This window comes from Bacillus sp. JCM 19034, assembly GCF_001310635.1.
In the GTDB taxonomy this organism is placed as follows: Bacteria; Bacillota; Bacilli; order Bacillales; family Bacillaceae_D; genus Halalkalibacter.
Genome location: NZ_BAXR01000025.1, coordinates 1 through 43,325, shown reverse-complemented (window position 1 = coordinate 43,325; position 43,325 = coordinate 1). Strand labels below are relative to the sequence as shown.

Below are 43,325 nucleotides of genomic sequence, written 5' to 3'. Positions count from 1 at the left end.
ATTCTCCCGTAAACCTGCACCTATTCCTTTTTTATGAAGGTTTGAATTGCTTTCTCCAGTAAACCTGCACCTATTCTCAATCTGAATTCCCATTACGTAGATCAAGAAACGAGACTGCTTCCCATTTAAACCGCAATTAAATCGCTACCATTCCTCATTCATAAAATAAGAGGAGGCACCCATCTCTCTTATTTAGATTTCCCGTCCACTTCCCGCCTACCTCTGATCCAATAAGCTTGACCATTGTCATCAATGAAAACGGTCGGATCAATATTATCCCACGTTTGATTTGGATCCATAAAATCTGGTGTGTCAGTCATATCGCTACTTACAAGCGGGCCTCCTATAGCATCTGTAAATCCTTCAGCTGGATGATCTGAAACTGCAACGCCGATCGCATATCCACTTTTCTCCAAGATAGGATCATCATTCAGTACGGTTACATACCAATAAAATTTCCTATCTCTCTCTATTGCTAGAGAAGCCCAAGCAGAATCTTCTCTAGCCCATTCGAATGCTGTTCGTGGCAATGTGCCTTCTAATTGCCAGTTGATCATATCTGTAGACGAATAAACATCCCACTCTTTTAAAACATAAAAATAATCAATTTCTCCAGGATAGCCTGCTTGATCTCTACCTACATATAAATAAAACCTTTCCATCATGAACGAGTGCTGTTGGATCAGCACTAAACCTTTCAGTTATGACCGGGTTACCAGCATATGTAATACTAGGTAGCCAGACAAGAGTCGTAAGGCTGTTTCTTCATAATAAACTCCTTTTTAGCTAATATATATAGAAAGGTTGCCTTATAAGTCTATAATGACCATCTAAGACAACCTTCTTGTGAAGAACTATTTTAAGAGAAGCAAACAATCAAATCGTTTTACCAGAACAATTCTTCTAGTGCTTCTTCATGATATTGATTAATCATTTCCGTTAAGTTCTGTGCAATATCATGGGCATTTACTTCCCCATTAATGACCGCTTCCTCAACATTTCCATATTCCCCACCAAAATAAACCTCATCTAGGAATGTTTGGAACCCAGGTGCAGCGGCACCACCTAATGGAATTGGTTCTTTCGCTCTTTCTAAGAAATTAGTAACATACTCTGAATCTGGTAATAAAGTAGCTAACCGATCCCAAATTTCTTGATCATCAATGATAGGTAAACCGTCTGGATGTTGGAACACAAGATCACCGTTATCGTTTTCTAACGTTTCAAATGCGTCTAACTTAGCCAGCCATCCTTCTTTACCCCAACCAAAAAACTTTAATAGTTCATAAGCTTCTCTTGGATGTTCTGTCGATGCTGAAATCGTTCCAAAATCAATAAATGCAGGCTTACGCTCAGTTTCAGCATTATCTCCTTTTGGTACTGGATAAGGAACCCACTTAATCCCTTTATCAACAAACTCAGGTTCTGCAAATAAGCCCATCGTCCACCAAGCATCTAATTGCATCGCTAATCGTCCTGAGCTTGGAGCCCATAACAAGCGATCACCAAATGCCGCTTCAGCTTCATCAGTATCATAGAAAGGTGCATGGACACCACTACGAACAAATTGCCCATGTTGTGTCAATGCATCTGCCCAATCTTCTGATAAATCATATGATTCGCCATCCCAACCAAACTCACCGTCAGCATCTTGATTAATAATCGGTGCCATTGTAAATATTTGTGTGTACGTATTATATCCAAAAATCCCTTGCTCCGGAATGGTCATTTCTTGCATTAACTCAAGCATCTCACTATATGTCCAATCAGGTGAAGGCATATCAACATTTTGTTGATTAAATAAATTCTCATCTAAGTAAATCGTGTATGGCTGATAAGCCGCAGGAGCAGCAAGTTTTCTCTCACCATCAAAATAACCAAATTGTTGTAACGAAGACAAAATTGTGCTAGATTCTGGGTCATTATTAAAGTATTCCGTCATGTCTCCAAGCCAACCATTACGAATAGGAACATCAACATTTCCCATGTACCAAAACACATCTGGTAAGTCACCTGTACTTGCTAAATTCGTAAGATGATCATTCCAACCTTCCTGTTCCAACTCAACTAACTGAACAGTGATATTTGGATATTGATCCATAAATTGATCTGCTAAATAACGATTTAATTCCGTATTAGCCCATGATGCATAAGTAAGAGTAATTTCTTCTGTAGTCATTTCAGACAAACCATCAGAAGAACCATCTGCTTGCTCTGCATCGCCATCACCATTATCATCGATAGGATCAGCGGCACTGTCATCGTTTGAACAACCTACAATTAGTAAAGACAAGACAAAAATGGAAATCAAATAAAAGACCAATTTCTGCTTCATGTTCATTCCCCCATATTTTAATTTTATTTATATCACGGTGATTACTCACCAGCAATACCAGTACGATCAACACTTTCAACAAAGTATCGTTGCAAGAAAAAGTAGATAGCGAGTAAAGGTAATATACTAATCATCGTTCCTGCCATCCGAATTCCCTCATTAATTTTATTCGGGCTATTTTCTGCGACAGGATACATTGCCTCATAGTTTTGTTCAAACTGCTGGAGCTGTAATAAGATCGTCGTTAAACTATTTGACTGACTCGTTAAATAGAGAGTCGTTAAGTACGTCTCATTCCAATACCATACAAATGAAAATAGAAACGATATTATAAACGCTGGTACAGCCATCGGAATCGCAATCTTAAAGAAGCAAATTAATTGATTTGCCCCATCCACTTCTGCAGCTTCATATAATGATTGTGGGGTTTGCTTAAAAAATTGATAGAAAATCAAAATGAAAATCGTACTATATAAGCCTTGCCCCAATGCTGCTGGAACGATAAATGCATTTAAGGAACCAGTTAAATTAAGCTGACTAAACAATTGATATGTCGGCATCATTAATATTTGCGGTGGTACGATAAAACTAAAAATCATTAATCCAAACCATAGTTTTTTTAACGGAAAGGAGTAACGTGCAAATCCATAACCGACTAATGCAGCGACCACCACTTGGAATACAGTTGGTATTGCCGCGATTAGAAAGCTACCGGTAAAAGATTGGCGAATATTCATGACCGAATAGGCTTGCTGATAATTATCAGTATATAAAGTGGATGGAATCCAATTTATCGAGCTATCTAGTAAATCTTCAAGCGATTTAATACTCGTAATAAACATATGGAGTACCGGATACAAGTAAACAAAACCAATACACATGAGAAGTGTATATATAATGACTTTCAATAAAAGTCCTTTACGATTATTGAAGCCGAATAAGAAGCGAAATATTTTTCCCCATACAATAGCTAGCTTTTCTTTCGGCGATCGCTCTTGATCCTTAAAAACGTCTTTACGTTTTGAATAACAGGGATCTCCATGAAATTCCTCCTCTCTAAATCGATCTCTTTGGTGGCTTCTTCTCTCTAAAGATGAAGAAAATTACCACCAATAAAATTGTAATTATGACTGCGTACATCCAAGCCATCGCCGAGGCAAATCCATACCCTCTTGTAGCCGAGAACATATTCGAGTAAATTAATTGAATAATTTGATTCTGATTACTGTTAGCTAACGTAACAAGCGTATAAACAAAGTTAATTAAAATGATCGGCTTAATTGTTGGCAATGTAATTTTCCAAAAACATTCCCAACCAGAGGCACCGTCTATCATCGCTGCCTCATACATCGACGAATCAATTTTTTGTAAGACCGCGAGAAAAATTAAAATTTGGACACCTGAGTACCATAAAATGACAATAATTTGATTAAACAGTTCACTAACGACCTGAGCTAACCACATAGGCAAAAACTGAGTTAAAATACTTAATATTACACCCTGATCAAGCATCGGGATTGACGTTGCCCCCTGGTTAATTAACTGATCAATAACAGGACCACTAGCTACAATCACCGGTAAAAAGAAGATCGTTCGAAATGTCCCTTGAAACTTTACCTTCTGATTCAGAAGCATCGCGATGATTAATGCAAATACAACAATTACTGGAACTCTCAAGGAAATGTTTAGCATGAACTGTAACAACTCTTGGATGAAAAACATATCCTTTAACCAAACGTCAAGGTAATTATTAAAACCGGCGAAACGAAACTGCAACCCAGCAGGAGTAATCCTCATATTATTTAAGCTGAAATAAATGGATTGAATCATCGGCCACATAACGAGAAGTAAAAAGCCAACAATCCAAGGTGAAATAAATAGGTAGCCATAGAGACTTTTTCGATTAAGCTTTATCATGATTGACTCACCACCTTGTATGAAAGACCTTCAATTTCATATCCATCTATTTCACCTTTATCTTCTGAATAGTTCACATACACAACCGTCCCATTTTCGTACGTCACTTTTGTTATGTGACCGAATCGTACATAATCGGTAATAACAGCATCTTGGATCAAATCGTAGATCGAACTAAGCTCATGATAGAACTCGACCATCGTATCTTCATAACGATCATATTTAGAACTATAAATATGAGAAGAATTCGTATACAACAATTCAGATGGATCCTCGTATGTTATATAAAAAGATGGACTGACGCCTTGTTCAACAAGCTTTAAGAAAAACTCTCGTTGATTCGCTTGGAAATTTGTATATTCAGAATACATCGGAACAATCCCTTTTAATGTCAATGCAATAAATGGAATATCTTCATCTGTGAACACATAATTAGAAGAACTCATCGGCAAATCAATAAAGGCATCTGTATACTTCCATAAATAAGCGAACGGTTGCTCCAACATTAAATCAAACGTTTCTGCATATTCTGCGATTGTTGATTCATAGTAATTTTTTGTACGAACCCGGTCGTATTCTTTCCTCCTTTCACTATAAGAAAACAATTCATTCGAAATCCCACTAATCAACACATTCTCGATATCATGATCCTGATATTCCGCCTTCATACGCTCCATGATAGAAACAGTTGAATCTGGTTGCAAGTAGTGAAAGAAATCATACACATTCCCATAAATCTCCTCATTGAATGTTCGTTTATTAAACTTCTTCATCGTTTTATACCGCGACCCACGATTCTCATCTGGATTGGCTCGTAAAGCATCATGATATAGATACATATCGATGTTGTGCTGCTCACTCTCAGCTACTAGTTCACCTAAGGTCATTCCATCTTCTAACGTAGATTCTGGATTAAAGGAACGAATCGGTAACCCACCATAGAAACCTTTATTTTGCCAGCCTTTGTAGGTAGATAAAATCCGTTCAACACCCGAATGCTGCAAGTCATTAAGAATTTCCGCTGCTTGACTAAACGTCGTCATTGGAACTTCTTTCTTAAAGATGAGACCTTCTTCTACATCTGCTCCAAAAAAATCAACTCGTAGTTGGAAATCGTCCCCTTTTTTTGCAATCGCACCTGATGTTAGTAAATAATCACGATACACTTCTGCCAATCCAAAATAAGTAGCTTCATCTTGAGAAACAAATTCATACCTTACTTTAATATCAAAATCGTTCTTTTCTCGTTGTCGGACGACCATCGTTCCTGAATCTTGACTAGTTGGTTGATTGTATACTTGGCGATAAATAAACTTCGTCGTGATCCAGTTATAAGGTAATATCGCTCCACTTGGATAAGCTTCAATTCTGGCACTATATTGACCCTCTTCTATAATTCCTAAATAACCTATTTCAGAGTCTGTTTGGACCATCCCGAACACAGGGGCCAGTATCTTTTCAGGATCGTTATATGGATTCATTCGATTAAATAACGACAATACGTATGAATCATCAATTCCGACATTATCTCCATAAACCATTTTGGAAAAAGGCTGTCGATATCTACCGTCATTATCCTTCAAGTGAATTAATGCTCCTGAACCGTCAGGAATAAACATATACCCTTCTCGTTCACCCAACTTTGAATAACCAAGAAACGGATACACATAAAAACCTGATACTTTATAGCGGTCACTCTCCTCAACAATCGATTCTTGTGGAATTTCAACTGAAATACCTGAATCTGTTAACGTAACGTGAAATTGATAAGAAATCTCTAATTCCGGGTAAGATATATGTGCATCAAACCCAGCTTCATGAAAGTGGAGCTCCTTCTCTGGATTTTCTGAATACATATCCGCACGGTATGTGACAATGTTTGTTCCTACAAGATATTCCATAATAATTGGTGATCTCATGAAGTTCGTCCATTCTTCATTACTATCAACCGGATCTTTTACCGTGGAGTACATAACAGCACCAGTCTCTTTTTCTCTTAAAATAATCGATAGATTCTCCTCTTTTACATAAAGCTCCAGCGTCTCATTCTCTGTAAGAAATTGATGGTCGTCTATTTCTTCCTGCTTCTCTTCAACAACAGTTGGACGATTCTCCATTCCTAAATCATCAATATCAAATTGTTCTGCTTCGGGTACATCAATTGGTGCATCGATCGGTACTTCTCCATCGATCGGGAGCTCCTCCGCTCCTTCCCCTTCAACCTCTTGGCTATCTGGATCAGGTAGCTCCGGCGGTTGAGTAGGATCAATGGTCATTTCTGAATCATCTTTTAAAATCATTACAGTTAAAGAGGTGGCCACTGCTAGAAAAAGGACGAGTTTAATGATTGTTTTTAACTTGATAGATACTTTACCTATTTTCAACTCGATACACCCCCTCATTAAAGATCGAAACGACAAACGTTAACATTTGTGATACTAAAACGTAAACAATAAAGATGAGAAGCACGCCAATTAATAGCGTAAATAATGTTAATAAAATCACTCTAATAGTTTCACGAATCGAATAATCATTAATTTCCTTAATCATAACGAAGACTAAAATCGCAACCCATGAATATATGAAAAAGTTAGCAAACTGCAGTAAATAAATTTCGTTAAATGTTAAAACATTACTCGCAACAATGACAAACGGTTTCAAAATGAAATATGGAGCTAAAGAATAAATGACTCCTGAATAAATCTGCTGGAACTTCCCTTCCCCATCATTAATTGTACAAACTAAATAATGACATACGATAATGAATATCATTGAACTCGTCACAACTAAGAAATCCGTGCCAATTGTATATTCACCATCTTCAACTGTCCTAAAAATAAACCCCGAATAATATTTATCACACACATAGATGATAAAGAAAAACAGTAATAATAGCGTTGAAGATAAAACACTCGTTTTATTTTCATATTTAATGCTATAGAAACTATCTAACGGGTGGCGAAGTAGGTGTTTCAGGAAGACGATATCCTTTAACAATTTCAATTCGTACTTTTTATTGATCCTTTCTTTCCACCTTGCAATATAGCGATACCTTCTTTCAAACATGTTCCATAATTTCTTTAAAACGACCAACCCAACTAATATAAATAAAATCCGAATCATATTTTCACGTAACCAAATATTTCGTAGCTCCCAGAAGGAATCAGAGTAACCTGTTTTATATTTCGCTAAACGAAACGAATCCAACGCTTCATCATACATTTCTTCTTTAAAATAGGCCTCACCTAATCCTAAATTAGCAAAGTCAAACAAACTATTTAAGCGAATGACTTCTTCCCAAGGTTCTTTACTAGCTGCATAATCCCCGTTTTGGTATAACGTAAGCGCTTCATGAACAAGACTAGCAAATTCCGTCGGTTGGAATATTTGAATCTCATTTTTTTCTTGATCAAGTGCATAAATATTATCTTCATCATCTAAAGCGACCGCAGATAATTTCCCAAATACTCCGACACGCTGCCGTCCATTATCACGACCACCAAAAACAAATAACAAATTACCTTCACTTGTATACTCGTAAATAAAACCATTTTCACTTGCAACAAAAATATTATCTAGAGAACCGATATCAATTGAGATCGGGAAGGGATCAAATGCCTGAATATCAATAATGTTTTGACCTGCCATATTCAGTTTTTTAATAGAATCTCTACCTTCACCTTGAGTAACGGTATACACTAAACCACGATTATCAATATTTATATTGGTCGCCGTTGGTGGAACCATATCGATCATTCTACTCAACTGCTCATCAGTAAAAATAGCCCTTCTAAAAACCGTTAACGGGCTAACCCTTGTTTGGTTTGGTGAGAAGTAACCGATAAAGTCACCGGTGTTTGCATTGATCTGAATCATTCCATTCGAATTTCCTCGTGAAATGATATAAACATTATCCCTTTGATCGACAGCAATGCGTTCAGGGACAAAAGTAGAACCGGATCCGAACAAAATACTATCTGGTCTACCAAATTCATCTAATAGCTCTCCTTCTAAAGAGAACACAAAAACCTTTTCTGCGATTTCATCAGCAACATATAATCGATCGTCGGTCAAGAAGATCCCAGTCGGCCGCGTAAGGATATCATCGCCAATAATCCTAATGAATTCGCCATTTTGATCACCAACGATAACGCGACCATGGCCAGTATCTGATACATATATCAATCCATCTGAACTTACTTTTAAATCTGATGCTTGACTAAAAAGTTCATCTCCAAATTTGACAATCGTACTTTTTACTGTATATGCAGTCTGGGTTTCTACATAATTTCCAAAACCATCTTCTGTAAAGGTTTTATATGCTACATTTGCCGACGCATATGAGCTGTTATCGATCAACAACAAGAAGAAGCAGATAAGCCAAATCGTCGTCATTTTGATAATTTTTTTCATTTAGACACCTACTTTAACCCAGAATGTGACATTGTGTTCATGACCATACTTTGTAAAATGATAAATAAGATTAGATTTGGTACAAACATAATCAAGGAAGCAACTGCGGCCATCCCCTGACCAACAACAACATTCGTATCAGCAACTAACGTATTCATGAAAAATGCTAACGTCCTCATATTTTCACTCGTCGTATATAAAACCGATGTCTCAAGGTCATTCCATACGAGCTGGAAGGCTAGTATCGCTGCTGTTGCAACGGCTGGTTTAATTAATGGCAATATAATTTTGAAATAAATACGTAAATCACTCGCACCATCAATAATCGCTGCTTCAATTAATGAATCAGGAATTTGATCAATAAATTGCTTTAACAGAAACACACCTACTGGCATTGCTAATAACGGTAATATGTGAGCAAAAAACGTATCTTCAATTCCTAAAAATGACACCGTTAAGAAACGTGGAATCGTTACTGCAATTGGAACAAACATAAGTGCTAAATTGTTAATTTCAAAAAAGGTAAATTTTCCTCTAAATTGTTTTTTCGATAAAACATAACCAGCCATTGATGATATTAATACCGAAAGAAAGACCACTGCTAGAGTTACAATGGCACTATTTAAAATGTAACGACTTAAAGGAATGCCCGACGAATTAGCGAGTTCAAACAAATTATGAAAATTGTCAAAGGTCGGCCGATAAACAAAAAATCTAGGCGGAAACGCATATAACTCATCTAACGGTTTAAAAGCATGGTTAAAAATGAATACAATCGGTAAAACCATGAATATAGCAAATGGTATTAACACCGCATAAAATTTCAATTGGCTTTTATGGAATTTTTTTGGATTCGATCCATTGACTTTCAGAGCCATAGTATCTTTCCTTTCTAGGATTCACTAAATAGTTTTTTCGAAATGTAAGAGAATAAATAGATAATCAGTAAAAGAACTACTGAAAGTGCTGCTGCATAGCCCATTTCAAATCGAATAAACCCATAATCCTCAATATGATTTACAATTAATTGACCTGCATAATTCGGCGTCGGGTTTGAGCCTGTCAGCTGGACCCCAATCATACCTGTCGCAAACGTATTAACAATCGCCATTACGGCACCAAATAACATTTGTGGCTTCATTGAAGGAATCGTGATATAAAAAAGTTCTTGAACTCGATTCCGAATACCATCAATAGCCCCAGCCTCATAAAGGGACTCATCAACATTAAGTACACCAGCAAGCATCGCTAAAAACCCAACGCCCATACTACTCCAAAGAGCAACAATAATCATAATAAATAGGATAAAGCGACTATCTTGCAAGAAAACAATCGGCTCTGTAATAAAGCCCCAATTAATTAAAAGGCTGTTCACATAACCTGATTGGTTCCCACTAAAAATAACTGTCCAAACTACCGCCATCGCTACACCTTGTGTCATAGATGGAGAATAAAAAATTAATGCAAGAATCATCCTCATTTTAGGAGTAATTTGTGCAAGACTCCATGCTAAAAGGAATGCTAAAAGGTATCCTCCAGGTCCTACGATAAGGGCAAATAATACAGTATTAGGCAATACATATTGCATGAAAATTTCATCTTGTGTTAACAAATTAATATAGTTTAAAAATCCTATAAACGATGGCGTTTCTATCGTATTAAAGTTAGTAAACGATAAATAAATTGCCATAATAATCGGTATAATGATAAAAAGGGAGAACATGAGAATATAAGGTAGCAAAAATATATAAGGAATTTTCTTTTGCCTACGTGCCGATTTTAAATCAGGGTCTACCTTTTTATGGCATCTCTTTCTATTAACGGCTCTCCCTCTCTATTAATCTGTTGCATATAAGGGCCTCCTGCTAATTCAAATTAAATTCAGGGTTAGGATATTCTTCAATTAACTCACCGTCTTTAATATATTCAAACTCTTCTAACTTCCTCTGTGTTTCACGATTAATTCTCTTACTTGCTAGATCGATGGCTGTACGTAAATTTTCCCCATCTAAAATAATTGAGTTGTAGGCATTGCTCACTTCACGCTCGAGCATATAACTTCCTGGAACCCGCGGAACCTCTGTCACCCATTCTGTTTGTGCTATAATCGTTTCTTTATGCGAGCTGTTCCACGGAAGCCCTGCATACGCTTCAATATTTGCTGTGTTCCAAATATACTCCTCACCATATGTGATTTGTAGCGTATTACCAAATGCAATTTGCACGTCAGTACTAGACCACCATTTCAAAAACTCCCATGCTTCATCTTTTAATTCGCTATCATCAAAAATAATGTTGCTCTCTGCTCCTCCTGCTGACCACCTTTGGATTTCACCATCTTCACTTTCAATTCCCGGCATTAAAGCAATATCCCAAGAATTGGCTATTTCTGGTGCAGCGTTTAAAATCAAGTTATACATAAAATAATCTGAAATCCCGATTGGCAAAGAACCATCTCTAAATTGTTGATAAAAGCTAGGAACATCATATGGAGCATTGTAAATGGTAAAGAGCTCTGTTAATTGTCTCATCCCCTCAACCGAAGCGTTTTCATTAAAATGTGTTCGATCGATGCTCTCTCCATAAAAGCGACCATCATTCTGATATATGAGCGGCATTGTACCTGGGAATAATTTAATACCAGGCATTCCAGCCGTAGGATAGAAGAAATTCATACCTCTTCTTCTTAGCTCTGGTAAGTAAGTTTGTAATTCATCAATGGTTTCAGGAACAGGTAATTCTAGTGACTCTAAAATGTCTTTGCGATAAAACATGACCCAAAAATTCATTGTATCTGGCAAGGCATAAATTCCATCTCCAACAGTAGCTGGAATATGTAAGCCTTCTGGAAATCTTGTTTGGATCTCAGGGAAATCTTCAAATTCTTTTAAATCCTGCAATGCACCTCGGATCGCGATTTCAAATGGTAGGGCATAATTTACTCCAACAGCCACATCTGGTGCCTCACCAGCTGCATTTGCAAGAATCAATTTATTTTGATCAGGCATGATTGAAATATCAACTTGAATACCGGTTTCTGGTGTAAATTGTTCGTCAATCATCTGTTGAATAATTTCAATGTATTGCCTTGGGCGGTTGATCCACACTTGGAGATGATCAGGATTTTTACGGTCAATTGAATAATCTTGGTCTCCAAAAGACTGAAAGAGTCGAACTAACTTTGCTTGTTGGGCTTGAATAAAGCCTGCTTTGGAAGGCAATTCAGCTTCATCTTGATATAAATAAATGCGGTCAAACGCAATTCCATTATCAATAACAGACTGGAGTAAATTACCTAATTGAGCAGTAACAGAATTTGTCCCCGTTGATAATTCATTTTTTCGAACAACTAATCGATCTATATCATCTGCTAAACTTCTTAATTGCTGCTCTGCAATGTTTAGATTTGCAAATGCTCCAATTTGAGGAACGTCAGGATTGTAAACGCTTACTACTTCGTACAAAGCAAGCATCGTATCAGCATGTTATTAATTGTTCTGTCACTCCTGGGATAAACTCTTCTACATTGATGTCTCGATGTCGGTCTGCATTTGGACCTGCTAAATTATTTAATTCTAAAGAAAGTAGTTGAATTTCATAAATAAGCTGTTCAACCGCTTCAATCGTCTCCTTAAGTGGATCTAAACTAATCACAAAACTTAACGTATTCAACCCCTCCTCTAAGTAAATTGGGATTGGTGTGTCAGACTCGAAATCTGTTACGGTGTGTACCTTAAATTCAGTCGTATAATCTAAAGGGTAATTTTGGTATTCGGCAACTGGAATTTCATCATTAATAAGAATATGAATAAAGACTGGAAAATCATCTCTAGCCCGTTGACGATAATTCATACCCAAGTAGTAGAATCCTGCTTCTTCAACCTCAAATTCATAACTGACTTTTTGACCAGCATTTTTAAAGGAACTGTCATCAAGAAAATTGAGCACTCGCTTACTAGAATGATACGGTTCTAAATCGATATTAAAGGCAGCACCTGCACGAATAGATGAATCGTTCCGATACATAATATTTTCTCCTTGTATCGTAATCATCTGGTTACCACTCGCTTCTGAATATTCATAATTATCCAAATTCTCTTGTCCTACTAATCGAAGCTCTTTAATCAACAAATTTCCTTCTTGAACAGATAACGTTAATTTATTATCTCCTTTCTCTAGAGGTATTAATAATGGCTCACTCGATCGGTAACTTGAATCTACTAAAAATTTATCTTGCCATTCGTAAACTTTATAAGGCTGTGGGACAATTTCGTTACCGTATTTATCGAGTGGAATCGTGTCTGGTGATGCCCACTTGCTTTCAAAGATAAGATTCCTTAATTCATAGTATGGAGTTTCTCCATTCACTCTTAATGAGAGCTGTGTTGGTAGCACATTCTCATCATCAATCAAATACTTGAGAGCGATTTTGTAATCATTATCCTCTGGGGCATTGATACGTAATGTCACGTCTTTGTTTCGCTCAACCTTTATCACTTCTTCTCCCTCGTACATTGTTAGATCACTAGAATCAGAAACAATTTCACCCATTTGATCTAATACAATATCATCTCCTACATATACGCTCTCAATTTTTGATAAATACGAACTATATTTCTCATCAAGAACGGATTCCCTTTCCATAAAGCCAGTTTCCATTTCTTCATTAGGAAGTTCACCTTCAGCAAAGCTTACCTCACTTAAGAACGATGAACCTATAATAATGCAAACAATAATGGAGAAGAAAAACTTGCGTATTAGCTTCATCCTCATCTATTCATTCCCCCTTACATTCTTCCTAGAGCTATAATGAAACGCTTACACACAAGAGCAAAAAATAATTCACATTTTTATTAAAACGTTAACATCCTAATTTTGACCTAATTATAGTTATTAATAAATATGTTTGTCAATAACTGTTTTTTCGCTTATTTTTTTCTTTTTCAATGATTAACTTTTATATATTTGTTAACGCTCTCTTGTTATTTACAAAATTATACAGAAGGATTCGGTAAGATCAATGGAAACATCGATAAATACCTTAACAATATCAAGAATCATTTAATTAATCGTTTTATTAATAAAGAGCTACTTTATAGCAAAAAAAAAATAAAAAAAAGTACATGGATGTCACCATGTACTTTCCAACTTACCTTTAATCCGTATCTTCTAGTAAATTCGTTTTTGAAACAACCATTCCATCCTGATCGACATACACATATAAACCAGGAGTCCAATCTACGCTTGCAAAATGAAAGGAAACATTTTTTTCACCCGCACGTTCCTTAGAGCTTAGCACTGGGTTTGTACCTATTGCTAACATACTAATATTCGACTCATTAATAACCGTAGAGTCACGTATACATCCATACACAATGAACCCTGAAATACCTTTTTTCACTGCTTTTTCTACTAGCTCCTTACCAATTAAAGCCGAACGCCTGGAACCTGATCCATGTATGACAACGACACTGCCTTCAGCTGCCTCATCAATTACTTCATCAATCAATGCGTAATCTTCATAAACTTTTACTGTTACGACAGGACCTGAAAAGGCTTTCTTATTTCCGTAAAATTGAAATAACGAACTTTCGGCTACGATTATATTGCCTTTATGTTCATCACAGAGTAATGAAGTAGTGAAACTCAAATGTGTCCCTCCTAAATGATTATTATCCTATTCATTATTACTATTATTTTAACACATTTTCTTATAGTAGAAATCCGCTATTTCGTTATAATTCTGCTTTTTTTATATCATTTGTTTAACAAACAGTCATAATTTGAATGTTTTACTAAAATAAACTTGTTAAAAAGTTAACAAAGCGTTATTATCATTTACATATACATTAATCATTTGACGATGGAGGAACTAGATGCAATTAGATATATCTGATAAATCACTTCCTGTCTATGAAGCACTTGCCAGTAAAGTTCGCCTAGCTTTAATTCAACACCTTAATAATAAATCTATGAATATTCGTGAGTTAGCTGAAGCTTCTGGTTTAAGTAGTGCGATTATGACAATGCACATTAAAAAGCTCGAAAAAGCCGGTATCATTCGTACTGAGATGATTCCTGGGAGGGGCGGTGTTCAAAAGCTTTGTATTTTGAATACAGAAAAAATAGAAATCCTTTTTCCAAATCACCAGCAATTAAAAAAAGAATTTTATCATACAGAAGTATCAGTAGGTCATTATACCGATTTCTTAGTTAAACCTACTTGCGGTTTAGCAACAACTGAGAAATATGTTGGTGAATTTGATGAGCCACGTTATTTCTTAGATCCACAACGCGTTAACGCGAAAATACTATGGTTTAGTGAAGGGTTTGTTGAATATAAAATCCCGAATTTTCTACTTTCTAGTCAAGAACCAGAAGAATTAGAAATTTCCTTTGAGGCTTCTTCAGAAGCTCCTTTTACAAATGACAACTGGCCATCCGACATTACATTTGAACTAAATAAAGTAGAAGTAGGTACATGGACAAGTCCTGGAGATTATGGTGACCGTCCTGGAAAATACACACCTGATTGGTGGCCACGGATCATCAATCAATACGGAATATTAAAAATCTTACGTATTTCGAAGGATGGTACGTATATCGATGGTCAACAAATTTCACCTGTCACGATTCATGATGTTAACGTCCTTGATAAACAATGGTCATTTCGTATTTCCGTTAAAGAAGATGCTAAGCATGTTGGTGGTTTAACCTTATTCGGTTCAGGATTTGGTAACTATAATCAAGATCTCGTATTTAGGCTCTATTATAAGAACAAAGATTTGACGAGATGTAATAAAACATTACAAGTATAAAAAGAGGGCTACTCAACTTACTTTCATGATGGGTAGCACTCTTTTCACTTTATAGTTTCGTTCTTAGATTATTGTCACAACTAACCCTACTAAGCGTGTTTATCAAGTTTCTTTGTAAAAAAATTAGAGCAAATTAAAAGTACAATTCCTCCTATGAAAGCAGGTATAGATAAATTAGAGAAAATCTCTGGACCATTTGTAATCATGCCTATCATATCATTAAAAGCAAACCCGAGAATAAATAAAACAAAGCCTAACCAATAAATAACCTTACCTACATTCGTATGTTTCTTCATATTTACCTCCTATATATTAGGCAGTAAATCAGATGTAGTGACATAACTCTTGATTCCCGATTTCATCCGAAAGTAATAAGATTTATGTCTCTCCGTTGTTCATATTACCATGTCTAATGAATAAAACGAAACATCTCTCCCTTAAACACCACGAAAAACATCAGTCATAAATTCTTGCATTAATGGACTAATTGGTCGATCATTTCGATAAACGATCGAAATAGAACGATTATGAGAAAATTGTGGTAACGGCATATATGTTAATTTCCCTTGTTTCGCTTCTTCTTCTACTGCCCGTTCCGAAAGAATGGATGCCCCGCTCCCGAGAATCACCATTTTTTTTATTGCTTCAATACTCGTTAGTTCCATTTGAATATGAAGCTTAATCTTTTCACTTTCCATCCACTCATTTACGATCTCACGCGTTGAACCAGATTGATGAAGATAAATAGGTAACTGTTGTAGATCATCAACCACAATTTGCTGTTTTTCGGCTAACGGATGACTTGGTGAAAGAACTAACACTAACCGATCAGGGACAATGTCTTTACATGTTAATAATGAGTGTTTAATAAGCTGAGTTGAAACAATCCCAAAATCAACCTCCTTCGCTTGAATCATTTTAATAATAGTCGGGGCTGAGTGAACATGTAACGTAATTTGCACATTTGGACGCTTAACAAAAAAGCCACTACAAATGGGCGGTAATACATAGCTAGCTGGAATTGTACTTGCTCCTATGTGCAGTTCCCCTCTTTTATAAGATTGATAGTCCTTCATAACTCGCTTCGTTTCTGACACGAGGCGGAGAATCTTCTCAGCATATTGAAACAGCATCGCTCCTGCTGATGTTAACACGATCTCTTCACCTTTTTGTTCATATAATGTAACTCCTAATGAATCTCGCAATTTTTTTAAATGAAATGAGACCGTCGGCTGTTTCAAATTCAACTCATGAGCTACCTTCGTTACATTTTTACTTTGACAAAAACGATAAAAAATATCGAGTTGTTGTATATTCATTTGTAAATCTCTCCACCTCTATCATAGATTATTTCTATCATAACATGGGTAACTTATCGAAATTGTTAATAAGATGTTAAAAAGACGTTAACACTCTATTAACATTACTCCTTTATCGTAGTGATTAAGAAAGATATTTCAATAGAGAGGAGAGCTATGATTGAACATTGAAATAAAGTCGATCCATAAATCGTTTGGTTCCTTGCAAGCATTAAAGCCACTTACCCTTTCAATTCCATCAGGTGCATTTGTAAGTCTGCTCGGACCGTCTGGATGTGGAAAAACGACACTTTTACGAATTATCGCCGGCTTAGAGGAAGCTGATGGTGGGACGATCATGATGAATGAGACGACCATCTACTCTGATGAGAAGAACATTCATGTTCCCCCGCAAAAAAGAGGGATTGGAATGGTATTTCAGGATTTTGCCCTTTGGCGCATATGACGGTTTTTGAAAATGTCGCCTACGGTCTAAAGGCTAACGGAAAGAAAAAAGGCTTAAAAGAGAAAGTTGCAACCGCGTTAAAAAATGTTCAGCTTTCTGAATATAGTGAGCGCTACCCCCATCAACTATCTGGAGGGCAGCAACAACGTGTTGCCATTGCTAGGGCAATCGCTAATGACCCTGCTGTCATCTTAATGGACGAGCCGTTAAGTGCATTGGATGCTACATTACGCGATGAGATGCGAATTTTATTGCAATCACTCGTAAAAAGGTTACGTATGACTGCCATTTATGTTACCCATGATCAAAATGAAGCGATGTCAATGTCTGATTACGTTGTCGTAATGAATTCTGGGACGTTGTTGCAAGAGGGGACACCCGAAGACATTTACCGTAATCCGCACACGAAGGAAGTTGCTGCTTTTATCGGAAAGGGGACGATTTGGGAAGGACATCTTTTAACTAAAGGAGACAAAACGTATGTCAAGGTCGAGCCCGACTTATGCTTCCCACTTACGAACAGTGACACAAACGTGATCCATAATGAGCCTTGTACGATCGTTGTTCGTCCAGAGCATGTCCGTCTATCACAAGTTGCGTTCAATGGTGCAGAAGTTGGTACCATTGAGACAGTTAGTTTTTTAGGTGAACGATATGAAGTTACGTTTCGCGTCGGACAAAAAGAAAAACGATTATTTGCTTATTCTTATGACCGATTCACACCAGGACAACAAATGTATTTTACCGTTATGACAGATTCTATTCATTTCATTCAATCATTAGGAGGTATGACTCATGAAACAGCTTAAAGCGACACTATTTTCATTATTATTAATTATTGTATTAGCAGCATGTGCACAAACTGGGCAAGAAACTCAATCCGATTCTTCTGAAAATACGGATGAACCATTAGAAGTCCAAGGGGACGAAACAAATACTAGTAACGATACTCTGACATTATACACAGCAGGTCCTGCTGGAATGGCTGAACGTTTAGCGGAGGTGTTCACAGAAGAAACAGGTATAAAAGTTGACATGTTTCAAGGAACTACTGGAGATGTACTCGGCCGTCTTGAAGCAGAAGAAAGCAATCCTCTTGCTGATGTAGTTGTATTAGCCTCTTTACCACCTGCTGTTGATTTTAAGGAAAAAGGTCTATCAGTTGCCTACGAATCAGAATATGCTGATTCGCTTCATGACGGCTGGTATGATGAGGATTTTCATTTTTATGGCTTTAGTGCCTCTGCCTTAGGATTAAGCTATAACACAAATTTAGTATCTGAACCACCAACTGATTGGTCTGATTTAACAGCTGATGAATACAATGGCCAATTAGCGATCCCTGATCCTACTCAATCTGGAACTGCACGAGACTTTATTGCCGCTTTCATTAATCAAGAGGACGAAAGTGGTTGGGAATTATTTGAACAATTAAAGGAAAATGGATTGAAAATGGAAGGAGCCAATAACCCTGCACTACAAACGGTCATTTCAGGAGCGAATTCTATTGTAATGGCTGGTGTTGATTATATGGTTTACAACAATATGGAAAATGGCGAACCAGTTGATATCATTTTCCCTGAAAGTGGTACGATGATTACACCACGCCCAGCTTTCATATTAGAAAGCTCGCAAAATCTCGATGCTGCTAAGCAATACATCGATTTCATTCTTTCTGATAAGGGGCAAGAAATTGTTGCAGATGCCTATTTAATCCCAGCACGATTCGATATAGAGCCAGCTGATATCCGCGTTGGAATCGAAGAAATTCCGACGTTAGACTACGATTGGGCTTACCTTGAAGAGCATACACAAACGATATTAGATCAATTCATGGAGCTGATCCGATAACGAATGAATAAGAAACTGAGTCTCCATTCATTACATGGAAGTATCGCATTACTAGTACTATTGATTCTCGTTTTCATGCCATTGTTTTTTGTCCTGCTACGTGGCGTAATGCCAGAAGGGACATTCGAAGGACTAGCACCATTTCGTTTATTAGCGGACGAGCATTATTGGTCAATTCTATTAAATTCAATTTTATTAGGATTCGGAGTAGTTGTAGGGGCGTCTTTATTCGCTGCGCCCCTTGCTTTCTTTATGGCACGAACAGAGATGAAGAAGCATCGTTGGATTGATATTGTTCTCATCATTCCATTTATGACTCCACCATACATTGGGGCAATGGGATGGATTCTTTCTATGCAACCAAATGGCTATTCTGAACAGCTTTTTCCATTCCTATCTGTCATCACCCCTTATTTTTTTTCCTATTTCGGAATGGTACTGGTGATGAGCTTACACCTCTTCCCTTTTATTTATCTCATTATGAGAAATAATCTCGAAAATATTTCGGGGAGACTAGAAGAAGCAGGAATTGTCCACGGTGGTTCACTGATTAATCGATTAAGACGAATCATTATCCCACTCTTTTTATCAGGTTACAGTATGGGTGCCTTACTCGTTTTCGTCAAAACGATTGGGGAATTCGGCACACCGGTTACATTAGGAAATCGGATCGGCTATTACGTACTAACATCAGAAATTCATCGTTATACATCAATTTGGCCACTTGATTTCGGAAAAGCAGCAATCTTATCAACAATGCTCTTATCTGTTAGTATGCTTATCTGGTATGTCCAGCAATTGCTTGTCAATCGCCGCAACGACCAAGTTGTTACCGGAAAAGGACAAACACAAGCGATTACTAATTTAGGAAAAAAGAAAATATTAGCATGGCTCTACTTAGCCTTTGTTCTCTTCCTATCCATTGGCGTTCCGTATTTCTCCGTTGCTTCAACCGCTCTTTTAGATATACAAGGAAATGGACTAAGCTTTTCTAACTTAACGCTACGCCATTTCGTCGACTTATTCACCGGAAGTGGACGTGATGCTTTATGGAATAGTATTTGGCTTGCTGCCCTTGCTGCTACAATTAGTGCTAGCATCGGCATTTGGGTCGCTATACTTATTATGAAAAAGAAACAAGGGTTAAAAGAGAAAACGATGGATTTTCTCTCACTTGCCCCTAATACCGTTCCAGGAATTGTCGTTGTCGTTGGCCTAATTTTATTTTGGAATGCTTATTGGAACCCAGCACCGGTTTACAATACGTGGATGATGCTTGTCTTAGCGTACGTAATTTTGTACTTGCCCTTTACAGTGCAAAATATTAAAGCCGTCTACGGTCAGCTCGGAGATTCATTATTTCAAGCAGCAAAAATGAGCGGTGCTTCGTCCTTTTATATGATTCGTACAGTATTATTACCATTGCTTATCCCAGGCATATTAGCTGGTTGGATGATGACTTTTACAATTTCGATGCGAGAGCTTGTCGGTTCGCTTATTCTTAGACCACCGAACATGCACACATCAGCTACTTTTATTTATGCACAGTTCGAACAAGGAACACCTGCTTTAGGCATGGCGATGGCACTCGTATCGGTAGGGATGACAACGATTATTCTCATTATTATTGAGCAAATGAAGACACGCTCGCAAAACTACAAAACGTAATTTGCTAAGGGGGATATTGTTTGAAACTAACCTTTTTAGGTGGAGTGAACGAGTATGGGCGTTCTTGCTTCCACCTGCAAACAAAAGAGATCTCACTTCTAGTTGATTGTGGCATTATGAAAAATGAGCGGCACAAATCGAAGCGATATCCACTACTTACAAAAAAACTCGCTGAAAATCTTGATGCTGTTTCCTAACACATTCACACGAAGACCATACTGCGGCCCTGCCATATTTATTTGAGCTTGGCTTTAAAGGGAAAATATATTCTACATCAGCAACTATTGAACAGACGATTCAAGTACTCACATCATTAAAAACGAAAACAAAATATTTTGAAACGATTGATCACTTGTCAAGGAGAACTTGGATAACCCTTTTATTTGGAAGTGGAATTGAATTTCAATACGGTTATAGTGGACACACGCTCGGTTCTGTCTGGTACTTATTCCGGATAAATAAGGAGCAAATCTACTTTTCAGGTGATTACTCGACCGAATCACCTATCTTACTTACTGAACAACCGATTGTCGAAAAACCAATTGATATTGCTATTTTAGACGGTGCCTACGGCAAAGAAACACGTTCACAGCAATCTTATTTACACGAGATCTATGAAACGATTGAACAAGCACGAAAAATAAAGCGAAAAGTTCTCATTCATGGACCGATGTACGGAAAATTACAAGACTTGCTTATCTCTCTTTTAGAAAATAAACCTGATCTTTTTTCAGAAACGGTCATCAGTCAAGACATGAAAGCAAGTTTTGCAGCATATATAAACGCACCTGCAAACGTCAAAAAGAAAGCTCGTTTACATTTTAAAAGGTATTCTAACTTTGTTAAAACTGAATCACTAATAAACTGGCTTCGTATTAGCAAGTTTTCAATCGGACTATTTAGCGAACAAGAGGTACTTAAAAACTTCACCAAAACAGACAACTTACTTATCTTATGTACTGGACCTTTCTTACAAGACCTTGTTCACGTAGTAAACAAACATGATACAATCGATTACGAGCAAAAACGATATAAAGTCCATCCTTGTGTCAATGAATTGCACGAACAAATGAAACGTCTTCAACCAAAGAAAGTCATTTTCACTCATAATTCAAATGAACAGATGATTAGCTTACAAGAAACATTTACTGAACTAGGAGAAGACGTTGCATTAGTACAAGTAGGTGAAGTATTGGAAACGATCACCACAACCTGAATACGAGCATAACGGAACTGCCGAGTTTGAACTATACGACAAGCGTTATTTCGGGGAATAAGAAATGGAAATGGATATTTACATTCCAATCAATAAACGTACGGCATAATGAGAAAAGTACCATGCAGAAGGGAAATTTTTGCACGGTGCTTTTCTACTATATTTGACTAATTTGCTAACATTAAAAATGTAACAAAGGGAAACGACATAAATGCCCATTAAACCTAAAGACATCTTAGCAAGCCTAGTTTTAATTGAAAGGCCTTTTATTCCAACCTTAAATAGATTCAATAGAACAACAACTGCTAACATCGCAACAATTAATAGTTAAATTCTAATAATCAAATTCAATCGTCCTAGCAGTCCGCTTCGATGTTTCTTCATCAAATAATTTTCTCACAACATATAAAGCCATGTTAATCCCCGCTGAAATTCCTCCAGAAGTAATGACATTGCCTGCATCGACAAATTTAACGTCTCTAATTACTTCAATATTTGGAAAGCTAGTTGCAAAAAAATCTAACGCTACTCGGTTCGTTGTTGCCTTTTTCCCTTCTAAAAGACCAGCTTTTGCCACAAAGAATGCACCTGTACAAACTGAAGCAACTAATTTGTTCTGATGACTTGCAATCCAATTGATTATAGCTTTATTACGTCCAACTGCTTTGATCGCTTTCAGAGGACCACCAGGGATAATAACCAAATCAAATTCCGGGCAAATAGTGCAGCTAAAATCAGGTGTTACACTCAAACCATTATGTACGGAAATTTGTAAGCCATCATGGGAAACAGTACTCACTTTGAAAGGCTTATCTTCTAATTTATTTTTAAATAATCTTTTTACATCGCTATCCTTATACGTAGTCAAATTAAATACTTCATACGGACCAGCAAAATCTAAAGCATCAACATCACAATAAAATTCCAACACGATATGTAGTTAACATCATATCAACTCCTTTTATATACTATCCCCCTATAGTATATAAAAGCAAGCTTTACACCATCATTTGACATATAGGAAAATATATGTTACATTTATTCAATGCGTAAGAGATAATAAGAAATGAGATAAGATTAAACATAAGATTTATTGGCATTCTATATAAGAATTTTTTGCTTATTCACACTGGATTGGCTTCGGAGCCATTAGGATGTATGAGAGGTAGGGCTTACATTGTTTAGGTTTAAAGGTTAGAATGAAAGACGCGGCTATCTTACAAATGACTTACTAGTATTTTTACATTATCCAATATACGTAACATACATGTGGACAAGATGACGATCTTGTCCACATTTTCAATTACATACTAATTACTAAACGAAGACCACACCATTCCAAAGAATAGTGTGGTCAACAACACGAAGCATTATCTTTTAAATTTCGTTGTTGCTTCTACAGCTACCTTCCATCCCTCATATAAATCAGTTCTCGTCTCTTCATCCATTTCTGCTGTGAACGTACGATCAATCTTCCACTTCTTCGCAATCTCATTTCGGTCACTCCAGAAACCTACAGCTAAGCCTGCAAGGTAAGCAGCCCCAAGTGCTGTTGTTTCTTGCACTACAGGACGCTGTACCGGTACATTTAACATATCGCTTTGAAATTGCATTAAAAATTGATTCGCAACGGCCCCACCATCAACACGCAATGCCTTCAAGTCGATACGAGCATCAGCCTCCATCGCATTTAATACATCTTTCGTTTGATATGCTAGCGATTCTAAAGTCGCCCGAATGAAATGCTCCTTTTCTGTCCCACGTGTAATTCCAAACACTGCTCCACGAACTTCACTATCCCAGTACGGTGTACCAAGTCCAACAAACGCCGGAACAACATACACTCCTTCTGTGGAATCGACCTTAGTTGCATATGATTCACTATCTGCTGCTGATTTGAACATTCTCAGCCCATCACGAAGCCATTGAATTGCTGAACCAGCAACAAAAATACTCCCCTCAAGTGCATACTCTACTTTGCCATCAATCCCCCAAGCAATGGTTGTTAATAAGCCGTGATTCGATTTAACAGCTTTTTCCCCCGTCGTCATAAGCATAAAGCAGCCGGTTCCATACGTGTTTTTCGCCATTCCTGCTCATAGCACGCCTGCCCGAACAACGCTGCTTGCTGGTCTCCTGCCACGCCGCAATCGGAACTGTTTCGCCAAAGAAATGATAATCGACCGTATGAGTATATACCTCTGAAGATGGGCGAACTTCCGGGAGCATTGAAGCAGGTACTCCTAATATGTCTAAAAGCTCCTCATCCCATTTCAAATCATATATATTAAATAATAACGTCCTAGATGCATTAGTATAATCGGTTACGTGTGTCGTTCCTCCCGATAGCTTCCAAATAAGCCATGTATCAACCGTACCAAATAACAATCGACCTTGCTCTGCCTTTTTGCGGGCACCTTCCACATGATCTAACATCCATTTTACTTTTGTTCCAGAGAAATATGGATCTATTAATAGCCCTGTTTTTTCCCGAAACGTGTCATTTAATCCTTGCTCTCTTAATTCCTCACAAATATCCTCTGTTTGCCTTGATTGCCAAACGATTGCGTTATAAATCGGCTTTCCTGTTTCTTTATCCCAGACAATCGCTGTTTCACGTTGATTTGTTATCCCAATTGAAGCAATTTCCTTCGCTGAAATTTCAGCTTTCGTTAATACTTCAGCAATAACCGCTAAAATTGAGGACCAAATTTCATTAGCATTATGCTCTACCCAACCTGGCTTTGGAAATATTTGTGTGAATTCCTTTTGTGCAGTATGAACAATTTCCCCTTCTTTATTAAAAATAATCGCTCGTGAGCTTGTCGTACCTTGATCCAGTGCTAATACGTACTTTTTTTCCATCCCTTACCCCTCCTAATAATATTAAAGTGCTTGATCTTGTATTTGACTACTTGGCACAGTTGAATTAGCAGTTTTTCTATGATGATAAATTGAAATAAATAACACAATGAAAAACAGGGCTAGAAAAAGATACAGAGCTTGATAGATAATCCCTTCAAATGCCGCTGCATAAAACAATGCCCCTAATCCTCCACCAATAACTGGCCCTACAACAGGAATCCAAGCATATTGCCAATTGGAGCTCCCTTTTCCTGCAATCGGCCACAAAAAATGTGCGATTCTTGGTCCTAAATCACGAGCTGGATTAATAGCATAACCTGTTGTTCCCCCTAAAGATAAGCCAATGACAACGATGAGAAAGCCTACGATCAAAGGATTTAATCCTTGTGTAAACTCATTTGCTCCAATAAATAATATACCTAATACTAATATAAAAGTACCTAATACTTCACTAAAGAAATTTCCTGGTGTATGTTTGATCGCGGGATCGGTTGAAAAAACGGCTAATTTAGCACCTTGATCTTTCGTTGCTTTCCAATGCGGGAAATAATGTAGCCAAATTAACGTAGCACCAATAAAAGCTCCTAGTAGCTGAGCAACAATATATCCAGGTACTTGACCCCAAGCAAAATCACCAACAAGTGCTAAACCTACTGTGACCGCAGGATTCAAATGGGCACCACTTACTTCACCAACAGCATACACGCCCATTGCAACGCCTAACCCCCAAGCTAAGGAAATGACAATCCAACCAGCACTCTCTGATTTCGTCCCTTTTAAAACAACACCAGCGACAACTCCTCCACCGAACACAATTAAAATCATCGTTCCTATAAGTTCTCCTAAAAATGGTGACATAAAACCGATTCCCCTTCCCTGTTTTTTAGACAAAAAAGATCAACGAAATACGGCATCTAATATGAATACTAGACACATCGTTTCGTTGATCTCCAAGTCTCATCGAAATTACTATTAACTTAGTTTTAATTAAAACAGAAATTGTAAACGCTGTCAACGGGATTTTAAACCTATTTTAATTTTCCATTTAAACGTTGAAATTTACTTATTCTTGCAGCAACTCCCCTATATCGGTATGATACAAATGAATAGTATGATCACAAAGTTGGGGGAATTTAGTTGTTTCAATTAAAACAAGTACATGTAAACGGCATTCTAAAAATTGATTCGTTAACCATCGCTAAGCATAAAGTAACATGTATAACGGGACCTAGTGGAAGTGGCAAAACGACTTTATTACGATTATTAAATCATCTTAACAGTCCGACAAGCGGTACCATTTTCTATGAGGGAAGCAATGTACATGAGTTAAACCCAGTCGAGCTTAGACGTCAAATCGTGATGTTCCAGCAAACACCGATTATATTTGACGGCACGGTTCAGGATAACTTGTTAGTAGGTCGTCATTTTGCCGAAAAAGAAACGAATCTCAGCAAGGAAACATTGTCCAAGTATTTGCACCTTGTTCATCTCCAAACAGAGCTTGATAAAGACGCGACTCTTTTATCTGGTGGTGAAAAGCAGCGGTTATCGCTTGCACGAGTGCTTTTAATGGAGCCAACCGTTCTGCTCTTAGATGAGCCCACCTCTTCATTAGATGAAGAAACAGCCGAAATCGTTATGCAACGACTGATCAATCATGTTAATGAACAAGCGATCACCCTAATTATGATTACTCATTCCAATCACCTTGTCGAAACTGTCGCAGAAGAAGTGATAGACCTAACACCGTACAGTCTTGCCAATGTTAAAAAGGAGGACACTAAATGAATTCAGAAATGGATTTAATGTTTTGGCAAATTGTTAGTGCCTACCTTTTCATCCTCCTTTTACTATTGATTGTTAAAGTCAAAGGAATCAGACGTGAAAAAGAAATTATGATCTCTACAATTCGCATGACGTTACAGCTTATTTTAGTCGGTTATCTTCTTATATACATATTTGAAAATCCGAGTCCATTTGTGACAGTACTTATTTTCGCCATTATGTTAAGCTTTGCGACGCTGAATGTCTTTAGAAGAACGAAAATGGAAATAACCCGTTCGTTAAAAAAGTCGATCATCATCGCCATGATTTTTGGAATAACGTCCAGTCTACTTTATTTTATTTTTATCGTGTTAACGTTAGCCCCTTGGTATGATCCACAGTTTTTCATTCCAATCGCAGGAATGATTATTGGGAATTCAATGACTGGAATTACGCTTGGTGTCAATCATCTTCTAAATGGGATGCAGACGCAAAAAGATCAAGTTGAAGCCGCACTGATCCTTGGAGCGACACCTAAGCTAGCGACGAATAAGGTGATAAATCAAGCGTTTGATGCCGCACTGCTCCCGACGATTAATTCAATGGTCGGAATGGGGATCGTTTTCTTACCTGGTATGATGACAGGACAAATTCTATCTGGTGTGTCACCGCTCGTTGCTGTAAATTATCAAATTGCAATTATGCTCGGTATTGTCGGAAGTGTATCGTTATCTGTCATTACATTTCTCCAATTAGGATATAAAAACTTTTTTAATGAACGAAGTCAGTTAAAATAATATGCAAGCAAAAGTTTTTAGAGGTTACCTTCTTACGGTAACCTCTATTTATTCGTTCCACTGATGTTTAGAAAACATTTAAATAACTAAAGAAGATTTAAAAAGGCCGCTGACAATCGGCTAGATTATTGTATGATATCTAAAAGACTATAGAAAGTAGGGTGTTGTATGAAGCTATCTAGTATAGTAAGCGACGGTATGGTTCTTCAACGTCATTCACATATTAGTATTTCCGGAAGAACGACACCATCCAGACGCGTTTCTCTAACCTTTCTAAATCAAACTTATCAAACGATATCAGATCATTTTGGTAGCTGGTCAATTATTTTACAAGGCTTAGAACCAGGTGGCCCGTATCAAATGAAGATCACATCAGATGAAACGAAGTGGATCAATGACATTTTAATTGGCGATGTCTGGCTTCTTGGTGGCCAATCCAATATGGAGCTTCCCATTAAACGAACGTTAGATTTATTTTCTGAAGAAGTGAAAGCGGTTAACAATCCACACATTCGACAATTTAACGTACCGCTACAGTTTGATTTTCACAAACCTCATGAACTCTTAACCGGCGGCCGCTGGTGCTCAGCTATCGGAGTTGACGTCATGGATTTTAGTGCTGTTGGTTATTTTTTTGCTAACTATTTATACGAGAAATACGAGGTTCCCATCGGCCTTATTCAAACCTCTGTTGGCGGTACCCCTATTGAAGCGTGGATAAGTGAAAAAACATTGCGTGTACATGGTGGTTACGAGGCGGAAATAGAGCAGAATAAAGATAATAACTACGTTACTAGCACACAGCAACAAGATGAACAACGCCATAGGGATTGGTATAAGCAGTTAAATCGTCAGGATGTAGGACTACAAGGTAAACCATGTATAAAGAACAAATTGACACAAGCACTTGGCAAGACTTTGAGCTGCCAAACTCGTGGGAAAATAGTGAACTTAAGGCGGTTAGAGGAGCTGTCTGGTTTCGAAAGGAATTTGAGCTGCCAGCTACTATGTGTGTAGGAGAAGCGAAACTGAAGCTTGGAACGATTCTTGATGCGGACGATACATATGTAAATGGAATCTCTATCGGTTCAACAGGATACCGCTACCCTCCTAGACGTTACACGATTCCGAGCGGAGTTTTAAAACCAGGGAAAAATTCAATTACTGTTCGTGTTCTCAGTACTCAAACGACCGGAGCTTCGTCAAAGACATGCCCTATTCACTTATAGCAAATGGTCAGGAGCTAAGCTTAGAAGGAATTTGGAAATATAAAGTTGGAGCGATCACAGACACTCTAAAATCACCAATCTTCTTTCAATATAAACCAGCTGTTTATACAACGGCATGATTGCCCCGCTTCATAACATTAAATTGAAAGGTGTTCTATGGTACCAAGGGGAATCTAATACTGCCAAACCTCTCAGATACAGTCAACTGTTCACCACACTCGTAAATGATTGGCGGCATAACTTTAAGCAAGAGGATCTCCCATTTCTATTTACACAATTAGCCAATTTAGAAACGAATAACAATCATAATAATTGGGCAATTTTACGCGATGAACAGCGACGCTCCCTCAACGTCCCTCATACGGCAATGGCTGTCACAATCGACGTAGGTGAATATAACGACCTTCACCCACAAGATAAAAAAGCGTCGGGCAACGTCTTGCCTTATGTGCTCAACATACCGCTTACGGTGAAGAGATTGTTTATAGTGGACCTTTATACAAGAAAATGAAGCACATTGATCGGGCAATTGTCTTATCGTTTGACCACGTTGGCAGTGGCTTAATTGCAAAGGGTGGCACATTAAAAGGCTTCACGATTTGCGGTAATGACCAGACGTTTATCCCTGCTACTGCAACGATAAACGGAAATAAAGTGATCGTCCGACATGAGAAAATAATAGAACCACTGCATGTTCGCTACGCTTGGTCGGATAATCCTCATGATGCGAATCTTTATAATGTCGAAGGTTTACCCGCGTCTCCTTTTACAACGGAAAGTAATTGATGTTAAAGCCAGCACTCTAGCATATTAGTGCTGGCTGGCTTTTACTATGTCCCTATTAAGCCTTTATATCTGAGTGGAGTTATTTACAACTATTCTCAGATTTATTTACAGAGCATTATCAACCTTTCCAATCTTCCTTGAATTAGTGAAAGTAATATATATAGTTAGAACAATACAAAATAATAATATGATATGAAAAAGGGTATGAAACGTATTCGGAATAATACCATTTAATTCAGGAAGGAATGAGTGTGTATCTCCAAACATTTGACTATACCTTTCCGTTCTTTGCTCTGCACCGTAGCCAAAGAAATAAGGAATCCACCAGTCGAGCAATGCCCCGGCAAAGATACATATTTGATGAATAATCAACCAGAACTTTACCCAGATTGGATACCCTTTACCGATAAAAACTAATAAAAGTCCCATTAATAATAAAATTTGCAAAACACCAACTAGTGTAACAATTAAGATCTCATTAAATGAACGATCTTCAGCTATAGCTTGGACATCATTTAATGAACCTAGAGGTATCCAGTCTTGCATAATCATAAATAATAAAATCAAACTGAATCCTGCCAATAATACCTTCTCTGAAAACCGAATATCTCTTTTCACACCTTTTCCCTCCTTTGAATTATATCCTCATTTCCTACCACGTTTGATTGCAAGATAATCGTAAGTATGATCTCGAACAATAACGGAAATTATAGCATTTTTTGTACTAACAACACGAAATTTCCTGGGTAATACTTTAGAATTGCCTCATGGGCATTCTCCTAACGAATAATTCAATGATAAAAAACTTTAAAAATAGCAATACCTACAATTATCGTTACATTTACTCTTCTTACTTCTTTGGTAACCTAATCTAAAAGAATGTGCTCACTACTTTTTGCATGCAGTAAGCACATATTTTTTCCTTCTTTATAAAGTTTTTTCTATACTCTCAGCTGCTTTTCTTTTTTTTCGAGTAAAAAGTTTTCTCACCCCGCGCCCAATATCTTCAAACAACAAGTAAACAGAAGGAATGAGCACTAATGTTATGAATGTTGAAAATAGTAATCCACCAATTATCACTGTCGCCAATGGTGCTTGATATGCACTAGCACTACCTGTTGCAAGAGCAAGCGGTAGCATTCCGCCGACTGTTGTTAAAGTCGTCATAAAGATCGGACGTATCCGGTTCTTTCCTGCTTCTCTTACCGCTTCATTTACTGTGAATCCTTCCTTTCGTAGTTGCTTCGTTCGGTCTATTAATAGAATCGCATTATTAAGTACAACACCGATAAGCATTAATAAGCCTAATGCTGATAACACGCTCAATTCACGTTGTGTGATTAACAATGCCAGTATTGAACCAATCACTGTCATCGGAATAACAGACATAACAATAATCGGATGAATTAAACTATTAAATTGCACGGCCATCACGAAGTAGACGAGGAAAATGGAAATCGTCAAAACAATCAACAGATCCATCATCATTTCTTGCTGTAATTCAAGATCACCTGACATCGCAACCGAATAGCCATTAGGGGTATCAAAATCAGCAACAACCTGTTGAACATCGCGAGAAATCGCTCCTAAATCTCTTCCTTCCATCTCAGCTGATACCGTCAAATAACGCTCTCCATTGTCACGTCGAATTACCAAAGGAGTATGGATCGTCTCTAAGCTCATATAAGTTGATAACGACTCTGTACCATTCAGTGTCCCTATTTCGAACTCTTTTAGAGCCTTTTCGCTGTAAAGTTCAGCATCTAATTTAGCAACAACCGGTATCGTCCATCCATTATCAACAATTTCTCCTACTGGTATAGAAGAAAACGAACCATGCAGTTGGCCTAATATGTCTACAGATGTTAAATGATCCTCTTCTAAAGCACCTTCATCTAGCACTAACAAGCGCTCTTCACTCGTCTTGCCTATTGATGTAGTTACGTTTACTAACCCATCAATTTCTTCAAGCTCCCTAACTAAACCTTCTCCTACTTCTTGCAGCGTACCTAAATCATCTCCTTTTACCATTAACCGGATAGGAGCACCACCAACAGCATCCATTACCATTCCCACACTTTTTACAGGATACTCGTCTTCAAGCTCTCTTAATGCTTCATTGATTGCAACGTTAACCTCTTCCTGCTCTGTCGTAATCTCTTCATCCTTTGTCATATTAATAAGAACATAGATGAATGGATTTTCATCAAGAAATACACTTGTTACGACGTCTGGAACTTCCTCTAATCTTTCACTGGCTGCTTTTACGATTTCATCTCGTTCAGATGGAGTTAATCCAGTTTCAAGCTCAATGCCTACTTCTGCATAGCGATCATAGACATCTGGCATTAACGTAATAGGAACCTTTGTCGTTAAAACAATTGACCCAACAAATATGAGAAAGAATAAGAATATCATCGAATAGCGTCGTCGTTTCTTACCACTTAACCAACTTATTAAACGGCCATATCCCTCTATAATTCTGCTTTCCTTCTTCTTTTTATCCACCTCTCTTTTCAGCTTCAAAAAGTTTTCCGATAGAGATGGAATGAGACTAAAGGAAACAATGACTGAACTTACTAACGTTATGACAACAATCACACTTAAAATTAAAATGAATACACCAAAATCTCCACCAAATAACCCAACTGGAACAAACACAACAACAGTCGTTAACATTGATGCTAGAACAGCAGTCGCCACCTCACGAACACCTTTAATGACGGCATCCATTCCGACAAGTCCTTGTTCCTTCTTCCTATAAATAGACTCTAATATAACAATTGATGCGTCGACCATCATACCAATTCCGAGACCTAGACCGATCAGAGTTAGCATATTAAAGCTATAGCCCAACAACCACATTGTCGCAAACGTCAAAAGAATCGAGACAGGGATCGTCAACCCAACAATGGCTGTTGCACGAATATTTCTTAAAAACAACAGTAGAATAACGAGTGCAATCATACCACCGATGATGATATTTTGTGTCACCCCATCTAATGCGGAACTAACATAATCAGCCTCTGCCACAATTTCCGTAAATGAAAACGAAATCCCTTCATCTTTCATCACTTCAACTTCAGCACGAACAGCTTCAGCCATTTCCAATTGAGTATAATCATTTGCACGTCCTATTTCGATGAGAATAAAGTCCCGACTCCCATCCTTCCAAGCGAGTGAAGCGTGTTGATTTGCTTCCTCTGTTATTTGAGCAACCTCATTTAGTTTGATAGGACCATTCATTGTTGGAATCATCGTATCTTCCATTTCTTCTAACGTATGAAAGGCTGTATCCCAACGAAGCGAAGGTGCATTCTCTTCATCTGACAATTCCCCCAACGACATTGCCACATTTTCTTGTTGAAGAACTCCAATTACTTGATTCATATCAAGCCCATGTTCTAACAAATCGTCACGACTAAATTCAATAACATACTCCTTCTCCTCAATTCCACTTAACCGAACCTCTCTAACAGAAGGAAGTGCCTCAAGTCTTTTTTCACTTCATCACGAGCAAAAATGCTCAATTCGTCCATTGAACCATTAGATAGTTCCATGTAAAATTCAAATCCTTGAGCGGTGGACATCGGAAACACATCGATAAACTGGACTTCTGATAGCTGTGCCTCTAAACTACTTGCCCCCGCTTCGAGGTCACTTACAACTTCCTTCAAACGCCCTTCTTCAATTTCAACATAAACAGAACTACTTCCGGTCATGGAACTCGTCTGGAAGGATTTTACTCCATCAGTATTACTCAAAAGCTGCTCAAGCGGCTGAGTGACTCGTTCCTCTACATCTAATACAGGCATATCACCTGCATAAACCGATATAATAGCCATATCAAAATCAATACTCGGAATGAGCTCTTTATCAAGCTTGTTAATCGAATAAACCCCTACGATCAAAACGAATACAACCATTAAACCTATTAAAATCTTTTGCTCCAAAAACCTACGAAACAGTTTCATTAAAACCCCTCACTTTTCTTGTTTTAGCTCCACACCACATTTTCTCCTTAACTATACATGGAAAGATTATCCTAGCCGACGTTCTCCAGTCTGTTCCAATCTAAGTCTTGAGACTGATTTATTTATAAGACTTATAGATGACCTTACACGTTGCACCAAGTAAATCATCTTTCCTACACGAAAATAGTTATAATGGTGTTATACTGTATATATTAACATAAACAGTATAACACCAAAATTTCTATGTCAATAAATAAAGACCCTACACATAGGATCCAATGTTTTCAATTATGAATTAGGTTATATTTTTTTCTTTTGTGTCATTTTAACTAATGCTTATTTTAGGAGAGTGTTGTTTACATTTATTCTATGAATATTGCTTTTGCTAATTGAGAACATTTGTTCTATAATATATCTATGTATTTACGGAGGTGTAACCTATGAGACCTAATTTAACGAAAGAAATAAGTGTACAATGTTTCAAAGATTACTATTGGCTGAAGGAAGAATTACAACTATTTTGTAGAGAAAATGGAATAAGTACTTCTGGTTCAAAAATAGAAATTTCAAGTCGGATTGAACGATTTCTCCAAACAGGGGAAATTCAAAAACCTATAAGAAAGCGAAGAACAAAGCAGGTTGAACCTCAAGTAACTCTCAGTCTTGATACAGTTATTACGGAAAACCATCGATGTAGCCAACATGTAAGAGAATTCTTTAAGACAGTGATCCCGAATTTTCATTTCTCCACATATATTCAAAACTACTTTAAAAACAATGTCGGAAAAAGCTATCGGGATGTAGTCGATGCTTGGTATGAGGAGGACAAACGAAAGAAACACCCTTCGTACAAGAAAAAGATTGGGCCACAATTTGAATACAATCAATTCATTCGTGATTTTTTGCTGATCCGAATAATCAAGGAACCAGTCGTGAAAAAGCGATTGAAGCTTGGAATAATATTAAGAGACTTCCAGGAAGTAATAAATATACACCTGCTAAGTAGCTCTAATCTAAACCTTCTTTCAAATCACCCTTTACTAAACAGAAAACAAGCATAACCCCGTTCTAAAATTAGAACGGGGTTATGCTATAGCTTTTTATTTTCGATATTCATACCAATATTTTAGGTCCACTTTCTGAATACTTCAATTCAACGTGTGCAGGTCTATTTTCCAACACAATGGAAAATAACGCCATTTTATCTGTAGAAATTATTCTCCTCTGGAAATCTTTTCGTTGACATAAATGTCCTTACTCAATTGCTTTTTTAGTCAGAGTAAATATTAGCCCACCAAAAAACATCAATACTGCCATAGCTAAAAATCCTACAGCCGGGTTAAATAGGTCCATAAAAATTCCTATAGCTGAAGCTGAGATCGTCTGCAGCAAAAATGAGATAGCCATCCACACTGACATCGCTCTGCCCATAAAATGCTTAGGAATCATTTGCATTAATTTCGTATTCATGACAATCCTTATTGTTGAATTGGATAACCCAATAAACAAACTGCCTGCATATAAAGCTAAAATTAGATGGTTAAACACTAAAGAAAACAATACAGCAACAGCAATTCCAAAAAACATTAGAATGACTTTATTCGTTCGAAGTTTGGCAACCAATGGTGCTGCAAGAAATCCTGATAATAATCCTCCAACTCCATAGAACATATCAGAAATGCCAAATATAATCGCATCAGCTTTTAACGTATCACTTACATAACTCGGTAAAACAACGTTAAATATCATAGTAGCTACTAACGGAATGACAGGGACGACTCCCAGAAAGAAGAGCTTTGAATTACCAAACAGAAAATTCATCCCATTCTTTAATGCATTTATAAACGGCTCTTTTTTATCTGGAATTGGAATGGCATTGTATCGAACGTTTGAAAGAAAGAAGCTGCTAATCATGAAAACTGAAGCATTTATTACTAAAATGATCTCAAATCCCCAAAACTGATATAAAAATCCGGAAGCACCACCAGCTAGGAACATCCCTACTTGTAAGCTAACTTCCACTAATGAGTTGCCTTTTATTAGTTCTTTCTCAGTTAGCAATTCCTGAATCAGGCTTCTTGATGCTGACATATAGACAGCCCATCCGATTCCATTTATAGCGAAAAACATATACATATAGATCAAATTAAACCCATTTAGAAAAATTAACACAGTAATAGCAAATATCACCATTGCCCTTATCCAGTAAGTCCATTGAATAACCTTTCTCCTTTGAAAACGATCAATAAATCCTCCCATAACAAGCGAGGCAAGAAACCCTGCAATCACATTAATCGACAACATAAACCCTACGATACTCGCTGCACCTGTTTGTTCTAAAATAAACCAGTTGGCACCTATAGTAGCCATTCCAACACCAAATCCTGAAATAATATCTGATAAGAAGAAGTATCTGAAATGACGATGCTTAAGCAAATTCATAATCATATACTCTCTCCTAAATGAATAAGGAGTTTTTGTAAGTGGCGTTGGACCCTCTCAACGTAATCTTCCCCGTTAATTATCAACAATTTCTTCATCTAGTACCTCCTTGAATAATCAGTAAATTAAGGTTACACTATTTCTTGAAATCGTTACAGATGATTATCCCGATCAAAAGAATCGTTTTTTTCGATCGATATGAAGGAGTTAAAAATGGAAATTAAACATCTTCAAACATTTCTAGTTGCATGTGATACATTAAATTTCACAATAACTGCAGAGAAACTTCAATATGCTCAATCCAGTGTTACAGCTCAAATAAAGAATTTAGAAAACGAATTGAACCTCCAACTTTTTGAACGACTAGGAAGAAAACTCATCCTCACTCATTCCGGAGAGCGATTAAGACAATATGCCACAAAGATTGTCCATCTAGAAGAGGAAGCCAGAAACGCCTTGACCACTGATCATGATAGTGGAACCTTATTATCGGTGCACAAGAAAGCCAATGTACCTACCGTTTGCCAAATTTACTACGGGACTTCAAACTGAAATACCCATCTATTCAACTCATTTTTAAAGCAGCTCATTCAGATGAAATGGCCACTAAGAGTTTAATCGAAGGGGATATTGATTTAGCATTTATAATGGATAGCAAAATAATTAACCCCTACCTTCAATCGACACCTTTAATTCAAGAAAGGTTAATCTTAATTAGCTCACCTAATCATTCCTTATCTGCAAAAAAAACAGTTACCCCTGAAGACTTAGTAACTGAAACAATTCTATATACGGAGAGTGGCTGTTCCTATCGAACTTCTTTTGAAGAAATTCTTTCCTTTTATAAGGTCACTCCCAAAACCACACTGGAATTTGTTAGCTTAGAAGCCATAAAAAAATGCGTAATCTCGAATTTGGGCATTGCCGTTCTGCCAGAAATGGTCGTTGAAAAAGAATTAATAGAAGGTGAATTGTTAGAGGTGAATTTCGAGGTTGAAATGCCCATCCTTATAACACAAATGGCATTGCATAAAGACAAATGGATAACCCCCCATTTGGCTGATTTTATGTCTATGACAAAGGAGTATTTTAAATAACATTCATGGGTAAAGAGGGGAATCATTTACTGCTTTTCCTCGTCCTCTTTACCTTAAATTCAGTTATAGTATCACACATTCCCTCTATTATCTGTGTACTGTAAATTAACGTTAGTGAATCTATTGCTCCACAAATGGTGCACTTCGGCTTAAAACTCTACAGAAAAGTGGTTCACTTCATTTGCATCTAATGCTTATTAAGGGAAACCATTTCGTAAGAGTTTTAAAATTAGCCATACCTTAGAGGGGCTTACTACTCGAGAATTAGGATATATCCAGCCATAGGTTTGGATGTTTCAAAGGGTGAAAGTCAGGTTCAAGCAATCCTTGTTGATCTTCTAAAACTATTAGATCGTTACCTTAATAACCTTTTTTGAAAGATTTTATCAATGTTATCTCGGTCATAATCTAATATCCAATCATTGTATTCTTCATAAAATTCTCGAATTGAATCGGGTGAGGTAGCCAATAAATCACAACCTCTATCATCATATCCGTGAAAAATAGTATCCTTGGTGACCATCCAAACACATACATCGACAATCGTTGATTATTTTCATGTGAGTGCAGAGGCTCATACGATGGATCATATTATTGCATACTTGGGCAAAGAGTCAGGTTCGGATATTTACAAAGTGTATGATCCTGAATCGAACGATATGATCTATGTTCATGATGGCTTAACGTCGGAGGCTCTGTTAGATAAGTTAGCGAATGTAGATTTATTTGGTGCAGTAGGCGGAACTGGACGAACCAATCGCTCAGGTGGACAGGAAATCTATGTGAATATTTCCTCTGCGATTCGGATTTTCCAAAAAGGGAAAGAGATTTGTGCGAACTTATTAATGGAATTGACGCGCATGCAGCAGTCGTATGAACGGGAAGTACTAGGTGATGATGAGCGAAGGAAGCGGCGTTTGCGTCAGCAGATTCATCAAATGGAGCAGAACCGAATTTGTATCATAGACAATTCTTCGGGAAAGCGATACAGGTCTACTACGAAGGATTTCTGTACAAGAGTTTATTCCGGCTTTGCCACAAACGATCACAGACTCTTTAGAAGAATTCTTTCACCAATATCGAAAAGACTTAAGTCAAACGACGACATTGATTGAAGAAATGAGAGTAGCCATCGAGACGTTGTTTGAACATGATGAACATATTTCGAACATTTTTAAATATGCATAGAGAAGGTGAAAACCATCATGATTAAAACGATGAAAGTGAATGTACCTTTCATAGCTTTGAAGATTTGTCCTACAAAGCGGGCCCCTTTCAACGGCAATTGTTACGAATGAGAACCGAGCACCAAGAGCTCAAACGCTTCATTCAAGGGGAATTAAAACAATCGGAAGGAGCTGTCATTGAAGGAATGCTAGGTGCGATGAATCGCCAGCACGCCAGTACGATTGATATGATTGATACATATTATGAGTTGATTGGCCAGGGTATGTCGGACTATTCAGAATATATGAACCGAATGCGAAGACAAGATGTACACGTGTATTACGAGTTAGTGAATCAAGCACTTCAGTAGACGTGTAAGGAGATGAGAGAGTTCCGACACGTAGCCTTCGAAACATCGTAGTTTGATCATTACACCACTCGAAATCGAAAAATCCCATCTTTCAACGACCATAAAAACTCATATATATCGGGAAAGTTATCTTCGGAAGAGGTTTATAATCTTTTGAAAAAATAGCTTTATGAAGTTATCTAATTATTTCTCAACAGGCGTTGAGCCTCTAAGAGGTCAACGCTCCACTATTAAATTCTTTCAGGATAGAGTGTAACGGGGACAATCGTTAATTTCTTTTGCCGCATAAGAAAAAACACCTCCTTTAATTGATACGTGTATCGTACCATGAAGTGCTATTTGAATATGGGCTTACTACGTTCCTTAGTAAAATGAAAGTAGAGTACTGTTGTACACAATAAATAATAGTCCCACCACAACGAGGGACACACCTATATCTTCACCCAAACTCCTTAGCATGCTACACCTACAATAAAGATTCTAAGATTGCACGACCCTTAAGCGTTAACACGGGTGATTGTATACTCTTCTTCTTTGATATCATTTTTGTATATCTCAATGTATTTGTCCTTATTTTCATACAAAAATAAAAATAAAACTATTTCCCCTATGATAAAGAATATTGAACCTAAAACAATTCCTCCAATTACAACGAACCAACTAATACTAGAGGCAAATATATACCAACTAATAATAGTAATAACACTTAGTACAATATGAACAATCGCTGCCATAGTAGAGTGTGTTGCAAACATACCTGTCTTCTTAATCAATATAGAACCGTACAAAATTCCAAGATATGCTGCTAAAAACATATTCATTAAAAAAAGCACGATAGCAAGTACAAGCACAATCATTTCTCCTCTCTAGTTCTAGTGATACCTTTTCAAGGCCATAGTTTATCTTTACGTATCACAACTAGAGACAATCACCAAAAAATGAAAATAATTGACTGTGAAACGATCTTTTATTCGCAACCCACCCTTGATGACAAATTTCATAGCCATAGTGAACCACTTTTATTTAAACAATGGTACAGTTCAAACGACAAGCGAGCTTTTTCTAAGTTATGCATCATACTTTTAATTTCTAAACCTTTCGTTACATTTGTAAAGTACAAATTCCTCTTTAATAGAATTTACTACGTGGCTGGACACAGTACGTATTGGAGACACACCAGCTTCCCCGTGGAAAGTGAAGGATATTTCAGGAGTGGTGTATGAACACATCATCCATTTGTTCGTATTTACATTTAGTTAATATAGCATAGTAGTTTTAATCCTTAAATGTCCCTGTTGATTTTATCAAATAAAAGACACACAGGAGAATATGTGTGTCCAATCTTTCATTAAATTATTAATGAACAACCCCCACACCCGAATATTGTTCTACTGCTAGTCTTGCATCATTTGCAGATTGAGCATTAAATTCATACGGTGGAACAAAATTCGTCGTTGAAGACAGATGACTGTGAGGGGTATTTATAAATTGATTGCCCTTTAAGTTCCAATAACCTGTTTGACTGCTTCCATAAAACCAACCAACTGCTGTTTTAATCTGACCTGTTGTAGGGTCAATTTGACCGGAGCCAACATTGTCAAAATAATTATTTTCGACAAACACTCTAGCCCCCATCCGACTATTAATCGCTGTATCTTGAATATCTTTAAAATAATTGTTAACCATATGCACATCTGCGAATCGTATTAAAGGAACTCTAGAATTAAGGTTGTGGAATAAATTATGATGGTAGGTAATTTTATCAGGTGCTAAAGAGGCATTATCTGTATGACCAACGAGCATCGTTTTCCAATGGTTCTCGAAACGATTCCAAGAAACTGTAATGTACTCGGAATTTCGTTTGATATCGACAAGACCGTCATACAAATCACGATCATCGTTTCCATCAAGCTCACTGTAGAATTCATTGTGGTCGATCCAAATATTTTTACTTCCTTCTGTAATTTCAATTGCTGTTCCTTCTCCAGATCTTGCCAAGACATGATGGATCGATAAGTTTTGAACAATGATGTTGTGAGCATTAATTAAACGGAGGCCGATACCATCAAATTCACCGCTTGTCCCTTGTCCAATAATAGAGAGATTACGAATTTCATGTGCCTGACCGCGATGATTTTTCACTTCAATTTTATCAGTAGAGGAATTTTGGAGTGTAATAGTATTTGTAACATAAATGGTTAGAGGTTCGTCTGGATTGCTACTTCGACTTCTTTCATTGATAATTTGTTGTAGTTCAGCACCTGTACTAGCGTATGCCACTCGGCCACCTTGTCCACCCGTCGTACCGCCATTCATAGACGCATACCCTAGAGGAGCACTAAAATCGGGACTTTGTCCTGAACTAGCCTCGACAATCGTCCAAAGCTGATTTGGGTTCCCGGAGTCATGCCATTGTACGACATTCGCTCCATTGTCTGTTGAATGTTCAAATACTTCAAGTGCTTTACCGCTATGTCTACTAATTAACTTGAAGGAACCGCCAACTTGTTCAATACGCCATTGTTGATTACTTAAACCATTTCGATCCCATTGAACGATATTCCCTCCATCAACTAATGAACGTTCAAATACATCTAAAGCTTTTCCACTATGACGATTGATTAATTCAAAATAGCCATCACTATTTTCTACCAATCTCCATTGCTGACAAAAGCAATTCGTATTTTCCCATTGTTGAACGTTTGCTCCATTATCCGTTAAAGCATCCTCTACCTCTAAATACTTTCCACTATTTTCATTCAATAAATGGTAGTACGTATTATCTTGGAACGACGACGCATCAGCAGTTTGATAACCAATCGTTAAGAGAGAAACAACGAACCCGAGTACAATAAACAAGTTAATTCCTTTTCTCATCTTCATCCTTCCTTTCCCATTTAGTTAGAACAAAATAACTCCAAGGTTCACCTCCTTGGTAAAGTGATAGAAAACGCTTACATCTAAAGGATAACAGATAATAGACAAATTTAGTATAGTTATATGTTACTATTTCCCATAATAGTTTTATTACTGGTATTATATTGATAGAATTTTTTATTACGTTTATAGAAAATCTCCTCTTGAAACTGACGTAACGTCATTTTATATAATGATAGAAACGTACTTAATTACAAGGAGGGATGAACGATCATTTCAATAAAAGATGTCGCAAAACAAACAGGTGTGACAGTCCGAACGTTACGCCACTATGATAACATCGGTTTACTTAAGCCAGCTGGTAAAACAGAGGGCGGCCATCGTCTTTATGGTGAAGAAGAAATCAAGAAGTTACAACAAATTCAATTTTTAAAAACATTGCGATTTTCTCTAAATGAGATTGAAGACATGTTATCCAAAGAAAATAACGATTGGTATCACAGTCTTAAAAGTCAACTGACCTTCGTATTAGATGAAAAGAAGAAATTAAAATATATGGAACAACTACTACGTGGTTTAATGAATGAGTTCACTTTAGATGGAAAAAACGATGTAATCCAAATGCAGAAACTCATTAGATTGTATGAGGATAATAAAGAGCAGCAACAGACATTTTTACGTAAACAATTTAATCTCCAGGAACAAGAGCTTGTAGACCTTTTACCGAACGTTAATAGTGGTGACCCCGATTCACTTGAATGGGTCGCTTTGCTTGCTCAGATTAAAAGACATATACCTAAAGGGATTAAAGCAATTGAAGTACAACGGATTATCCGTAGAATTCTTGAAAAGGAGCAGGAACAATTTGGTGGAGACGAATCATTTTCTGAAAAGGTGTGGGAAATTAGAAAATCTAAAGAACAATCAGAAAAAGCGGGGTTTTATCCAATAGAACCTGAAGTTATTGAATTTATAGAAGCTGCAACGAACTACTATCTTAATCAAAATTAATCCAAACGACATCGAGGAGGATAACATGGACTTTTTCCTAGAATACCAATGGGAGCTATTTGTCGCTGCCGAAGTACTTTCTCTTATTTCACTCTTATTATTTGGTTATTTCCGCTATTTTCTCGGAAAGCCACTAACCAGTACCCTTTTTATTTTTCGCTTTTTTAGGCTTTCTAATTCTCGAAGTCTTACTAGGTTTATATTTATATGAAAAACAGGTGAGTTCTCTACGATCCTACTTGTTATTACTATTTTTATCATCTATGCCTGTACGTTTGGAATCTTTGATTTTATTCGATTAGATCGTTGGATGCGTCAGAAAATTGGTCGCTTTCGCGGCGTCGAGCTTTTAACAGCAAAAGACTATGAAATTATCGAACGAAACAAAAATCCAAAAATACATTGCAAAAAAATATCGCGTTAGTGCTTTCATTCATTTAATCGTCTTTGTTACAGTGCAAGCATTATTTTGGAGCATTGGAACATCTGGGACCGAAGAAATGCTCTTGTACGTTACAGATTTATCTTGGATTGAAGCCGGTTCGGCAACGCACTCTCCATATGCAAATGAAACAATGTACGGGATCGGAATGATTTGGGCAATTGTGTTTATCGTAGATTTCATCTACTCTATTTCGTATACACTTTTTCCGAATGAGAAAAATTAAATAGGTAGAGGAGGATTGAGTTGACATAGAAAGACAGCTCCATCCTCTATTATTACCACTATTGAAGACGCTAATTTCAAAAGGTTGCATTTCACGGTTTGGTCGCTTCTCCTTCCAAACTTGCACCTATTACTGGTTTGATGCAGGTTTCACCGCTTTTCCCTTCCAAACTTGCACCTATTTCCGGTTTGATGCAGGTTTGGCCACTTTTTTCTTCCAAACCTGCACCTATTTCCGGTTTGATGCAGGTTTCACCGCTTTTTCCTTCCAAACCTGCACCTATTTCCGGTTTGATG

General features: G+C 37.2%; 36 protein-coding genes and 6 pseudogenes. 19 read left to right on the top strand and 23 right to left on the bottom strand.

What is annotated here, in order from left to right:
• Window positions 1–188: 188 nt before the first annotated feature.
• The 11 genes from JCM19034_RS18910 to rraA all read right to left on the bottom strand — a co-directional run bounded on the left by JCM19034_RS18910 (window position 189) and on the right by rraA (window position 14,315).
• On the bottom strand, window positions 189–689 hold the full coding sequence (locus JCM19034_RS18910; RefSeq protein ID WP_197276455.1) for a family 43 glycosylhydrolase: 501 nt from the start codon (window positions 687–689) through the stop codon (window positions 189–191).
• Window positions 690–886: 197 nt separating this feature from the next.
• Entirely contained in the window at window positions 887–2,335 is a 1,449-nt protein-coding gene (locus JCM19034_RS18905) for an ABC transporter substrate-binding protein (RefSeq protein ID WP_062052242.1), read from the bottom strand.
• A gap of 41 nt (window positions 2,336–2,376) precedes the next feature.
• Window positions 2,377–3,243 (bottom strand): carbohydrate ABC transporter permease, encoded by an 867-nt coding sequence (locus tag JCM19034_RS18900; RefSeq protein ID WP_231687044.1) that lies wholly within the window; start codon window positions 3,241–3,243, stop codon window positions 2,377–2,379.
• Window positions 3,244–3,391: 148 nt separating this feature from the next.
• Window positions 3,392–4,252 (bottom strand): carbohydrate ABC transporter permease, encoded by an 861-nt coding sequence (locus JCM19034_RS18895; protein ID WP_062052238.1) that lies wholly within the window; start codon window positions 4,250–4,252, stop codon window positions 3,392–3,394.
• Window positions 4,249–6,636 (bottom strand): DUF5696 domain-containing protein, encoded by a 2,388-nt coding sequence (locus JCM19034_RS18890; RefSeq protein WP_062052235.1) that lies wholly within the window; start codon window positions 6,634–6,636, stop codon window positions 4,249–4,251. The genes JCM19034_RS18895 and JCM19034_RS18890 overlap by 4 nt, the downstream gene beginning before the upstream one ends.
• Entirely contained in the window at window positions 6,623–8,665 is a 2,043-nt protein-coding gene (locus JCM19034_RS18885; protein WP_062052233.1) for a YIP1 family protein, read from the bottom strand. The genes JCM19034_RS18890 and JCM19034_RS18885 overlap by 14 nt, the downstream gene beginning before the upstream one ends.
• An 8-nt stretch (window positions 8,666–8,673) precedes the next feature.
• Complete coding sequence (locus JCM19034_RS18880; RefSeq protein ID WP_062052231.1) at window positions 8,674–9,543, bottom strand: carbohydrate ABC transporter permease; 870 nt, start codon at window positions 9,541–9,543, stop codon at window positions 8,674–8,676.
• Window positions 9,544–9,557: 14 nt separating this feature from the next.
• Window positions 9,558–10,355, bottom strand: a complete 798-nt coding sequence (locus JCM19034_RS18875) for a carbohydrate ABC transporter permease (protein WP_231687043.1) — start codon at window positions 10,353–10,355, stop codon at window positions 9,558–9,560.
• 175 nt (window positions 10,356–10,530) lie between these two features.
• Window positions 10,531–12,129: an ABC transporter substrate-binding protein gene (locus JCM19034_RS18870; protein WP_197276454.1), complete on the bottom strand. Its 1,599-nt coding sequence runs from the start codon at window positions 12,127–12,129 to the stop codon at window positions 10,531–10,533.
• 13 nt (window positions 12,130–12,142) lie between these two features.
• Window positions 12,143–13,438 (bottom strand): hypothetical protein, encoded by a 1,296-nt coding sequence (locus JCM19034_RS18865; RefSeq protein WP_062052224.1) that lies wholly within the window; start codon window positions 13,436–13,438, stop codon window positions 12,143–12,145.
• 382 nt (window positions 13,439–13,820) lie between these two features.
• Window positions 13,821–14,315 carry a ribonuclease E activity regulator RraA gene (gene rraA, locus JCM19034_RS18860; RefSeq protein ID WP_062052222.1) on the bottom strand — a complete coding sequence of 165 codons (495 nt, stop codon included), beginning with the start codon at window positions 14,313–14,315 and terminating at the stop codon, window positions 13,821–13,823.
• A gap of 226 nt (window positions 14,316–14,541) precedes the next feature.
• Between rraA and JCM19034_RS18855 the strand changes: the two genes are divergently transcribed.
• Complete coding sequence (locus JCM19034_RS18855; RefSeq protein WP_062052220.1) at window positions 14,542–15,483, top strand: transcriptional regulator; 942 nt, start codon at window positions 14,542–14,544, stop codon at window positions 15,481–15,483.
• A gap of 89 nt (window positions 15,484–15,572) precedes the next feature.
• Here JCM19034_RS18855 and JCM19034_RS18850 read toward each other — a convergent pair whose 3' ends face one another.
• Window positions 15,573–15,779 (bottom strand): hypothetical protein, encoded by a 207-nt coding sequence (locus tag JCM19034_RS18850; RefSeq protein ID WP_062052217.1) that lies wholly within the window; start codon window positions 15,777–15,779, stop codon window positions 15,573–15,575.
• A 141-nt stretch (window positions 15,780–15,920) separates the two neighbouring features.
• Window positions 15,921–16,802 (bottom strand): LysR family transcriptional regulator, encoded by an 882-nt coding sequence (locus JCM19034_RS18845; RefSeq protein WP_062052216.1) that lies wholly within the window; start codon window positions 16,800–16,802, stop codon window positions 15,921–15,923.
• Window positions 16,803–16,962: 160 nt separating this feature from the next.
• Between JCM19034_RS18845 and JCM19034_RS18835 the strand changes: the two are divergent.
• The 5 genes and pseudogenes from JCM19034_RS18835 (at window position 16,963) to JCM19034_RS18820 (ending at window position 21,982) form a co-directional block, all read left to right on the top strand.
• A pseudogene (locus JCM19034_RS18835) lies at window positions 16,963–18,056 on the top strand (ABC transporter ATP-binding protein).
• Window positions 18,043–19,098 carry an ABC transporter substrate-binding protein gene (locus tag JCM19034_RS18830; protein WP_062052210.1) on the top strand — a complete coding sequence of 352 codons (1,056 nt, stop codon included), beginning with the start codon at window positions 18,043–18,045 and terminating at the stop codon, window positions 19,096–19,098. The pseudogene JCM19034_RS18835 and the gene JCM19034_RS18830 overlap by 14 nt, the downstream one beginning before the upstream one ends.
• A 3-nt stretch (window positions 19,099–19,101) precedes the next feature.
• Window positions 19,102–20,766 (top strand): iron ABC transporter permease, encoded by a 1,665-nt coding sequence (locus JCM19034_RS18825; protein WP_062052208.1) that lies wholly within the window; start codon window positions 19,102–19,104, stop codon window positions 20,764–20,766.
• A 20-nt stretch (window positions 20,767–20,786) separates the two neighbouring features.
• Window positions 20,787–20,963 (top strand): hypothetical protein, encoded by a 177-nt coding sequence (locus JCM19034_RS22040; protein ID WP_156324066.1) that lies wholly within the window; start codon window positions 20,787–20,789, stop codon window positions 20,961–20,963.
• Between the two features lie 29 nt (window positions 20,964–20,992).
• Complete coding sequence (locus JCM19034_RS18820) at window positions 20,993–21,982, top strand: hypothetical protein (protein ID WP_082394247.1); 990 nt, start codon at window positions 20,993–20,995, stop codon at window positions 21,980–21,982.
• Between the two features lie 334 nt (window positions 21,983–22,316).
• Here the strand turns inward: JCM19034_RS18820 and JCM19034_RS18815 are convergent, their stop codons facing one another.
• From JCM19034_RS18815 to JCM19034_RS18805, 3 genes and pseudogenes are all read right to left on the bottom strand, one after another.
• A complete protein-coding gene (locus tag JCM19034_RS18815; protein ID WP_231687042.1) occupies window positions 22,317–22,913 on the bottom strand; it encodes a DJ-1/PfpI family protein in 597 nt (198 codons plus the stop codon).
• A 439-nt stretch (window positions 22,914–23,352) separates the two neighbouring features.
• Window positions 23,353–24,847 (bottom strand): annotated as a pseudogene (glpK, locus tag JCM19034_RS18810) (glycerol kinase GlpK).
• A gap of 21 nt (window positions 24,848–24,868) precedes the next feature.
• Complete coding sequence (locus JCM19034_RS18805; protein ID WP_062052202.1) at window positions 24,869–25,705, bottom strand: MIP/aquaporin family protein; 837 nt, start codon at window positions 25,703–25,705, stop codon at window positions 24,869–24,871.
• Between the two features lie 279 nt (window positions 25,706–25,984).
• Between JCM19034_RS18805 and JCM19034_RS18800 the strand changes: the two genes are divergently transcribed.
• From JCM19034_RS18800 to JCM19034_RS23605, 7 genes are all read left to right on the top strand, one after another.
• On the top strand, window positions 25,985–26,635 hold the full coding sequence (locus JCM19034_RS18800; protein ID WP_062052200.1) for an ATP-binding cassette domain-containing protein: 651 nt from the start codon (window positions 25,985–25,987) through the stop codon (window positions 26,633–26,635).
• The gene (gene fetB / locus JCM19034_RS18795; RefSeq protein WP_062052198.1) at window positions 26,632–27,408 is read left to right on the top strand and encodes an iron export ABC transporter permease subunit FetB; all 777 of its coding nucleotides are present in this window, start codon (window positions 26,632–26,634) and stop codon (window positions 27,406–27,408) included. Before JCM19034_RS18800 ends, fetB begins: the two co-directional genes overlap by 4 nt.
• A gap of 168 nt (window positions 27,409–27,576) precedes the next feature.
• Window positions 27,577–28,425 carry a sialate O-acetylesterase gene (locus tag JCM19034_RS23625; protein WP_062052196.1) on the top strand — a complete coding sequence of 283 codons (849 nt, stop codon included), beginning with the start codon at window positions 27,577–27,579 and terminating at the stop codon, window positions 28,423–28,425.
• Window positions 28,332–28,637: a sugar-binding domain-containing protein gene (locus JCM19034_RS23620; RefSeq protein WP_231687045.1), complete on the top strand. Its 306-nt coding sequence runs from the start codon at window positions 28,332–28,334 to the stop codon at window positions 28,635–28,637. The genes JCM19034_RS23625 and JCM19034_RS23620 overlap by 94 nt, the downstream gene beginning before the upstream one ends.
• Window positions 28,619–28,756 (top strand): hypothetical protein, encoded by a 138-nt coding sequence (locus JCM19034_RS23615; RefSeq protein ID WP_231687041.1) that lies wholly within the window; start codon window positions 28,619–28,621, stop codon window positions 28,754–28,756. The genes JCM19034_RS23620 and JCM19034_RS23615 overlap by 19 nt, the downstream gene beginning before the upstream one ends.
• Window positions 28,753–29,148: a sialate O-acetylesterase gene (locus JCM19034_RS23610; protein ID WP_062052192.1), complete on the top strand. Its 396-nt coding sequence runs from the start codon at window positions 28,753–28,755 to the stop codon at window positions 29,146–29,148. The genes JCM19034_RS23615 and JCM19034_RS23610 overlap by 4 nt, the downstream gene beginning before the upstream one ends.
• Window positions 29,145–29,423, top strand: a complete 279-nt coding sequence (locus JCM19034_RS23605) for a hypothetical protein (protein ID WP_062052190.1) — start codon at window positions 29,145–29,147, stop codon at window positions 29,421–29,423. The genes JCM19034_RS23610 and JCM19034_RS23605 overlap by 4 nt, the downstream gene beginning before the upstream one ends.
• A gap of 105 nt (window positions 29,424–29,528) precedes the next feature.
• On the opposite strand, the gene JCM19034_RS18770 is transcribed toward JCM19034_RS23605, so the two are convergent.
• Window positions 29,529–30,041, bottom strand: a complete 513-nt coding sequence (locus JCM19034_RS18770) for a hypothetical protein (RefSeq protein ID WP_062052187.1) — start codon at window positions 30,039–30,041, stop codon at window positions 29,529–29,531.
• A gap of 309 nt (window positions 30,042–30,350) precedes the next feature.
• A pseudogene (locus JCM19034_RS18765) lies at window positions 30,351–33,349 on the bottom strand (efflux RND transporter permease subunit).
• A 488-nt stretch (window positions 33,350–33,837) separates the two neighbouring features.
• Here JCM19034_RS18765 and JCM19034_RS18755 point away from each other — a divergent pair.
• Window positions 33,838–34,403: pseudogene (locus JCM19034_RS18755) on the top strand (DUF6434 domain-containing protein).
• Window positions 34,404–34,651: 248 nt separating this feature from the next.
• On the opposite strand, the gene JCM19034_RS18750 reads toward JCM19034_RS18755, so the two are convergent.
• Window positions 34,652–35,845, bottom strand: coding sequence for an MFS transporter (locus tag JCM19034_RS18750; protein WP_062052181.1), 1,194 nt, complete (start codon window positions 35,843–35,845; stop codon window positions 34,652–34,654).
• A 207-nt stretch (window positions 35,846–36,052) separates the two neighbouring features.
• Between JCM19034_RS18750 and JCM19034_RS18745 the strand changes: the two are divergent.
• A pseudogene (locus JCM19034_RS18745) lies at window positions 36,053–36,936 on the top strand (LysR family transcriptional regulator).
• A gap of 355 nt (window positions 36,937–37,291) precedes the next feature.
• Here the strand turns inward: JCM19034_RS18745 and JCM19034_RS21305 are convergent.
• Window positions 37,292–37,456 (bottom strand): annotated as a pseudogene (locus JCM19034_RS21305) (DUF3885 domain-containing protein); the annotation flags it as partial.
• Here JCM19034_RS21305 and JCM19034_RS18740 point away from each other — a divergent pair.
• Window positions 37,452–38,051, top strand: a complete 600-nt coding sequence (locus tag JCM19034_RS18740; RefSeq protein ID WP_156324065.1) for a hypothetical protein — start codon at window positions 37,452–37,454, stop codon at window positions 38,049–38,051. The pseudogene JCM19034_RS21305 and the gene JCM19034_RS18740 sit on opposite strands and share 5 nt — an antisense overlap.
• Window positions 38,052–38,188: 137 nt before the next feature.
• Window positions 38,189–38,473, top strand: coding sequence for a hypothetical protein (locus JCM19034_RS18735; protein WP_156324064.1), 285 nt, complete (start codon window positions 38,189–38,191; stop codon window positions 38,471–38,473).
• A gap of 497 nt (window positions 38,474–38,970) precedes the next feature.
• Here JCM19034_RS18735 and JCM19034_RS18730 read toward each other — a convergent pair whose 3' ends face one another.
• Together JCM19034_RS18730 and JCM19034_RS18725 are read right to left on the bottom strand one after the other, a co-directional pair.
• Window positions 38,971–39,324, bottom strand: a complete 354-nt coding sequence (locus JCM19034_RS18730; RefSeq protein ID WP_062052176.1) for a hypothetical protein — start codon at window positions 39,322–39,324, stop codon at window positions 38,971–38,973.
• 505 nt (window positions 39,325–39,829) lie between these two features.
• Complete coding sequence (locus JCM19034_RS18725; RefSeq protein ID WP_062052174.1) at window positions 39,830–41,350, bottom strand: RICIN domain-containing protein; 1,521 nt, start codon at window positions 41,348–41,350, stop codon at window positions 39,830–39,832.
• Window positions 41,351–41,620: 270 nt separating this feature from the next.
• Here JCM19034_RS18725 and JCM19034_RS18720 point away from each other — a divergent pair, with 270 nt between their 5' ends.
• Complete coding sequence (locus JCM19034_RS18720) at window positions 41,621–42,361, top strand: MerR family transcriptional regulator (protein WP_062052172.1); 741 nt, start codon at window positions 41,621–41,623, stop codon at window positions 42,359–42,361.
• Between the two features lie 365 nt (window positions 42,362–42,726).
• Window positions 42,727–43,029, top strand: a complete 303-nt coding sequence (locus JCM19034_RS25370; protein WP_370622234.1) for a hypothetical protein — start codon at window positions 42,727–42,729, stop codon at window positions 43,027–43,029.
• Between the two features lie 91 nt (window positions 43,030–43,120).
• Here JCM19034_RS25370 and JCM19034_RS22470 read toward each other — a convergent pair.
• The coding region (locus JCM19034_RS22470) for a hypothetical protein (protein WP_197276453.1) at window positions 43,121–43,325 on the bottom strand (205 nt) is incomplete at its 5' end.

Bases quoted from the DNA above. Each gene is read 5' to 3' on its own strand.
- JCM19034_RS18905 (WP_062052242.1), bottom strand. From the start codon at position 2,335: ATGAAGCAGAAATTGGTCTTTTATTTGATTTCCATTTTTGTCTTGTCT.
- JCM19034_RS18895 (WP_062052238.1), bottom strand. From the start codon at position 4,252: ATGATAAAGCTTAATCGAAAAAGTCTCTATGGCTACCTATTTATTTCA.
- JCM19034_RS18885 (WP_062052233.1), bottom strand. From the start codon at position 8,665: ATGAAAAAAATTATCAAAATGACGACGATTTGGCTTATCTGCTTCTTC.
- JCM19034_RS18880 (WP_062052231.1), bottom strand. From the start codon at position 9,543: ATGGCTCTGAAAGTCAATGGATCGAATCCAAAAAAATTCCATAAAAGC.
- JCM19034_RS18875 (WP_231687043.1), bottom strand. From the start codon at position 10,355: ATGGCAATTTATTTATCGTTTACTAACTTTAATACGATAGAAACGCCA.
- JCM19034_RS18865 (WP_062052224.1), bottom strand. From the start codon at position 13,438: ATGAGGATGAAGCTAATACGCAAGTTTTTCTTCTCCATTATTGTTTGC.
- JCM19034_RS18855 (WP_062052220.1), top strand. From the start codon at position 14,542: ATGCAATTAGATATATCTGATAAATCACTTCCTGTCTATGAAGCACTT.
- JCM19034_RS18850 (WP_062052217.1), bottom strand. From the start codon at position 15,779: ATGAAGAAACATACGAATGTAGGTAAGGTTATTTATTGGTTAGGCTTT.
- JCM19034_RS18845 (WP_062052216.1), bottom strand. From the start codon at position 16,802: ATGAATATACAACAACTCGATATTTTTTATCGTTTTTGTCAAAGTAAA.
- JCM19034_RS18830 (WP_062052210.1), top strand. From the start codon at position 18,043: ATGAAACAGCTTAAAGCGACACTATTTTCATTATTATTAATTATTGTA.
- JCM19034_RS18825 (WP_062052208.1), top strand. From the start codon at position 19,102: ATGAATAAGAAACTGAGTCTCCATTCATTACATGGAAGTATCGCATTA.
- JCM19034_RS18805 (WP_062052202.1), bottom strand. From the start codon at position 25,705: ATGTCACCATTTTTAGGAGAACTTATAGGAACGATGATTTTAATTGTG.
- fetB (WP_062052198.1), top strand. From the start codon at position 26,632: ATGAATTCAGAAATGGATTTAATGTTTTGGCAAATTGTTAGTGCCTAC.
- JCM19034_RS23625 (WP_062052196.1), top strand. From the start codon at position 27,577: ATGAAGCTATCTAGTATAGTAAGCGACGGTATGGTTCTTCAACGTCAT.
- JCM19034_RS23615 (WP_231687041.1), top strand. From the start codon at position 28,619: ATGCCCTATTCACTTATAGCAAATGGTCAGGAGCTAAGCTTAGAAGGA.
- JCM19034_RS23610 (WP_062052192.1), top strand. From the start codon at position 28,753: ATGATTGCCCCGCTTCATAACATTAAATTGAAAGGTGTTCTATGGTAC.
- JCM19034_RS23605 (WP_062052190.1), top strand. From the start codon at position 29,145: ATGAAGCACATTGATCGGGCAATTGTCTTATCGTTTGACCACGTTGGC.
- JCM19034_RS18750 (WP_062052181.1), bottom strand. From the start codon at position 35,845: ATGATTATGAATTTGCTTAAGCATCGTCATTTCAGATACTTCTTCTTA.
- JCM19034_RS18725 (WP_062052174.1), bottom strand. From the start codon at position 41,350: ATGAGAAAAGGAATTAACTTGTTTATTGTACTCGGGTTCGTTGTTTCT.
- JCM19034_RS25370 (WP_370622234.1), top strand. From the start codon at position 42,727: ATGAAATTATCGAACGAAACAAAAATCCAAAAATACATTGCAAAAAAA.